Source organism: Microcystis sp. 0824 (assembly GCF_003112475.1).
Classification (GTDB): domain Bacteria; phylum Cyanobacteriota; class Cyanobacteriia; order Cyanobacteriales; family Microcystaceae; genus Microcystis; species Microcystis aeruginosa_C.
Window position 1 is genome coordinate 1 of record NZ_BDSM01000026.1, and the last position, 57,671, is coordinate 57,671.

A 57,671-nucleotide genomic window follows, 5' to 3' on the forward strand; every position below is an offset into this window, starting at 1 on the left:
GCACCGCTGGTGTACCTGTTATCGTGCCAACGGTAAACGCAGGGTAGCCATGTGCGGAGCGGATAACCGCTGAAAGCATCTAAGTGGGAAGCCCACCTCCAGATGATTGCTCTCATGGCATTAAGCCAGTAAGGTCTCGGGTAGACTACCCGTTGATAGGCTCTAGATGGAAGCTCGGTAACGAGTGCAGTCGAGGAGTACTAACCGACCGAGGGCTTGACCTGATTCTTCTTTTCACCACTTTTTCCCTAGCTTTTGCAGTCTTGAGGGTTCTACCCTTCCTGGTGTCTTTAACGTGATGGCACCACTCCGATTCCATCCCGAACTCGGTTGTGAAACTTCACCGTGGCCAAGATACTTGTCGGGTTGCCGACTGGGACAATAGCTCGATGCCAGGATTATTCTTTCCTACCCCTCAATCCGACAAGATTGGGGGGTTTGGTTTTATCTAAGCTATGGCCTGAATTAACACAAAAGGTTGCACGATTAGTGTATTAAAAAGGTTATCGGGATGGGAATTCCAATCGCTTAACTGCTCTTGTGTCGGTTTTTCTAGTAGTTTTTCCCCGATCCAATTCTGCACTTGAGCAACCCGATCACCGGCGATCGCTTCTGCCACTTCGATTAAATTGAGGGAATCGGAAACCAGGATCAGCGCATCCCTTTGAGCATGGGGGATCAAGTCACTCCACTCCACTTCGGCTAATTCCTCTAATAACTGCTCGTGAATATTACCCATACTGTCAATCCTTGCGAAAAAGCTCGCTCAATAACGAATTAGCTCCTCTTTCTAGCATACAGGCAAAGGGACAGCCGATTTCCCCATTCATAGTAATATTAAGCTAAAATATAACGAACGTTCGATATTAAACTTATGCCTAAGATAGTAGATGTAGAACAATACCGAAAAGAACTCCTCTTAAAAAGTGCCGAACTCTTTGCCGAGAAAGGCTATGCTGACATGACGACGAGAGAATTAGCGCAAGGATTGGGAGTGTCCACGGGAACGCTATACCACTACTTTCCCAGTAAAGCGGCACTTTTCGAGCAATTAGTCGAGGAGATGTGCCAGCAGGATGTTTTATTAGCTAAAGCCGAGATTGATCAAGGAAAAACCCTGACAGAAAAGCTAAAAATTCTCGGCAAATTTATGACTAATCGAGAGGATTCCTGCATCAAACAATTATTCTTATGGATTGATTATTCTCAATACCAAGGACGAGAAGAACTGCGTCGTAGTCATTTTTTTGAGCGCGTTGATCGCCGCTATCATCAGGCAGTAATCGAGATTTTAGGTATTAGCGATCCGAGTGTAGCTTGGTTAGTTGTCAGCGTTATTAATGGACTGATATTAGAGCGCCTGTGGTGCAATGAACAGATTGCGATCGATGAACAAATGGAATTATTAGGTAAAATTCTTACTACTTATTTTCAGGAAAACTGTTAACCCACAACAATCACTTATTAACTAAAAAAGTATGAAAGGTAAAACTTTTGTGAAACCAAATCAAAAGTTAATGATCGGGTTAATAGTATTAGGCACAGGATTATTAGGAATAACCACCTTTTATAGTCTTTCCCAATTCGCCAGCAAACCCGAAACCAAAACCCCTGTAATTGCGTCGCCCGTACCGCAAAAAATCACCGCTTTAGGCAGAATTGAACCGAGGACAGAAATTATCAGCATATCTGCCCCGATGTTGCTTGATTCCGATCGAGTCATGCAATTATTAGTCGATGAAGGAGATACCGTCAAAACAGGACAAATAATCGCCATTCTCGAAAGTCAGGAAAGATTAGAGGATAACCTGCGACAGGCACAAGAACAGGTGAAAGTAGCCGCAGCCAAACTAGAACAGGTGAAAGCTGGGGCAAAAGTCGGCGAAATCGATGCTAATGCCGCTAACGTGCGGAAAATCGAAGCACAATGGTTAGGAGATCAAGCAACTCAAAGGACAACTATCCAAAGATTAACAGCGCAATTAGAAGGGGATAGGGCTGCCCAAAAAGCGACAATTGCTAAATTAGAAGCAGAATATCGCAATGCCAAAGCTGAATTTGATCGCCACGAAAAACTCTATCAAGAAGGGGCAATTTCCGCCTCTAGTTTTGATAGTAAAAGACTGAATTTAGAAACCAGTAATCAACAACTAACAGAAGCAAAAGTTACCCTAGAGAGGATTGAACGCACCGGTAAACAAGAAATAGAAGAAGCCAAGACTACCCTAGCCCGGATTGAATCCACCGGTCAACAGCAGATCAAAGAGGCCAGATCCACTTTAAATCAAGTCTCGGAAGTGCGGGGAGTCGATGTACGGGCAGCCCAAGCGGAGGTAAATGCTGCCCTAGTTGCCGTTAAAAAAGCCCAAACCGAGTTAAATCAGACTTATATTCGATCGCCAATTACCAGCAAAGTGATTAAAGTCAATACCCGTATCGGGGAACAAATCAGCGATCAAGGAATTGTTGACCTTGCTGAAACCGATCGCATGGAGGTAATTGCCGAAATTTATCAAAGCGATATCGGGAAAATTCGCTCTGGACAAACTGCCACGATTACCGGATCGGCGTTTAAGGGCGAAGTTAGGGGAAAAGTGCGCTTAATTGCCTTAAAAGTTGACCAACAAAATATCTTCAGCAATCAACCAGGAGAAAACTTCGATCGCAAAGTTATCTCTGTCCGCATTGCCTTAGATCGCGAAAACAGTCAAAAAGTGGCAGGTTTAACCAATTCCCAAGTAACTGTAACTATCAATGAGTAGGTTTTCCATGAAACTAACCCATCTATTCAAAAAAACGCCCCTATCCTGGTTACAGGTGACGCGAGAGAAAACCCGTTTGATTGTGGCTATTGCTGGGATTGCTTTTGCTGACTTCCTAATTTTTACACAGTTGGGGTTTCGGGATGCCTTATTTGATGCTTCCGTGAAACCCCATTATGTCCTCGATGCGGATTTAGTCCTGATTAATCCCCAATTTGATACCCTCTTTGCGGTGAAAAGTTTCTCACGCGATCGCTTGTACCAAGCTAAAAGAGTCGAGGGCATTCAATCTATAGCCCCAGTTTATATTGCTTCTGCCCAGTGGCGCAATCCCGAAACTGCCCTAGAAAGAACTACTTTAGTCTTTGGTTTTGATCCCAGTCAACGGGTTTTTACCCTCCCAGAAGTCAATCAAAAATCCAGTGATCTAAAGATGTTAAATCGCGTCTTGTACGATCAAGCAGGAAGACCAGAATTCGGTCCAATTGCCGATTTACTCCAGAAAAACCCCGATTTGACAGTTCAGTTAAATAAAAAAGAGGTACAGGTAGCGGGAATTTTTACCCTTGGTGCCTCCTTTGCTGCCGATGGTAACGTCATTAGCAGTGATTCTACCTTTTTAAGGCTCTTTCCCGAACGTCAACCCCACGAAATCGATATAGGACTGGTGAAACTGCAACCGGGGGCAAATATCGAAGCAGTTAAGGTCAATTTACAGGCACTTTTTCCTAAAAATGAAGTAATAGTCCTTACTTTAAAAGAATTTGCTGAAAGGGAAAAAACCTATTGGGCAAATGGTACAGCCATTGGTTTTATCTTTGGTTTAGGTACAGTAGTCGGTTTTATCGTCGGTATCGTCATTGTCTATCAGATTCTCTATTCCGATGTCACCGATCACTTACCCGAATACGCTACCCTAAAAGCTATGGGTTACGGTGATTGGTATTTAGTCGGGGTTTTGATGCAAGAGGCTTTATTACTAGCGGTTTTGGGGTATATACCCGGGTTTATCGTCTCTCTCGGTGTTTATAATCTCGCTTCCTCCGCTACACTTTTACCCATAGTGATGACTACCGCTAGGGCGATCGAAGTTTTAATCCTGACAATTATTATGTGTATTGCCTCTGGAATTGTCGCCATGGGCAAATTAAGGACAGCAGATCCAGCCGATATTTTTTAAGCTATCAAGGGTGAAATAATGCCGATTTTTCAAAAAGAGCGAGAATTAGTCGATTTTAGCCCTAATGAACCCGTAATTGCCATTAAAGGCTTAAATTACTATTTTGGCACGGGGGAATTAAAAAAACAGGTTTTATACGATATCGATCTGGAAATTAAAGCGGGGGAAGTAGTGATTATGACTGGTCCTTCGGGATCGGGGAAAACTACTTTATTGAGTTTAATGGGAGGTTTGCGATCGGCACAAGCGGGCAGTTTAAAAATTCTCGGCCAAGAAATGTTAGGAATTAGTAAGGGCAAAATGCTGAAAATTCGCCGACAAATTGGCTATATTTTTCAAGCACATAATTTACTAAAATTCCTGACAGCGAAACAAAACGTTAGGATGTCTTTGGAACTGCACGAGGAGTTTTTAGAACAAGATCTCGATCAAAAAGCCACGGCAATTTTGGAGTCAGTGGGTTTAGGCAACCGCGTTGATTATTATCCCCACGATCTATCGGGGGGACAAAAACAACGGGTTGCGATCGCTCGCGCCCTCGTCAGTCATCCCAAATTAGTCCTCGCTGATGAACCGACCGCGGCCTTAGATAAACAATCCGGACGCGATGTGGTGGAAATCATGCAGAAATTGGCAAAAGAACAAGGTTGCACGATTTTACTCGTCACCCACGATAACCGGATTCTCGACATCGCCGATCGCATTGTCAATATGGAGGATGGTCGTTTAAGCGATTAACTGCCCAAAAATTACTTGCCAAAAATAGGCCTTTCATGTTACATTAAAGTAATGTCATCGTGGAGAGGTGGCAGAGTGGTCGAATGCGGCAGATTGCTAATCTGTTGTACGAATCGTAAGACCGTACCGAGGGTTCGAATCCCTCCCTCTCCGTCTTTTTTCGGTATTTTCGATGACTGCTCGCCATGATTATTTCTGATCCCTATATAGTCCGGCGGTATTGACACCCTCACTTCCCCCGACGGAATGCAAATTATCAAACCCGTAAACCCTGAAATATTGGCAATTTGGGCGCAAAAAATGGCAACGGCCACGGGGATTACCGTGCGCCGTGCGCCGCTTACCGCCACAACTCTCTAGGGCTTCGGTCGAGGTTTTTCTTCTTTCGGCTTCACATTAAAATAAGCCTCCATTACCTGACGTACCATAGGTGCGGCCACTTTACCACCACCACCGCCGGAATGTTCCGCAAAGGCGACCACAACAATTTCGGGTTTGTCGAAGGGTGCGAAAGCTCCAAACCAAGCATGGGACTGCCCCGGAGGTGCTTCTGCCGTGCCGCTTTTGCCCGCTACAGGCGGTAAAGCGGGGTCTGATAGGGCCCGACCGGTTCCTTCCGCTACCACGGCTCTCAGGGACTTTCTCAGGGTGTCTAGGGTGCTAGGTTTCATGTTCAAAGACTTGCGCCATTCCTTAACATTGCGGGCATCCTGTAAAAGGTGCGGTTTCACCAAAAAACCGCCGTTAGCGGGGACAGCAAACATCACAGCTACCTGTAGGGGAGTCGCCAGGGTAAATCCTTGACCGATCGACATATTGATCGTATCCCCTACGGACCAATCCCAGTTTTTAAAATTACGCAGTTTCCAATCGCGATCGGCAATTAACCCCGGAGTTTCTTCCGCTAATTCTATCCCAGTTTTCTGACCGAAACCGTAGCGCCGGGCCATGGCAATTAAAGCCGGTCCCCCCACTCCGCGACCTATTTGACCGTGAAAAGTGTTACTACTCATGGCCATGGCCCGGACAAAACCCATCGGACCAAAACCGGCGCGATTCCATTCCCCGAAAGCTGTCCCCCCCACATAAAGAGCGGCAAAGGTATTTAAGACCGTATTGGGGGGAAATTTACCCGATTCCATGCCGGCAGTGGCAGTGACGACTTTAAAGGTGGAAGCGGGGGGAAATCCTTGGAGAGCGCGGTTAACAAACGGGTTGCCCTCCGCTTGTAGTTTTTTCCAAGTGGCGGTAGTAATTGGGGCCGAGAAAACATTGGGATCGAAACTAGGATAACTGACCATGGCCCGCACGGAACCATCCCGGGGATCGATCGCCACGATCGCACCCTTGCGTTTTCCTAAAGCGGCCTCGGCGGCTTTTTGGAGTTTTAAATCTAGTGTCAGGGTGACATCTTGCCCGGGTTTAGCAATTTTTTGGCCGAGAATTTGGATTACCTGTCCCGATCCGTTGACCTCTAACTGCATTCCCCCCCATTCTCCCCGCAATTTTGACTCGTAGGCGGCTTCTACACCCATTTTACCGACGACATCTCCCAATCGGTAGCCCTGTCGTCTTTTGGCTTGATATTCCTCCGGGGTTAGTTCCCCCGTATAACCGAGAATATGCGCCCCGATTTTACCATTGGGATAGTAGCGCACTGATTCCACGTCCACTTCAATGCCGGTTAATTCGTCTTTGTATTCCTCTAGGGCGATAATTTGGGAGGGAGTTAAACCCCTAGCGATCCGGATCAGGGTGGAGGGGTTTTCGTCCGCTTCGTTAATGCGTTTTTCTAGATCGCTTCTGGGAATTGCTAAAATACTGGCTAAACGGTCAAGATTGAGTTTTTGGGCGGGATTACGCTGGGATTTTGGCCAAATATAGGCCGCATGGGTTAAGCGGGCCGTAGCCAAAACTTTGCCATTGCGATCGAATAAGTTGCCCCGGACTGGGGGTTTGGGAATAATGCGAATCCGGTTATTTTCTGCCCTTTCTCGGTTAATTTGTCCTTGCTGCAGTTGTAAATAGGCCAATCGTGAGCCGACTCCTCCTAGCAGGACAATGCTAATTAATCCCATAATTAGCCATGACTGACGCTGACGACCGACTAGACGCTCCTTATCTTTGATTTTATTCTGTAATTTATTCGGCGCTGGCCGCGTCGGCGAGGTGAGCGTTTTTTTCCGTTTCAGTTTGACTTTGGTTTTTGAGAGGAGTCCGCTATTACGCATTTGCTTAAAGTTAAAAATTTAAAAGTTATTAGGGCAGTTATCAGTTATCAGTTATCAGTTATCAGTGATCAGTCATCAATCATCAGTCATGAGATTTGAGTTTTAAGTAAGAAGTATTAAGTGAGTAGTTTTAAATAGCACTTTCCTGATGTCTTCTCACTGATCACTGGTTACTGCTTACTGATCACTGGTTACTGAAAAGGACGCAATACTAGGTGATTTAGCTCCTCTGTTTACTAAATTTAAGGGTATCCGCAATATATCTTAACAAAATTGGAGTAAATGCTCGGATAAATTTTAACTTTTGTTAACTTGCCTTGATTTTTCAAAAATACTCAGTAAGAATCTGTCAGAGAGCTTTGATAGGAATTGCTAATAGTTCCGATTAAAAGTTCTGTAGTCCCTCTCCTGTTATCTACTGCTGACCTATGTTAGAAGCTCTTGTCCTTTCCCCCCGCTACTCTCTCGATGCAGCCAATTGGTTAGAAGGAATCGATCCTTCCCGTCATTACTGGTTATGGGTGAATGGAGAGCCACAGCTGCCGGTAATTATCCCCGGTTTGATAGTTTCTAGCATAGAGGAATTAAGAACAGTTATCGGTCAGTTTCGATCGCTACAGCCGGGAGAAAGCCTAAAATTAACAAGAATCGTCGGCAGCTGCAAGATTTATTGTGTGAGCAGTAATTGTTATGCGATCGAAGCAAGGGTGGACAGCGCCTTGGTCTGGCATTTATTCGATCGCGAAACCATAGAAAGTCTCCTCATGGCTGCCCATCCCGATTGGCTCCCCGGGGAAAAAGATCTAGAATTGGGCAGAAAAGCTTTAATGCGCTCCTTGAATCAACCCCTGTACGTTCCCTAGGCAAATTGGCGCAAATTGATTAATTCTTGGGGAGAAGCCAAGAGTTTTACCTCCACAGCGGCAATTTCTCCCGAATTAGTTAGTTGAAATTGCCAGCGCACATTGACTTTAAACAAAGGGGTTTGTACTTGGCCAGTGATGGTAATCTGGGTGGATTGATCCTCCAGGGTTTCTAAGCTTCCCTGACTGGGAAAAGCGGTTAATCCTGGCACTTCCTCATGGAGATAATTAGCGATCGCCTGTCTGCCGCGCACCCCCTCCTCGAAAGGTGCGATTAAAACGCCATCTTCGGCGAATAGTCCGGCAGTTTCGGCAAATTCGCCCGCGTTTAGCCTTTGAAAATAGCGATAGATAATTGGTTCCGTGATACCGGCGATCGAGATTTCAGGAAAGGAAACTGGCGCAGACATATAGTTAAGAGTTTGTCAAGTATTTCTTAACCTAATTTAACATTATCCCTGCTCAAAATGTAATCACACTGCGGATAGAATCCCCTTGGCGCATCAGGTCAAAGGCCTCGTTAATTCTTGCCAGAGGTAGAACGTGGGTGATTAAATCATCAATGTTAATCTTGCCCTCCATGTACCAATCGACTATTTTTGGTACATCTGTACGACCCCTTGCCCCACCAAAAGCCGTACCTTTCCAGACCCGTCCGGTGACTAATTGAAAAGGACGGGTACTAATTTCTTGGCCGGCCCCGGCTACACCGATAATAGTGGCAACACCCCAACCTTTATGGCAACATTCCAAAGCTTGACGCATAATCTGGACATTGCCGATACACTCAAAACTATAATCGGCCCCACCTTTAGTTAAATCCACCAGATAGGCCACTAAATCCCCCTCGATTTCTTGGGGATTAACAAAATGAGTCATCCCGAATTTGGTCGCTAAAGCTTGTTTCTGGGGATTGATATCGACCCCGACAATCATATCGGCCCCCACCAAACGGGCCCCTTGAATAACATTTAAACCGATACCTCCCAGACCAAAAACCACCACTTTTGCCCCCGGTTCCACTTTAGCGGTATTAATCACCGCACCGATACCTGTAGTGACTCCGCAGCCGATATAACAGACTTTTTCAAAGGGAGCATCGGGGCGAATCTTAGCTAGGGAAATCTCCGGCAGCACGGTATAGTTAGAAAAAGTCGAGGTTCCCATGTAGTGATAAAGAGGCTGACCATCGAGGGAAAAACGACTGGTTCCATCTGGCATTACTCCCCGACCTTGGGTAAGACGAATCGCTTGACAGAGATTGGTTTTAAAGCTGAGACAGTATTCGCACTGACGACATTCGGGAATGTATAGGGGAATCACAGGATCGCCCACTTTCAGGCTAGTGACACCTTCTCCCACTTCTACCACGATTCCTGCCCCTTCATGGCCTAAAATTGAGGGAAATAAACCTTCAGGATCGGCCCCAGAGAGAGTATAGGCATCGGTGTGACAAACTCCCGTGGCTTTGATTTCTACTAAGACTTCCCCCGCTTGCGGTGCTGCTAATTGTACCGTTTCAATAGTTAGGGGTTTTCCCGCTTCTAGGGCAACTGCCGCTCGAACATCCATAGGCTCAAAGGAATAGGTTTTTTCTGGTAGAATACCATTAAACTAGGGTATTATAGATAACAAATCAAAATTATCAGGATTTTTTCGGCTTTTCTTGACTATCTCACCCTGATTTGTCCTGAAAAGCTCAAAAGTACGAGAGTTTTTGTCTAGAATTGCCTAGTCTGAGAGGGGGAAATCATGGCTACAGCAGAGAGCAGCAGGAAAATCCTTCCTAGAACTGAATTTTAGCGATTTAGGTTGTCCTAACCAACTCGTTCTCTGCTATACATATCATACTAAATCTGGTTATTAAAGACTGATTATCTATTGCTCCTTTTGCCTTTTGCCTGTCCTGATATGTAGCCCATACTCAACGGATTTAGTATGATTTAGAGCAGTTAACACTATCAGTAACCGATATTTTGCTTGGTTAAATTAAAAATAGCAAATTACCATTAACGTAAGTGTTAATTAAAGAGGTAAATATGGTTCAAATTTTACAAGCAAAAGAAGTCACTCTCAGAGATTTAATTAATCATTTTCAACTAGAGTTTGTAGAAGATGAGCATTTTTTTGGGGAATGGCAGCAAGACCTAAAAGCAATCTCTGAACAGGAAAAAGAATTGTTAGATAAAATCAAAACAGGTTATTTTAACTTATTAAATTATCCTCCCTTTTTAGAAACTTCGGTGAGGATGACGGTTTTAGATTTATTATTATTTATTGGTAACTTTTATCTATTTCCCTTTCAGATTAAAGCGGAAGAGTCTGTTGAAATCATTACAGAAGAGCAAGATTTAATAATTAAAGGAAGGTTAGATACTTTAATTCTAAAAGAGCAATTATGGGTAATGATTCTTGAATCAAAACGGGTTATTTATTCCGTTGAAGTAGGGTTACCGCAATTATTAGCTTATTTAATGGTCAATCCTCATCCCAACCGTCCTAATTATGGAATGTTGACCAATGGTTCCGAGTTTTTATTTGTTAAATTATTATGGGACGGTAAACCTTTATACGGAACCTCTCGTTTATTTGCCATGAGAAATCCGGGGGATTTATATGAAGTTCTCAAAATCCTGAAACATCTCTGTCAGCTAATTTGAGTATGAAGATAATCAGTACCAGCAGAATCATTACTCTCCTATTTCCCTCTGTTGTATAATTTGCTCTGAAAGGCACAAATCAGTAGGCATAAATAAAAATTATCAGAATTTTTTCGGCTTTTCTTGACTATTTCAGCCTGATTTGTCCTGACAAGCTCAAAAATACAAGAGTTTTTGTCTAGAATTGCCCGGCCTGAGAGGGGAATGATAAAGTTAGATAAGAAAATTAAAGATGGTGTGATTAAAATGAAATTTGCTGCTAGTACCTATTTTTCCCTGCTGCGCCATTGTGCGGTTCCTTTGCTATCGATCGCCACTTTTACGCCAATTCTCCTAACTTATTTAGCCAAGGAAAAACTAGAAACCCCGCAACCGCAGGCAAATCTAGAGACTGCTGCCTCCCCTGCTCCTATTATCCCATCTCCGATCGCACCCTTAACTCCGCCATCGCCGAAACTATCCCCCTCTCCCCAATCTTCTGCGACTCCAAAATCAGCACCCTCTCCCCAGTCTTCCCCCTCGGCGCCGAAAAAATTAGCAGCATCGGTTCATTCCCCTAATACTTCCCCTAATACTTCCCCCGCTGCTGCGGCCAAACCGGTGACTAGACAACCTCTAGCGGTTCCCGCTAATTATAGGCCGCCGGTCTTAGAAATTCGCGTGGCGATCAAAAGGGATGTGGCCAGTGTTTTGATTGGAGTTAACGGGCCGGCGGTGATCACCGATCGCCAAGGTCGTGGTTTAAAAACGATTGCCACTAACGAGGGTTTACCGGTCATTGCCAGTGCCAATGGCTTAAAAATGGGCGATTTATCGCTGCCAGAGGTGATTTTTGTGCAGCCCACCAGTGCCGATGGTTTAGTTTATGTGGATGATAGTTGGTATCGGGGTAAAGTGCTGCTGGTTGCCCAAGGCGATCGCTTGTTAGTGGTCAATCATGTTAATTTAGAGGCCTATCTCTATAGTGTGGTGGGTAGTGAAATGCACTCCACTGCGCCAATGCAAGCTTTAAAGGCACAAGCGATCGCTGCTCGTTCCTACGCCCTAGTACACATGATCCGCCCCGCTAATGCTTGGTTTCATCTGGGCAATAGCCAACGCTGGCAGGTATATAAAGGCATTCGCTCGGAGTATCAATCGACTCACCAGGCGGTTAATGCCACTGCTGGGCAGATTCTCAGCTATAAAGGGGGTGTAGTCGAGTCTCTTTATGCCGCCACCGATGAAATTGTCGCTTGGGCCCACGGTGGTCGCGGTATGAGTCAAACTGGGGCTTATAAATTAGCGGAAAAAGGCCTAGATTATCAACAAATTCTCGGTAATTATTATCCCGGAGTTGGTTTAGCCCGTCTAGTTCTACAAAATTAGATTGATTGGCTTCCTCGACTGAAAACTCAAATCTGATCACTGATAACTGATCACTGATCACTGAAATGCCGACCATAGCAGATTTCTAGTAACTGTATTAGAATAAACTTTCAAAATGCTATAGCAGTAAATCTCTCTATGAATAGCCCCTTTCTCGACTATCTCAGCGGTCCCAAGCATCCCGTCCTCGTCTTTGATGGAGCGATGGGAACTTCCCTACAAAGCCAAAATCTGACGGCCGAGGACTTTGGTGGGGCAGAATACGAAGGTTGTAACGAGTATCTTGTCCATACTAAACCTAGCGCCGTAGCGAAAGTCCACGAAGCCTTTTTAGCCGTGGGTGCGGATGTGATTGAAACCGACACCTTTGGGGGAACCTCGATAGTTTTAGCCGAGTACGATTTAGCCGACCAAGCCTATTATCTCAACAAAACCGCCGCCGAACTGGCCAAGGCTTGCGCTAATAAATACTCTACCCCCGAAAAACCCCGTTTTGTGGCGGGTTCCATGGGACCGGGGACAAAACTGCCCACCTTGGGTCATATTGACTTTGATACCCTCAAAAATGCCTATGTGGAACAGGTAGAGGGCCTGTACGATGGCGGGGCAGATTTATTATTAGTAGAAACCTGTCAGGATGTCCTGCAAATTAAAGCGGCTTTAAATGCTATTGAAGAAGTATTTCAGAAAAAAGGTCAACGATTGCCCCTGATGGTTTCGGTGACGATGGAAACCATGGGAACGATGTTAGTAGGAACGGAAATTAACGCCGTTGTCTCTATTTTACAACCCTATAAAATTGATATTTTGGGACTTAACTGCGCCACTGGTCCAGATTTAATGAAACCCCATATTAAATATCTCTCGGAAAATTCCCCTTTTATTGTTTCTTGTATTCCTAACGCTGGTTTACCGGAAAATGTCGGCGGTCAAGCGCATTATCGCCTCACTCCCGTAGAATTAAAAATGGCTTTAATGCACTTTATCGAAGATTTGGGAGTACAAATTATCGGCGGTTGTTGTGGCACTCGTCCCGACCATATCCAAGCTTTAGCGGAACTAAGTCAGGGTTTAACTCCGAAATCTCGTCATTATCATTATGAACCCTCCGCCGCTTCTATTTATAGTACCCAACCCTATATTCAAGATAATTCTTTCCTGATTGTCGGGGAAAAATTAAACGCCAGTGGTTCTAAAAAATGTCGGGAACTTCTCAATGTTGAAGACTGGGATAGTTTAGTATCGATGGCGAAAGCTCAGGTAAAAGAAGGAGCGCATATTCTCGATGTCAACGTCGATTATGTGGGCCGGGATGGGGTGCGCGATATGCACCAATTAGCCTCTCGTTTAGTTAATAATGTCACCCTACCTTTAATGTTAGATTCCACCGAATGGGAAAAAATGGAAGCGGGGTTAAAAGTAGCGGGGGGTAAATGTATCCTCAACTCTACTAACTACGAAGACGGGGAACCGCGTTTTTATCAAGTCTTGGATTTAGCGAAAAAATACGGCGCGGGGGTAGTAATTGGAACCATTGATGAAGAAGGAATGGGACGCACTGCCGAGAAAAAATTCCAGATAGCTAAACGGGCCTATTATGGGGCGATAGAATACGGAATTCCTCCCTACGAAATCTTTTTTGATCCTCTAGCTTTACCGATTTCTACCGGTATCGAAGAAGACCGAGAAAATGGCAAGGCTACTATAGAAGCCATGCGTCGAATTCGCCAAGAACTGCCCGAATGTCATATTCTTTTAGGTGTGTCTAATATCTCTTTTGGGTTGAATCCGGCAGCGCGTCAGGTATTAAATTCCGTCTTCCTTCACGAAGCGATGCAGGTGGGGATGGATGGCGCAATCGTCAGCGCCAATAAGATTCTTCCTCTGGCAAAAATTGAACCAGAATATCAGCAAATTTGTCGGGATTTAATCTATGATAATCGTCGTTTTGATGGCGATATCTGTGTTTATGATCCCCTGACCAAATTAACCGAATTATTTGCGGGGAAAACTACTAAAAAAGACCCCTCTAGTAATGCTAATTTACCCGTGGAGGAACGCTTAAAACAGCATATTATTGATGGGGAAAGATTGGGACTGGAAGAGGCTTTAAAGCAAGCTTTACAGGACTATCCACCCCTAGATATTATTAATATTTTCCTCCTGGATGGGATGAAGGTAGTGGGTGAGTTATTTGGTTCGGGACAAATGCAGTTACCTTTTGTTCTTCAATCGGCCCAAACTATGAAAGCGGCCGTGGCTTTTTTAGAACCCTTTATGGAGAAAAAAGAGGGGGATAATAATGCCAAAGGTACTTTTATTATCGCAACAGTTAAAGGGGATGTTCACGATATTGGTAAAAATTTAGTTGATATTATCTTGACTAATAACGGCTATAGGGTGATTAACTTGGGCATTAAACAACCCGTAGAAAATATCATCGAAGCCTACAAAGAACATAAGGCCGATTGTATCGCTATGAGCGGTTTATTAGTGAAATCAACGGCTTTTATGAAGGAAAATCTGGAGGTTTTTAACGAAAAAGGAATCACTGTTCCTGTTATTCTTGGTGGGGCAGCTTTAACTCCCAAATTTGTCCATGATGACTGTCAAAAAACCTACAAGGGACAGGTTATCTATGGTAAAGATGCCTTCTCTGACCTGCATTTTATGGATAAATTAATGCCCGCTAAAGCTGGGGGTCAATGGGATGATAGTAAAGGCTTTTTAGCGGAGTTTGCCGAGGCAGAAAAAACCCCGGTTGTTGCCGAAGAATTAGAGGTTAATCCCGATACTATTTTTACTGATGGCAGCGTCAACCAAGAATTAGTTATTGATACCCGTCGGTCCGAAGCGGTGGCAGTTGATATTACCCGACCAACACCGCCCTTCTGGGGTACTAAAATATTAACAGCCGCAGAAATTCCCATCGAGGAGGTTTTCTGGTATTTGGACCTACAAGCTTTATTTGTCGGTCAATGGCAATTCCGCAAACCAAAAAGCCAATCGAAGCAAGAATACGACCAGTTTTTACAGGAAAAAGTTCATCCAATTCTAGCAGCATGGAAAGAGAAAATTGTCAAGGAAAATTTACTAAACCCCACATTAATTTATGGTTATTTTCCCTGTCAATCCTCCGGTAATTCCCTGTTAATTTACGATCCCGAATCGATACAAGCAGGCGAAAAACCCGAAAATCTGCAACCGATCGCCATTTTTGAGTTTCCTCGCCAGAAATCTGGTCGTCGTCTCTGTATTGCTGACTTTTTCGCCCCGCAGGAATCCGGTATTATCGACGTTTTCCCGATGCAAGCGGTGACGGTGGGGGAAATCGCCACGGAATACGCTAAATCTCTCTTTGATGCCAACGAATATACCGAATACCTCTATTATCACGGTATGGCTGTGCAAACCGCCGAAGCCATGGCCGAATGGACCCACACCCGCATCCGTCGCGAGTTAGGTTTTGCAGAGTTCGATCCCGATAATATCCGCGATATACTACAACAGCGTTACCAGGGTTCTCGCTATAGTTTCGGCTATCCCGCTTGTCCTAATATTCAGGACCAATACAAGCAACTAGATCTGTTAGGATGCGATCGCATTGGGATGTATATGGACGAAAGCGAACAATTGTACCCAGAACAATCCACCACCGCCATTATCACCTATCACCCCACCGCTAAATACTTTAGTACCTAATCAGTGATCAGTTATCAGTAATCAGATTTGAGTTTTCATTTCAATTATCGACTTAGATCTATAATATCCCAGCAATTTTTTTTATGATTAACCACTTGACAAAGTGGCCACAGCAGTGGCATTAATTTAAGATAGGAAGTTTTCGGGAGTCAGTCGTCGGTCGTTCATACCAAATTAGCCTACACTTCATCTTGATAGGAAAGGCTTATTTTTTGCAGCTTCTTAGGGAAATTATGACCACTAATCCTCTTAACTCGCTCATTTTAGAGCAGATTAGTCATATCTGTGAGCAATACTCGATCGAAAGTCGTATTCTCGAAGATTTTGCCGATTTTGTCATCAAAAACCACCGTAAAAAGTCTCCCAAACCATCGTTAACTAAATCAAAAACTACAGCGACCACTACAGTTAAAAAAGTTAAACCTTTAACTCTAACGCAACTTAAACAGGCAGTTTATGCCTATTTTGAGGTTAACAATACCACAGAATTAAAAAAATCGAGTATGTTTCAAATGGCTACTAGAGCCTTTGATAACATCAATTTATCTCAGCGAGAAAGTTGGGAGGTTATCTACAGGAAATATATCGGTATTCTTCCCGAAGAAGATTACGAACAGGGGAAAGATTGTATCAACGGTATCAATATTTTTAAATACTTTCGTCCCTATCGTGTTTTCGATCTTGATCCAAACACTGCCAGCAAGGAAGACATTAAAAATGCTTATTATCGTCTTTCTAAGATCTATCATCCCGATAACCAAGAAACAGGAAACTCTCACATCTTTGATCGTTTGACTGTGATGTATAAGTCTATCACCACGGAGATAAAATAATCATGCCTCGCAAAAAAGAAATTTTTACTATCAGAGAAGCTGAACTAATTCAATGGCTTTCCATTTCTCATAAGAGATTGGATGAAATCGTTAGCTTTTTTGATGCTGATCCTAATGATGATTGGGATTTAGTTGAGGGTGACGATTATCAATTTGTCAATAAGGAAAAGAAACTCCGTAACTTTTCCCCTAAAGGTGCTTTTAAAATTGCTTCCTATATCGAGAAGAATGAAAAGCGAGGAATTTTCTACAAATTTAGAGAATTTTTTACTAAGCACGATCAAAAAATTCGTCGCTCTTTGGCACGAAAATTAATTTTTGCTGAACTCATTGACTCTGGCGAAATTCAAGTTTATCAAGGAGTGGCTATGATTCATAAACAGAGTTTACGGCGAATTTTAGAAACTAATGGAGCCAAGCTAAATAAAACCGTGAATCATCTTCAGCAAAGAACTGATAAACCTCTAGAATTAGGAGTAGATTTTTACGAAGATGAAAAAAGAGAGTTTTGGTTCTCTGAAAGTGGAATAGTGATGATTTCTAAATCCATGAGTGAAACTTTGACGAATAAATCGCGCCAAGAAATGTGTAAAACGATTGCAATGGAGTTTCCTCTTGCCTTTAAAGAAATTCAGGAAAATCTAGATGACGATACCAAACAAAAAATCGAGATTGAAAAGGCTAAAAAACGAGCCAAAACTAGAGATAAAAACACTTGTCAGGTGACAGGGCAAAAACCAGATAAAGATGTAAAATTTAATCTCGCTGTCCATCATCTTTACTCTGTCCAAAAATATCCCCATCTAGCGACATTAGATCTGAATTTGGTGACTATTAAAGAAGAAATTCACCAAGAATTCCACGGTAACTTAGGGGGATTTCATCAACCTTGTACAATCGAGGATTTTATCGAATTCTTACACGTTTACTATCCCGAACATGAGGGTAATTTAGCCTTAAAACTTCAGAAAACTAAGAAAAAACTGGAAAAATTAGCTAAATAATCATTCAATTTCGGGGGGTGAATAGCTCCAAAGTGATTATCCATTTTTTTAGGGAAAGAACGACCACATCTCATCATGAGCGATAATTAATTTATCGAGAATTTGGGTTAAAACTCCGATCTGACGAGGAACAGCCGCATCTAAATCATTGGCAACTATTGTCAACTCCGCCCATAGTATATATGATAGTTGAACTCTAATTTAGGATCTAGCTGGGTCTAGAGAGGATAATATGGATAAGATCAAGGTAGGATTGTTGTTTGGTGGTCGATCGGGAGAACATGAGGTATCTATCAATTCGGCTCGATCGATCCTGCAAGCTTTTAATTATCCCGAAAATCTTGACAAATACGCCGTTATCCCCTTCTATATCGATAAAAATGGCTGTTGGCATTCGGCAGCAACTGCTAGACAAATTTTAACCTCTGGGCAACCCCTAGCTATTGAGAGTGATATAAAAGTCAATATCTGGCAATTTCCTCCAGAAGTGAGCGAAATTGAGGTTTGGTTTCCAATTCTCCACGGACCGAATGGAGAAGATGGCACTTTACAAGGATTACTCACTCTCATGCGGGTTGCTTTTGTGGGTAGTGGGGTCCTGGGTTCATGCTTGGGAATGGATAAAATTGCCATGAAAACTGCTTTTGCAGCCGCTGGATTACCCCAAGTTAAGTATAAGGCCATAACCCGCTCACAAGTGTGGTCAAATGCCTGTGTTTTTCCGCAATTGTGCGATCAAATCGCCGAGGAAATAGGTTATCCTTGTTTTATTAAACCGGCTAATTTAGGTTCTTCGGTGGGTATTAGTAAAGCACGCAACCGGCAAGAATTAGAGGCTGCTTTAGATAGTGCTGCTAGTTATGATCGACGGATTATTGTTGAAGCAGGAGTAACCGCAAGGGAGATCGAATGTGCGGTTTTAGGTAATGATAATCCCCAAGCTTCTTTGGTGGGAGAAATTACTTTTGATAGTGATTTTTATGACTATGAAACTAAATATACTGACGGGCGATCAAGTATGGTTATTCCCGCTAATATTCCCGATAAAATTGCTAATCAAGTGCGAGAAATGGCTGTAGAAGCATTTAAAGCTGTGGATGCTGCGGGATTGTCGCGGGTGGATTTTTTCTATGTGGAAAAGACTGGGGAAGTGTTTCTCAATGAAATTAATACTCTGCCGGGGTTTACTAATTTTAGTATGTATCCCCAACTCTGGAAAGCCACCGGTTTAGAGTTTGATAAATTGGTCGATAAGTTGGTACAATTAGCCTTAGAAAGACAGGAAAAATAAGGTTAAATCACCAGCATTTCTAGGATAGGAATTACCTAAACTAGAGATATTGATCAATTAGATAGTTTCGGGATCAATGCCCAATTCTCGTAATTTTTGGGCTAATCTTTCCCTTTCCAAGATAGCTTGTTCTTTTTCGAGGATAGCCTGTTCCTTCGCTTGTCGTTCCTGTTCCCTTTCTAAAAGAATCTGTTCCTTTGCTTGTCTTTGCTCTAATTCAGCTTCTTGGGGAGTGGGAACCAATTGACCATCGACGGTAAAATAACGCAGTTTACGGTCAAATATGCCTAAATATAGTTCTAATTGTTCACTCCATAAATAGCCGTTTTCATTAGCAGCAATAGCTTGATATTGTCCAGCAATTAATCTAAATCCTTGCAGTTCTAAACTTTCAGGATCAAACCAGAAATAGTTAGGAGTCCGAAAGGTATTTTGATAGAGATTTTTCTTTTTAGTTCGGTCAATATTGGCCGTAGAATCGGAAAGAATCTCCACGATCACGTTGGGATATTTACCCCCTTCTCCCCAAACCACCCAACTTTTGCGGGGACGTTTTTCTGTATCTAAAACCACAAAAAAATCAGGACCACAAAAATCACGTTTTTTTAGTTGTTCTTCGTTATAGTAGATGGTAAGATTGCCGGAAGCATAGTAATTAGTTCTTTCTTGCCATAACCTTTCTAAACAACCGATCAGAATTGTAATTTGTTGTAGATGTAGATCACTTTCCAAGGGTGGTTCATCACTCCATAAATCGGTGGGGGGACAGGTAACTTCCGGTAAAATGTCGAGAGTTGTCATAGTTTTTCCCCGTTATACTAGCTTTGTTTAATTATAACTGTTACGCTCTTTTCTGGTCATAGAAAACTAATTTTTTGCTGAATCACGAGTAAAACTGTAGATAATTTGGGTAGCTAATTGTGGTAATTGTGAGAAATCTTCATCGGACATTTTTTGACGATCGAGTTTCATTTGTAATCCCGTCATCGAATCGTCTCCGTCGGAAATTAAAAATTCTAAGCGTTCAATTTCCGACCAATCTTTAATGTCATTTAATATCTTGTCAATAACCAGAAGATAAGGATGGGAGAGATTTTTATACCAATTACTGCTAACACCCTGACGAATATCTAAACCTAAATGTACGATCAAAGGGGCGCGATCAAAAAGGGCATTGGCTACCGGTCGGGTTTCTTCTTGGAGAGATAATTGATTAGCGCGACTTAACTGCCGTAATTTCTCTAATTGATGATATCTCTGCGAAATTGACGGCGGATTTTCTCCCCAACTGAGAGCGATGGTGACTAGATAGGTTTGTAGGAATAGATGTCCTAACTTTTCCGCTTTTGTGGCCAGATAATTGGAATTATAATCATTAGCCTCGATCAGCAAAGGTACTCGCTCGACTATTTGCAAACCATAGCCTTTTAACCCGGCAATTTTACGCGGATTATTGGTAATTAAACGAATATTTCTCACCCCCAAATCGTTGAGCATTTGCGCTCCCATGCCGTAATCGCGCAAATCGGCGGGAAATCCTAACCTTTCGTTGGCTTCCACCGTATCTAATCCCATATCCTGTAAAGAATAGGCTTTTAGCTTATTAATTAAGCCAATTCCCCGTCCTTCCTGTCGCAGGTAAACCACCACCCCTAAACCGTTGTTTTCGATCATTTTTAGGGCAGCTTGTAACTGTTGCCGACAATCGCAACGCAAGGATCCCAAAGCATCCCCAGTCAGGCATTCTGAGTGCATTCGTACCATTACAGGTTGATCACCAAAGAGAGCGGGATCGCCTTTCACAATAGCGATATGTTCGGTTTGATCTAATAAATTTCGGTAGGCATAAAGCTGAAAAGTGCCGAATTGACTGGGAAAATCACACACCGTTTCCCGATGGACAAAGCGATCGTGTTTTAAGCGATAACTGATCAGATCGGCAATGCTAATTAACCTTAGATTATGTTGACGAGCGTATTCAAATAGTTGCGGTAAACGGGCCATGGAACCATCGGGATTTTGGATCTCACAGATAACTCCCGCCGGATACAACCCGGCTAATCGAGCCAGATCCACGGCTGCCTCCGTATGACCGGCGCGTTTTAAGACTCCACCGGCTTTAGCACGAATCGGGAAGACATGACCGGGACGGGTGAGATCATCGGGACGACTGACTGGATTAATGGCAACTTGCACGGTTTTCGCCCGATCTTCCGCCGAAATACCAGTTTTAACCCCTAAATGGGGAGCAGCATCGATGCTAACAGTAAAAGCGGTTTGATTGCTATCGGTGTTTTTTGTCACCATCAAGGGTAATTCGAGAGCATCAAGACGCTCTCCCGTCATTGCCAGACAGATTAAACCGCGAGCTTGCACTGCCATGAAGTTAATCAGATCGGGGGTGGCAAATTGGGCCGCACAGATTAGATCTCCTTCATTTTCGCGATTCTCATCATCAACTACTACAATAGCCCGTCCGGCTTTGATTTCCGCTAAGGCAGTATCGATAGAGTCAAAAGCGCTCGAAGTGACAGTCACAGGCATTAAAACGATAGAACTATTTTCATTCTACAGGTTTGCTCGATCTGCTGAGGGTCAATTTCTGTCAGTTCCCTAGAAAGAAGTCTCCCGGTGAACCTGACGGCTGCCCGGGAGACTTTTAGCTATCTTAAGCTAGAAAATTAGTTCAAACTAGCGGGGGTGATGCTGGCAACTTTGCCACCGAGACGGTTGATCTGTTGCAGGGTGTTATTTAACTGTTCAAAGGGGACGATAATCGCTTTGCTACTGCGACGGACACGGGGATAACCCGGTTTGCTAATAGCGGCAATTTCCACGCGATAGAGCTTACCCACATCACCATAGGCCACACTACCACCCAGAGCTTTACTGGGGGTGTTGCGTTGAGCAGAAGGACGATAGGCCCAACCATCGCTGCCACCGGAGGGACCGACCACTGCCGAAGCACCGTTTTGAGCTAATTCCACCGCTAAACGGGAGGTTTTGCCAGCAATCTGAGAGCGATCGCTGTTGGCATAACCGCGATAGAGTTGGAACATCCGGGTAAATCCCACGGTTTTTTGACCGGGTTGGCTGGCAAAACCACGATAGTAGGGAACGATACTATCGCCGAAGTTTTCGGTATATTCGGCGGAATCGATGTAGGAGTCGATATCGGCCTCGAATCCTTTGTTTTCGTAGAGATCGAGGTGATAGACCACTTCCGACTCATCGTAGGGAGCGCGACCTAAAAGATGTTTGATATTAAGTTCGATGACGCGGGTTTGGAAGTTACCGTAGAAGAATTTGTTCTTATACAGTTCCGATTTGGCCACAGCGCGGACGAATTCCCGCACGGTGATCGAACCGTTGCAGAGTAAGGATTCGGCACTGGTAAGGCGCTCGGAACGCATGATATAGTCATTGCCTAGCACCTGACGATAGACGGCGCGAATAACCGCCTGTGCGTCATCACGGGACCAATCGGGACGTAATTCCACGGGAGCAACCTCGCTAAAAGCGGTTGTCCCTAAACGAGAAGCTGAGGTAGTAATTGCCACTAAAGTTCTCCTACAAAAAAATGATCATTTTCTGACCGCTCAAAACTAGGGGAGGATCAGTTCGATTACCTGGCCGCCTTGACGATGGATATAACAAGGTCTGGAAGAACAGGTGATTGCTAACCCTTTTGCTAACAACCTCCTGTCTTTCCAGACCAGCAGTTTTTTCGATTGGACTAGCTGAGAGCGTTGATAGCGTAGTCGATATAGGAGTTGGCTTCCACCGCAGGGTCGCCACTTAAACCATGGTTGGCTTTGATATATTTGAGAGCTTCGATGTACCAGCTAGGAGACAGGTCGAAGGTGCGGTTGATTTCGTCGATACCAGCGATGAGGTACTCGTCCATCGGACCGGTTCCACCAGCAACTAAGCAGTAGGTCACCATGCGGAGGTAGTAACCGATGTCACGAGCGCATTTGTCTTTACCGCGTTGGTCCGCCGCAAAGTTAGCCCCTTGCATTTGGGTGGTGTAGGGGTACTTGTTGTACACAGCTTGAGCAGCGCCAGAGATCAAAGAACTGGCTTTTTCGGTCAACGCTTTAGCGGCGGTGAGGCTGGCAGAAGCTTGACGAAAACGACCGAAAGCAACTTGGATTTCGGTGCTGCTTAAGAAACGACCTTGAGAATCAGCGGCTGCTACGGCTTCGGTAAGGGGGGTTTTCATTGTTTGGTATCTCCCAATAATCTTGCAATAAGTTTCCTACGGTTTAATTAAGACTAGCCCTAGGGACTAGGCGACAGCAGCGGCGGCGCGGTCGAAGTAGCTGGCAATTTCAGACATTAAAGCACTGCAATCGCCGGGGGTGACACCGTTGCGATCGTTAGCAATGGACAAAGCAGCTTCTTTCATTTTGCTTACGCCAGCAGCTACGGAAGCTCCTGGTACTCCTAAAGCTACATAGGTTTCGCGAAGACCATTTAAGCAACGATCGTCGAGAACACTGCCGTCGCCAGAGAAGGTAGCGTAGGTAACATAACGCAAGATGATTTCCATGTCGCGTAGGCAAGCGGCCATACGACGGCTGGTGTAGGCATTACCACCGGGGGTGATCAGTTGGGGCTGTTCAGCGAACAGGCTACGAGCGGCGTTGGCAACGATGGTGGAAGCGTTACTGGTGATCCGGTTAACAGCGTCCATCCGTTTGTTGCTGTCGGCAACCATGGCGCTGAGAGCGTCTAGTTGCGAAGAGCTTAAATATTCGCCACGAGCATCAGCTTGGGATACTACCCGGGTGAATGCGTCAAACATTGTCACAATCTCCTAAATTTAAATGGGATTTGCTTGCAATTAAAATTTTCCCTCTTAAGGGATTTCACGGTGAGTCTGGACGAGCCTTGACCGCGATTGTTGCGATTTACTTTAAGAAACCTGAAAAAACTTCATGGCTCTCTCATAAATCACTTAAGGAGGTTAAACAAGTATCCAGCTTAACTTTTGTCTGTTATCTTGGCCCCTCAAATTAAATTTATACACTGCTGTCGAAACTTTGTTTGTTACATCTTATTAAGTTTTTTGCTGTCTTTTTGTAACAGTCACTTAACAATAATTCGATCGAGTTGGTCATCAATTCCTGACATGGCTCAAAGCCTCTCACCGTCGGGAAATTAGAGACAGCAAGGCTTTAAGGGTATAAAGGGCAGCAAGATAGAAAATTTAAGCTTTTTTTTATATTTTCCCGCTTTCCCTTCCCCTATTGCCCAAGGATTGCCCTTTCCGGCGCTCAAATTACGATGAAGTTTTGTAAAGAAGGGTGTGGGGTGTGGGGTGTGGGGTGTGGGGAGAACAAAGCTGTCTCCTGTCCCCTGTCTCCTGAAGTTAAACTAGAAACCAGTGATCAAAAAAACTAGCCGTCCGAACCCGATGATTTCCTCCATTCCCGTCCCTAATAGCTTAAATGGCGCTCAAATTCGCCTTGCTATTCGTTCCCTGCAGCCGCAATTGGTCCACTGGCGCCGACAAATACACCAAAAACCAGAACTAGGCTTTCAAGAACATCTCACCGCCTCCTTAATCAGTCAAACCTTGACTAAATACAGAATTGACCATCAAACCGGCATCGCTGGCACCGGAATTGTCGCCACCATCGCAGGCAGTCAACCGGGGCCAGTTTTAGCCCTGCGGGCTGATATGGATGCACTACCGATCGCCGAAGAAAACCAAGTCCCCTATCGTTCCCAACATCCCGGCCAGATGCACGCCTGTGGTCACGATGGTCACACAGCCATCGCCCTCGGCACAGCAGTTTACCTAGCACAAAACCGTCACGATGTCAAGGGGACAGTAAAAATTATTTTCCAACCCGCCGAAGAGGGGCCGGGGGGGGCGAAACCGATGATCGAAGCGGGAGTGCTGAAAAATCCCGACGTGGACGGAATTATCGGCCTACATCTCTGGAATAATCTGCCTTTAGGGACAGTGGGCGTGAAAAATGGGCCTTTAATGGCGGCGGTGGAATGTTTCGATCTCCAGATTCAAGGCCGGGGCGGCCACGGGGCAATTCCCCATCAAACCGTCGATTCACTACTGGTGGCGGCCCAAATCGTCAACGCCTTGCAAACTATCGTCGCCCGCAACCTTAACCCCCTCGATGCCGCCGTGGTAACTGTGGGCAAATTAGCGGCGGGAACCGCTAGAAACGTGATCGCCGATAGTGCTAATCTCAGTGGCACGGTGCGCTATTTCAATCCCCAGTTAGGGGGCTATTTCCGACAACGGATGGAAGAAATTATCGCGGGCATCTGTCAAAGTCAGGGGGCTAGTTTTCAATTCGATTACTGGCAATTGTATCCCCCAGTAATCAATCATGATCAGATGGCGGAATTAGTGCGCTCAATCGCCGCACAAGTGGTGGAAACCCCGGCCGGAATCGTTCCCGAATGTCAAACCCTGGGAGGGGAAGATATGTCCTTCTTTTTACAGGAAGTACCGGGCTGTTATTTCTTCTTGGGATCCGCCAATCCCGAATTAGGATTAGCCTATCCCCACCATCATCCCCGCTTTGATTTTGATGAATCGGTGTTAGGGATGGGAGTCGAGATTTTTGTCCGTTGCGTCGAAAAATTCGGCAATTCCAAGACTTTCTAGCAATCCGTTCAAGGTGAACAGTTTTTGCCAAACCCGAAACCGCTAAACTGGTCACTGAATCAGACGAGTAAAAAAACCCATGAACAATAATATCCACGAAAACGATACCCAACGGGTGAAAATCCTCAGCGAAGCCCTACCCTATATACAAGAATTTCGCGGTCGTACTGTAGTGGTTAAATACGGTGGTGCGGCCATGAATAACAGCGATATCAAAGACACGGTCATGCGAGATATCGTTTTTCTCTCCTGTGTGGGAGTTCGTCCCGTTATTGTCCACGGCGGCGGTCCAGAAATCAACAGTTGGTTGGATAAATTAGGCATTGAACCCCAATTTAAAGACGGTTTACGCGTCACCGATGCCGACACCATGGATGTGGTAGAAATGGTGCTGGTGGGGCGCGTCAATAAAGAAATTGTGTCCCTGATCAATCAAGCCGGCGGTAAAGCGGTAGGATTATGCGGTAAGGATGGTAATCTGATCACTGCCCGTCCCGTGGGCAAAGAGGGCATTGGTTTTGTGGGAGAAGTCAGCAGTGTCGATACTAGCGTCGTCGAATCCTTGGTCAATAGTGGCTATATTCCCGTGATTTCTAGTGTGGCCGCCGATGAAACCGGCCAAGCTCATAATATCAATGCCGATACGGTAGCCGGAGAAATAGCGGCGGCTTTAGGGGCAGCTAAACTGATTTTGATGACCGATACAGCCGGAATTTTAGAGAATTATAAGGATCCTTCCACTTTATTGGCTAAATTGGATATCCAACAGGCCCGGCAGTTGATTGAAAAAGGCATCGTTGCCGGCGGGATGATTCCCAAAGTTGGCTGCTGTGTGCGATCGCTAGCCCAGGGAGTTCAGGCCGCTCATATTATCGATGGTCGTCTTCCCCACGCCCTTTTACTGGAAATTTTTACCGATCGAGGCATCGGTTCCATGATTGTGGCCTCCGGTTATACTAATCTATAGTAGTAATTACCGTACTTTTGGCTAAAAAGACTTGCCTAAAACCAGAGATCCGGTGTAGAACTAGATTAATAAAGGCGCTTCTCGCTCCCTTGTAATGGCAAAAGTCTTAGTCTTGAGTTAGTTTAGTCGGGAAGCGCAAAATCTGAAGTATTCATAGCAATTGAATTTATGACCAAACAAGCTGTAGCTCACCCGATGGTGAAGTTTCAACGCAAGGTTAGCAAGTGGATAGATGCAAAAGTAGTCAAACCTAGCGATAGTATCTGGAAACTCGCTCTTTTATATGGAGATGAGTGGGGATACTGGAAGCAAGAGTTGCTCGATTTCGGTTTCTCCATGCAAGACCCTCTCAGCGAAGTGGTAGCGGTAGAAGCTTGGGACGAAGAATAAGCGACCATCGACTCAAAAGCAGCTTTCTACCAAGATTATCGCCATGGGATCGACTCCGATTATCCTTTCCGCTCTGGTTATCTTATCCTTAAGCGCGAGTTGTTCTCCCGGGACCGAAACCCAACCACCGTCACCAGCGGTCCGTACTACTACCGTCAACGTCACCACCGCTAAACTGGCAACCATCGGACGCAATCTCGATTACACGGGAACTACCCGACCTTTAAAAGTCGTTTCTCTGCGATCGCAAGCCACCGGTCAGTTACTCAATCTCCCCGTCGAGGTGGGAGATGAGGTGCAATTAGGACAAATCCTCGCTCATGTTGATGATCGTCTCCTTGCCACCGTTGTCCGGCAAGAAAAATCGGCCCTGTCGGCCCTAGAAGCAGAATTAGCGCGGGCGAGAATTGAAGTCAGTAACGCTGAAATTGAAGTGGAGCGCCTACAACTACAATACCAACAGGCCAAAAATGATGCTGAGCGCCTGCAAAAATTAGCCCTAGAAGGGGCGATTCCCCTGCAACAGGGCGAAACAGCCCAAACCACGGCTGCAGTGGCTTTAAAAGCCGTTAATAGCGCGAGATCGAGAATTAAAGTCGAGGAACAGGTGGTGGCGGCAATTATCGGCAGAATTGCCGCCCAAAAATCGGTCATCGCTCAGGAACAACAACGTCAGGCCTACGCTATTCTTAAATCACCGGCGACGGGGATAGTTATCGAAAAACTAAAAGAGCCGGGGGATTTAGTCAGTATCGGCGATGAAGTCCTCAAAATTGGTGATTTTCAACAGGTCAAGGTAGTAGTATTATTATCGGAATTGGATTTAAAAACGATTAATTTAGGACAAACGGTTAATGTCAGCCTTGATGCTTTCGGTGAGAGAAATTTTTCCGGTCGCATCAACAGGATTTTTCCCCTCAGCCAAGGCACGGCCCGGCGGATTCCCGTGGAGATTACTCTACCCAATGGGGATGGTTTAATTAAAGGGGGATTATTGGCCCGGGTGCGGTTTAATAATAATTCTGCCCCTCAGGTGATTGTCCCCGAAACAGCAATTGTCAGTCAAGGGGAATCCTCGGCCATTTTTGTCCTTTCCGAGTCTAACTCACAAGTGCAAAAACGTCCCGTTCGTCTCGGTCAAGCGCTCGACGGTCAAGTAGAAATTATCACCGGACTTGAACCGGGGGAGCGTTTCGTCGTTAATAGTAGTAAACCTTTGCAAAATGGCGAAAAAGTCCGGGTCAGTATCCTGAGTAATCCTTGATTAGTTGGGGATTGCTAAGTAGTTAGGTGTTAAAAACTGTCAGATTACCCCCCTTATCAAGGGGGGACTAAGGGGGGATCAAGGGGGGATTAAAGGCAAAATCCATTTTTAATTTAATTATAACCAGCTACTTAATTCCTCTTGACAAAATCCCAGCACTTGACATATACTTATTTATATAATGGGAATCCGTGCCTGCCTGCGACCCCCTCATTTTCAGGCAAGATGGACTTAAGAAAATTAAATTTTGAGCGCACAGGATGCGCTTCTACTATTGGTACAATCATATTATTCTCTGGAGCGATTGCATTCGTCCTCTTTAAGGGGGAATAATAATACAATTGAGAATGCAGTCAATCCCCCCAATCTCTATGGTCAATAAACTATACTACGGTGATAACCTAGAAGTGCTGCGGAAGTATATCAAAGATGAATCGATCGATCTTTGTTATATCGATCCACCCTTTAATTCTAAACGCAATTACAACCAAATTTATAACAACTTAGGCAAGGAAGATCAAGCACAAGCACAAGCGTTTGTGGATACCTGGACATGGGATAATCACGCTAACGAAGCTTTAGAAGAAATTCAAAGCAACTATCAGGGTAAATTTACCAGTCAGACTATCGATTTAATTGACGGTTTAACCAAAGTTTTAGGTAAAGGCAGTCTTCTCGCTTATCTGGTGAGTATGACTCTGAGGATTGTGGAAATCCATCGAGTTTTAAAATCTACCGGTAGCTTTTATCTCCACTGCGATCCTACTGCTAGTCATTATTTAAAAATAGTTTTAGATACTGTTTTTTGCTCTCAGGGGGGTGATTTTAAAAATGAGATTAGCTGGAAAAGACAATCGGCCCATAGTGACGCAAAAAAGAAATTTTGTGATATCGTCGATATAATTTTTTATTATGTTAAATCTTCTCAAGCTAGTTTCTATCCTCAATACGGAGAACACGATAGTAATTATGTTGATAAATTTTATAGACATGATGATAATGATGGGAGAGGAATGTATAGATTAAGTGATATGGCTAGTCCGAATCCACGGCCAAATATGATGTATGAATGGATGGGGTTTCCTTATCCTAGTAAAGGCTGGCGTTACCAAAAAGAAACGATGCAACAGTTACACGATCAGGGTAGAATATATTATCCTCGTCATTCCGATGGTCAATTTAACACAAAAAAACGGCCACAGTTAAAAAGATATCTTAATGAGCAAGAAGGCTCTATTATTACCAATTTATGGACTGACATTCAATCTTTAAGTCCTCATGCTGCCGAAAAACTCGGTTATCCCACGCAAAAACCGGAGGCATTACTAGAAAGAATAATCAAAGCAAGTAGTAATAAAGGAGACATAATTTTAGATGCCTATTGTGGGTGTGGAACGACTATCGCTGTAGCGGAGAGATTAGAAAGAAACTGGATTGGAATTGATATAACCTATCAGAGTATTAGCTTAATGTTAAAGCGATTAGAGGACTCCTTTGGTAAAAATGTTTTAGATAAAATTGAACTGAATGGTATTCCCAAAGATCTAGAATCAGCCAAAGCATTAGCCACTAAACCGGATGATCGTACCCGCAAAGAATTTGAGAAATGGGCGGTTTTAACCTATAGTAATAACCGGGCCGTGATTAATGACAAAAAAGGGGCAGATAAAGGAATCGATGCTATTGCCTATTTTCAGGGAGATAAAGACAATCGGGAGAAAATTATTTTTCAAGTAAAATCCGGTAATGTCAAATCGGGAGACATCAGAGATCTACAGGGAACCATGACACTACAAGGGGCAGCCCTGGGTATATTTATCACCTTGAAACCCCCTAGCAAAGATATGGTTCAAACAGCCAAATCTGCGGGAATTTATCGCGGTCGTTATATGAGTCAAAGTGTCGATAAAATTGAGATTGTGACAGTACAAGAAATCCTTGAACAGAAAAAACGTCTCGATGTTATCCTCACCTTTGAAGTCCTGAAAGCTGCCGAAAAACAAAGGGAAACCCAAGGACAACAAATGAGTTTAGATATACCCTTCCCCGAATAAAAATCCTTTGTTTAAGTAGCTAGGTATTAAGTAGCTGGTTATAATTAAATTGAAGATAGATTTTGGGTTCGATCCCCCCTACCCCCCTTGATAAGGGGGGATTGAGGGGGGATTGAGGGGGAATAGGGTGATAATTTTGTTAAAATATAGGTCAGCCTTAACCTATAATTGAATTGAAAATGTATGATTCTACCTGTAAATTTATCGCCCTTGAATATTCGAGAGACTTGGCCACTTGGTTGCTGGGTAAACCCTTAGAATTAACAGAAATTAAACCCTCGGAATTGTCCCTAGAGCCAATTAGAGCCGATACTTTAATCTTTTTGGAGTCGGAAGAATTAATCTTACATATCGAGTTCCAAACCGACCCTAAAGAAGATATTCCCTATAGAATGCTAGATTATGCCACCAGACTCTATCGACGCTATCCCCGTAAACCTATCCATCAAGTGGTTATTTATCTAAGGAAAAGTGACTCCCCCACAGTCCGACAGAATGATTATAAACAAGGGAAAACCTCTCATCAATTTGAAGTGATTAGACTGTGGGAACAACCCTCGGAACCCTTATTAAAGGCCTCCGGACTGTTTCCTTTTGCCATACTCGCTCAAGCTGAGAAACAAGAAAACTTACTGCGGCAAATTGCCCAAGAAATCGAGCAAATCAGCGATAGTCGAGAACAAAGTAATCTGGCTGCATCTACCGCAATTCTAGCCGGGTTAGTATTAAAGAAAGACATCATCCAACGATTATTGAGGAAAGACATCATGAAAGAATCAGTTATCTATCAAGAAATCTGGTCCGAGGGTTTACAAGAGGGACGACAAGAGGGAGAAGCTAACCTAGTTTTACGTCAATTAAATCGGCGTGTAGGGGACATTTCTCCCGAATTACTGCCCAATATCCGCAGTCTTGACCTAGAACAGTTAGAAAACTTGGGAGAAGCTTTGTTAGATTTTCAGTCACTACAAGATTTAGAAGAATGGCTGGAAAATTGCCGAGCTAGTTAGTACAAATAAACTAAATGCGGTCTATCCATGAGAGTAGTTAACACTTTAATCTATTCCGCGGTAGAGATCGGCGATGGCTAACTCTAGGTTAATACTTGACAGGATTACGCGATCGCCTGTCTCGTAAATAGTCGTTTCCCATATCCCCAGAGAATTACGACGACGGCATTCCACGCGCTGGATTTCTTGGGAAATTAATACATATTCTTCTAAAGTTTCTATCTGTTGATAATCTTGGAATTTTTCGCCCTTGTCAAAAGCGGCCGTACTGGGGGAAAGCACTTCCGCAATTAGTTTCGGATAGCGTTTCAGATAACGATCTTGGCGATCGCGCGGATCGCAGGTAACAAAAGCATCGGGATAGTAATAAAACTGATCTTGATAGTTAACCTTGACATTACCCGAGTGAAACCTACAGTCTGTAGAGTCGCCGAAATGTTCGTCAATGACTTTGAGAAAATTGAAGGCGATGCGCTCGTGATTATCCGTACCGCCGGCCATCGCATAAACCAAACCACGTCGGTATTCATGGCGGATCTGGCTCTGGCGCTCGATAGCGAGATATTCTTGGGGACTGATGTAGTTGGGAACTGCGATCATAATCTCTAGGGGAAAGCCTACTATCAATTATAGTACGAGAATGGCTCTCTTATTCTTTGTGTGATAATTTTTGCTTATGGAATCGTGCAATGCTTATCGGGCAAGACTTTTAGGGCTATTTTTACGTTCAGCGAAGCTCAGTCGAGCCGCGGAAGAAACTATCAGTATAGACCTCGTTTCCACACAGAAACCAGAAGAGCCAAATTTCCAATACTCAGTTTAAATTTAGTACAGCTTAACCAGATTACTTGGAGTAGATAAAATCTCTGAAAAGGGGGTTTTATTCTCAGCCAAAAATTCAGAAATTGTCTCTCCTTTTCAACAACTATTTGATGTTTTGCCTCCACAGGATATGACATTTTTTCCTTCTTAGCTGAAACTGTCTTGCTTAGTATTAAGCCAGCCCCTTATTTAGTTGTAATCCGTGAAGATTTGCAATTCACTTCTCCTTCCACTGGTAAAGATTTAACATGAGAACCTTGAAACTTTTCCATATTGCTGACTCGCCACATAGACAGAGGAAAAGTAATAGCAAATAAACCAAAAACTCCCACTAAAATCCAGACGATATTGTGCATTTTACGAGAGGAAAGTTTTCTAATTTGAACATCCATTTTGTTACCTCCATAAGTTTAAGTTAAGGGTAAATAAGGAAAGATAGGATGCCATGACATAGCGGTGGCGGCAATAATGAGGGCGAAAAACCAAAAGAGAATTGTTTTAGCCTTAATCTTGCGATCTTTCCAGAGATAATGGAGTATAGGCCAACTGATTAACCAGCCAATTAATAACATAGTTTCTTTGCCGGTATAACTGCCAATATTACCCCACATTTTGCTAGGATTTTTACTGCCAGGAATCCAAGACCCTAAATTCCAGAGCAGAGTTTCTACGGTTTTTGTCTGGTCTGCATCGGAAAAATGGTGAGAAACCATCATTAAACAACAACCGATTGCGGCGCTAATAATTGCCGCAGCTGCAGGGCCAGAAGTAGCGGGAGAACGTTTGGCACCTTGGGCTAAACCTTGGGGAAATTGTTGTACAAAAGCCCAGATTTTACCGTACCAAGGGCTATCAACATAGGGTTGTGTCATGAGAGTTGCTCCTATTTTTTAAGAGTTCGTAACTGTGTAAAACCCAAAATTCCCACCGCTAAAAGTCCCATAATGGTGCTAGGTTCGGGTACAGATTCTAGGAGAAAAGCGCGGGTTTCCGTTTCTCCCAATTCATTAGTAAAAGTGCCAAAACCAATAATTTGGCCACGCCCATTAATGCCCGTGGCTTGATTTAAAACCCAACCCGTACCATTAATGACTAAATTATTTAAATCAAATAACTGGCCTTCTTGCCAAAGAGTCGCATGGGCAACTTCACTAGCAAGATTAGAAAAGCCAACAATTTGACCAGATTCGTTAATACTTAAAGCATCGCCTCGCGTACCACCAAGACTGCCTAAATTAATCAAATTGCCGTTATCCCAGAGGAATCCACTAGAGGTTAAAGTGGCTCCTGAACCATTAGTCGCTTGACCAATAACTAAGCCATTTTCGTTAAGATCTCGGGCAAAACTTTGGGCGAATCCGTTGGGAATTCCTAGATTAGTCAGGACAAAATTACCATTGGCATCCTGCTCCCAAAAAGCAGCACTGTAGACATTAGTTCCGTCCACTACACCATCGGAGTCTACATAACCAACGATTTCGGTATTGTCATTAATGGCTAAACCAAAATTTTGATCGCCGTCAAGACTAGGTAAGTTGATGCGCGTACCATCTTCCCAGAAAATAGCGTTTCTTCGATTGGTTTCAAAGATATGATAACCAGCAATCTGATTGCTGTTGTTGATGTCGATAAAATAACTTTCCAGGCCACCAAAGTTATAAATGTTGAGGTCGTAACCCCCGGAACCGTTAGGAGTCCACAATAACGCCCGGTCTGTGGGTCCGGCGGTTTCATCTCCCGCACCGACAATCATCCCTGCGTCATTAATAGAACGAGATAAACCACCGCGACCGGGGAGAGTGACGGGGGTGCCGCCATTAACTGGGCCAGTAAGGGGTAAAGCCGTTATCGTACCGTTTTCCCAGATATAGCCACTAGAAGCGGTATTACCGGCAGTGCGGGAACGACCGACGATTTGACCTTGGTTGTTAATGCTGGCTGCCCTCGTATCCGTACCATCGGGGCTGAGTGTACCCAAGTCGGTGATTTTATACATCGAACCCGCTAGGGCAGGAGACACAGTATGTAAGCCGAAAACAGTGGCTAGAACGAGCGAAAGTTGAATTTTAGTCATTTTTGAGTTGAATCAGCAAATAAGGGGTTACAGAGCCTGAATTTTGGCGACACCGAGGCCGCTAACGAGACCACCCATAGCAAAAAACATCATTGCCATCAGAGCAATGCAAGTGGCTGTTAACACCGGTCGGTTAGCTTTGTCCAAAATTGAGTCGCCGTATTTCCAGAGAATCCAAGTGCAGACCACGCCTAGGGGCAAGGTAAACAGGACGCTGAATTCGTGGTATTCCATAAGGACGTATTGACCGAGGGGCGAATTTTCTTTTAACCAAGCGCGCGCGCCGCCAAATTCTGAACCGGCTCGATAGCGCATATAGGCTAAATTACCAGTGGCGATCGCTAAAAAAGCGAGGACGGTAGCCCAGAAGGTGAGGGTTCGCATTTGCCGCAAGAGTTTGCTAGAACCTCTTAACAGGGGAAAAGCGAGGTGGCCTGCGTAAACAATGACGACTAGGGCTAATAAAGAGCCAAAACCGTGAATTGTGCCTAACCATCGCTGCCACGGACTCGGATGCAGGAGATTGACGAAGGGCAGGAATAAAAATAAGCCCGCCGAGAGGATTCCTAGCCCATAAACGCAAACGGTGGCGATATCTAGGGTTTTGGGGAAATCTATTTTTTCGGATTCTGTGGGATCAGATAACATCTGCTTCTCCTTGACGATTTGGAAAGAGTAAATGAGAAATTATCTCAATTAAGTCGAACTTTGATCAAAAAAGTCCAGAGAATACCTGTGTCCAACCATCAAAGGATTTTTAGACTCAAGTTGACGCTCAATAACGTCAAGACTAGAATTTAGACATAGACAAAGCTGGCGCTAAATGATTCTAGTAATCACTTAGCCTCAACTATGCACTGCTAAAGGAGCGACTGGCATCGCTTCTTTGGTTTAATCAGGCTCTAGACTAATTTTCTTGTCAACCATTCAGTCTAGGGCTTTTTTTTAGCCAAGTCTAGTATCAACAATATTTTTTAATAGTTGAGAATAATTCTTAACTATTTTGAAGCTAATGCTTAAATCTCTGGCACAATTGATTTTTGATGGTTTAAAAACGCTAAAAATAAGGATTAAGTGGCATAAAATATCCAAATAGACTGTTTAATTGATTACTGTTCCTTCTTAATTCTCCTGGCTACTGGCTGCTGACTCCTAACCAACCAAGATAATTTTTGATTTTTACAAGAGGTCTATTCCTAAGGGTGTCACACTACGGCTATCGGTCTTCTCCCCACTCCCCCCCGCAACGCTCACGAAGTGGTCTCCCCACTGCGGTAAACTAAATGAGATGATCCACGGGAGTTATGACTATGACCACTCACTTTATTAGTGCCGAAATCGACCTACAGGAAACCCCGCAACAACTGCAGCAAGAAATCGAAAAAGAATTAGCCAAACGGGGTGAACCCTTGCGTTGGGCAATCACAGAAGTGGATAGCGAGAATAATCAAGTCAAAGTCGAAGCGATTGTCACCACTGCCTCGTGAATTCCCGTCCCTATACCGCCGTACTAATTATTCCCACCGGCATCGGGGCAGCGATTGGCGGTTATGCTGGGGATGGCATTCCCGTGGCCAGAGCGATCGCCCAAGTTTGCGATCGCCTAATTACCCATCCCAATGTCCTTAATGGCGCACAACTGTACTGGCCTCTAGCCAACACCTATTATGTGGAGGGTTACGCTTTAGATCGTTTTGCCCGGGGGGATTGGGGATTAAGTCCCGTCCATCAAAATCGCATCGGGTTACTATTCGATCGCGCCATTGAATTTGACCTCTTGCAAAGACACCTTCAGGCTGCCGATGCTGTCCGGGCCACCCTAGGCTTAGATCTGACCGATTACCTTGTCACCGATGCCCCCTTAAATGTGCAGTTGCGAGAGGCAGCCTCCGGGGCCAGTTGGGGAACAATTGGCAATCCCGACAGCTTGCTGCGGGGAGCAGAAAAACTGATTAAGCAAGGCCGGGCGGAAGCGATCGCCATTGTTGCCCGTTTTCCCGACGATCCCGATAGCATTGCCCTGGCTAATTATCGCCATGGTCAGGGGGTGGATCCCCTTGCCGGGGCCGAAGCGGTAATTTCCCATCTGGTGGTGCGACAATTCCAAATACCGGCGGCCCACGCTCCCGCTTTAAGTCCGCTGCCCCTCGATCCGCAACTTTCCCCCAAGGCCGCGGCCGAAGAAATCGGTTATACTTTTTTACCCTGCGTTTTGGTGGGTTTGAGTCGCGCCCCCCAATTGGTCAAGCGGCCCGGTCCCGATGCTATTTGGAGCCGGGAGGTGGACGCGCTGATCGTTCCCGCCAGTGCCTGCGGCTCTAGCACAGTTTTGAGTTTTTGTCAAGAAAAAACTGTACTGATTGCTGTGCAGGAAAATAGTACAAGAATGAAGGTGGCCCCAGAACCCCTAGGGGTGAAAGCAATTAGGGTACACTCGTATATGGAGGCGATCGGTGCGATCGTTTGTCAACGGGCAGGGGTTAGCCTCGCATCTCTTCGCCCTAATTTAAACTCTTTACGCTGTTTATCCGAGAATCCGTGACTAATTCCCCTAATTCCGAATTTGATCCCCTGACACGCACACAAGTCCTCACCATTATGGCGGTAACGGCGATTATCTTGCTGGTAGTCGCCAAAGTTTGGCAATATTTCGGTGCGATCGCTATTCCCGCCATTCGCTGGACTCTCCCGGATTTCCTGTTCGGATTAGCCTTAGCGGGGGCAATTAGTGGAATTAGTGGGCTTCTCTATGGTTTTTGGCCTAGTTATCGCCATAGTGCTAACGCTTACTTACAATTAGTCATTAAACCTTTAGCTTGGCCCGATTTAATTTGGATTGGATTACTGCCGGGGTTAAGTGAAGAATTATTATTTCGCGGGGTGATTTTGCCAGCTTTGGGCTTAAATATCTTTGGTTTAACCGTTTCTAGTCTAATTTTTGGCATCCTCCATTTTAGCGGTTCCCAACAATGGCCCTATGTTATCTGGGCAACTGTTGTCGGTTTTGCCCTCGGTTATACCGTCATCATCACCGGTAATTTATTAATCCCGATCCTCGCTCATGTTATCACCAATCTCCTCGCTAGTTTTCTCTGGAAATTACAGCATAGTAATCAGTAATCAGTTATCAGTTATCAGTTATCAGTTATCAGTGGGGAAGTTATCAGTAATCAGTAATCAGTTATCAGTTATCAGTTATCAGTGACTACTCCTGTCTCCTATAAAAAATATGGAAGTGCAATTTCGCGAATTTAATCCTTTTGATGTCTGGTTTTGGCTGGAATTTTCGACAGTTCCCTCGAATATAGAACAGCAATATGTAGAAGAAGTTTTTGCCTCTTGGTTTTATTTGGGTAAATTAGGGGCTTTCAATGCCGAAAACCTACAGGTACAAGAGGTAGGAGTCGATATTAGTTATATGGAATACGATCCAGATATGGCCGAAAATGCCTTTATGTCACCGATGCACAATATGACCGATTTTGAATACTTAGGTACTTGGGGACGTTGTTGGTTTGACCTTGGTACTAGCGATCTTATTGCTTTAGATATTTTAATCAATGCCTTGACCCAATTAAGTAAGGATTTTGTCGATATTAAACGTTTAATTATCGGTGGAGAAAATCAAGATTGGCCAGTGAGCGATCGCAGTAATTATCTCTTTAGCGAATAATGAGGGTTTACTAAAAAAGTTTCTTGGTGGAGTCAGAATTATGAATTATGAATTATGAATTATGAATTATGGTTCTTCCGAACTTACACTGTAGAAGATTCCTCAAGCTACCTCTCTGCCCAGCAATGCTCTAAAGTTGATAAATATCAATCTAACAAAAACTCAAAGCCTTAGTATACAAGCTTTACAAGCACGAGTTGTTGATAGTTTTACATGACAGGTTCGGTAGAGTCTGAATTCAGGATATTATTTTTATTTATTCTCTCTTTTCCCCTTTCCCCTCTCCCCTTTCCCTTATCCCCTCTCCCATCTCCCTTATCCCTTATCCCCTCTCCCTTATCCCCAATTCCTAATTCATAATTCATAATTCATAATTCCCACTTAAATCTATGCTTAATCTCGTCTCCCTTCCAGAAATTCCCGCCGCTGCTTGGAAACGTCCTCTAGGCAAAGGTTGGGAAAAACCCTACAGCGTCCGCTATGCCAGCAATTTAGATGATGGTCCTTGGCATGGGATGCCTCTGGGGGGATTTGGGGCCGGTTGCATCGGACGTTCCCCCAAAGGTGACTTTAACCTCTGGCATCTGGACGGCGGTGAACACAGTTTTAATAGCCTTGCCGCCTGTCAATTTAGCATTTTTGAACAAACAGAAGACGGAAGCGCCCAAGCCTACGCTATGGCGACGGAAAGCCCGACGGATGGAACATTATCGCGCTGGTCGTGGTATCCAGCCGAAAAGGGAAGCTATGGGTCCCTTTATCCCCGCAGTTGGTACGAGTACAAAGATGTTTTTCAGACTCAATTAATTTGCGAACAATTCTCACCGGTTTGGGCGCATAATTATCAAGAAAGTAGTTATCCTATAGCCCTATTTGAATGGACGGCTCATAATCCCACCGATAAACCAATTACTATTAGTATTATGCTGACTTGGCAAAATACAATCGGTTGGTTTACTAACGCGATTAAATCCCCAGTGGTTAAAGTGAGAGATGATGGTAGTCCCGTCTATGAATATCAATCAAAATGGGGGGAAAGTGAGGGTAATTATAATCAATGGATTGTCGATAATTTCCGCGTTGGCTGTCTAATGCGTCGGGATTACGAAAACCCCGGGGAAGGGGATGGACAGATGGCGATTGCCACTATCACTAATCCGAGTCTAGAGGTATTTTATCTGGGTAAATGGAACCCTGCGGGCGATGGGGGCGAAGTTTGGGACTATTTCGCCATGAATGGCTCTTTACCGGATATTGAGGACGAAACCCCCGCCGAAAAAGGGGAACAAACGGCCACGGCCATGGCGATTCGTTTTACTATTCGTCCGGGGAAAACTCGCAAAATTCCCTTTATTTTAGCTTGGGATTTACCTGTCACCGAATTTGCCCAAGGAATTAACTATTATCGTCGTTATACGGACTTTTTCGGTCGCAATGGTCAAAATGCTTGGGCGATGGTACGCACGGCCTTAAAACACGGCGATACATGGCGAGAAAATATTATTAACTGGCAAAAACCGATCCTAGAACGCAGCGATCTGGCTGATTGGTTTAAAATGGCTTTATTTAACGAATTATACCTCCTAACTGACGGCGGGACTCTTTGGACAGCAGCCACGGAACAGGATCCCATCGGTCAATTTGGGGTCTTAGAATGTATTGATTATCGTTGGTATGAAAGTCTTGATGTGCGTCTCTATGGTTCCTTTGGGTTATTGATGTTATGGCCACGCTTAGAAAAGTCCGTCATGGAAGCTTTTGCCAGGGCAATTCCCAGCAGTGACGATACTCCTCGGATTATCGGTTATAACCAAGCTAGTGCCATTCGTAAGGCTAAAAATGCCACTCCCCACGATTTAGGCGCACCCAATGAACACCCTTGGCAAAAGAGCAATTACACCAGTTATCAAGATTGTAATCTCTGGAAAGATTTAGGCAGTGATTTTGTTTTATTAGTCTATCGGGATTATTTATTAACGGGGGCTAAAGATGAGGATTTTCTGCGGGAATGTTGGCCGTCAATTGTCCTGACTTTGCAATATTTAAAAACTTTTGACCTTGATAACGATGGGATTCCCGAAAATTCTGGCGCACCAGACCAAACCTTTGATGATTGGCGTTTACAGGGAATTAGTGCCTATTGTGGTGGCTTGTGGATAGCAGCCCTAGAAGCGGCGATTAAAATTGGGGCAATTCTTGGAGAAGATACGGCAATTTTTGCTGGTTGGTTACGGCAATCTCGCGCTATTTATCATCAGACTCTCTGGAATGGAGAATATTATAATTTAGATAGTGGCAGTGGTTCCGATGTGGTGATGACTGACCAATTATGCGGTCAATTTTATGCCCGTTTATTGAGTTTACCGGATGTGGTAGAAAATCAATACACGCAATCAGCTTTAAGTAAGATTTATCAGGCTTGTTTTCTCAAGTTTCATGGGGGAAAATTTGGGGCAGCAAATGGGTTAAAACCCGATGGTACTCCCGAAAATCCCGAGGCAACTCATCCCTTGGAAGTTTGGGTAGGAATTAATTTTGGGTTGGTGGCTTTTTTACTACAAATGGGAATGGAAAAGCAGGGATGGCAAATTACAGAAGCGGTGGTGAAACAAGTCTATGAAAATGGCTTACAATTTCGCACCCCGGAAGCAATAACATCGGTGGGAACTTTTCGTGCTTGTCATTATTTACGCGCCATGGCTATCTGGGCCATCTATGGGGTTTTGACGGAATTTCAGGGATAAATTTTCTTTTGGACTAACACTAGGTCGCCTTTCTATACTGTCTAATAAAGTTGCTTCATAAACTCCCGGTATTTGAATGGCTAGACTACCGATTGCTGCAACTACATCTTCAATTATACCGTTTTTCAGTCTGCTGAGGTACAAAAGTTATGGGTTTTAGGCACTCATGCAAGAGGCAAAATGCAAAAGGGAAGAAAAATAGGTGTACCTCACTAGCTTAGGAAACGCTATAAGTTGGCAGAAATTTTCTGTCTTAATAAAGTGATCACTAATTCCTGAAGCATTTGAGGAGAAATAATTGTAGATATTCATATTATAACCAAGCATCACGAAAATTAGGGTGCTGCTGAATTAAGATATAAACACTAATTTTGCACCTATCCACAAATTAGCCTAGTCCTAGGTTTTAAAAATTGCAAAAGAAGACAATTCATACTTAAAATCAGCAACGCCTAATTTTTTACAGTTTATTTTAAATAAATCAAGATATTTAACCCCGGAATCGTGCGCGAGAGAGTCCAGATAAGGAGAGTGATATAAAAGATGCCGATACCCCATTGATACCAAACTAAAAAGGAAATGATAGCGGGTAATTCTTGATCGCGAACTCGCCAATCGTTAAAGCCTAATTTTAGCAAATTATTGAGACTTAAATCGTAATAATTTAACCAATTCCAACGCTTTTGCCAAGGAATGGGAGTATAACGATCGCGAAAGAGGGGAAATTCAGGAACCACGGGTAAACGGGTGATTAATAAGCGTAATTGTCGCATACTGCCATCTTGCAGGAAATAGGAACTATCCATTAAATCGTGATAGCGTCCCCGACGATAAAGTTCGATAATTAAAATTAGGGGTAAGGGGACAAGAATTAGGGCAATAGCTGTTAAAGTTAGTAGGGGACGACTGGCAGATTGCAGAATATTAAACACACCGGAAAGGGTGAGAATAATATAGCTAGTTACCATACAAAAGATTTCATAACCATTAGGAATTACTGGTTTAGGAGTCAGACGACGCACGCGATCAATTAACCAAAATAAACAGCCAAAATAGGCAAAAATTATGATTCCTGTCCCGAAAACTAAACTAAAATTTGTACCATCTTGACTTAAGAGTAATAGCAAAGTAAGGAAAGAAGTATGCAGAAAATCAGCTACCCAAGTGAGGTTAATTAGGCGAATAACTGAGATATTATTCAGTTTTTGTTTTAACTGTTGTAATCGCAATTTTTCGGTTTTATATTCAATTTGATTGGCATCGGCAATTTGTTCTAGGGAGCGAAAATTACGAACTAAATTTCTTAAAACTGTCTCATTTCCTGCTAGGTTTGGTAAATAAATTGCTTGACCAATTACTCCTCTATCTCCCAGTATTTTCGCTTTATCGGAATCAAAAGCTAATCCTGATACACTCAAATAACTATTTTTAGTAAAAGTGGAATTACTAAAATCTACCTGATCTAAAAGTTTCACATCTTGAAAACTAACCACACCATTAAAATAACTAGACCGGAAAGCGCCTGATTTTTCAAAAGTGGCATTTCTAAAGGTTAATAAACTTAAAAATCTACTTTTAGAAAATAGCGGACGATCTCGCCATTGACTTTGGGAAAAATTGGCCTCTTTTTGCCAGAAAGTACGGGTAAAATCTGCGGGTTTATCGTATTTGGTTTGATCAAAATAAGCTTCGGCAGTAAAATGACTGCGATGGAAGTTAGTAATACTTTTAAAATGTGCGCTGCGAAATATGGCTTTATTTAAAAATTGACTTTGACTAAAATTTACATCTCCCATAAAATTGGCTTTGGTAAATTTTGCCACCCTAGCAAAACGCGATTCTAACCAATTACTTTCGCGACTAAATTTTGCTGCCATTGCTTCGACAATTTGCAGAAAAAAAGTCTTAGAAAAGTCCACCTCTCCCATAAATACGGTTCCCTGCAACTTCACCGGTCCACGAAATACTGTGACATTAAAAACTGGTTCATCGCTATCGAATAAAAAATTTTCGTCCTGCTGTAATAACTGTTCTTCCGTGGGGGATAATAAGGTAGCGAGAGCTACTTTTGTTAAAGGAGTCGGTAAACCGAGACGGGAAGCGATAAAGTTGCCTTGAATTAAGGAGTTACTAAAATCTAAACCTAGGGGTTGTTTAGCGCGATTAATTTGACCTTGAATCTGTTGATAAAATTGTTCTTGCAGTTCCTTATTTTCATCGCGGATATCGATAACTAAATTAGCTAAATCGATGGTAGTCATCCCTTCTTTAAGGACGGGTGCGCTTAAACGTTCCTGCAATAAAGTTACTGTTAAAGGAACCCTATCCACTACTGCCAAACTAGGGAGAGAATGTAAACAGAAAAACAGAAAAACAATGATTAGTAACCAGCAGCTTTTCAACAACGCACCCACGACAGTTATTTTCCTAAACAAGCTTGGATAGCCATTTCTAAATCCTCTTGGTTTAAATCGGTGATAACAAAGACTTCCTGAACACTTTTTCCTGTCCTAGCAATCAGCTTAAAACCACCACGAATCGGCACTGATATCCGCAATTGTAACCGAGGACAATGACCTTTTGAGCGAGAAAGTACCCCGGGGGTGACAGTGGTGATTCCTTGATAGGTAATTAACTTTTCTAATACCGCAATCAACCCCGGGATATGAGTAGAATGATTCCAAACTAAGCGACCATTATTCATAATTATGCGGCCTCTAGGGGAGCCATGGTTAATCCTTCCCGTCGCAATTGTTGGTGATAAAGTTCCGCTTGTTCTTGGGGACCTGTCCAGACAATTGCTTGTCCTTGGTAGTGAACTTGATTAGTTAATTCCCAAGCTCGATCGGTGGTCATATCCGGGATATATTTAATTAAACAATTGGCCACATGATCGAAGGTGTTAAAGTCATCGTTGAGAACAATAACTTTATAGTTGGGATAAGTCTTTTTGACAACTTGGGTGGACTTATCTAAGGTGGTACTAGGTGCGCTGGCCATAAAAGTTACAATAGGTCAAGGTTTTGGCGGTTAAATTCGAGCATTTTGACAACAATTAAGCGGCAAAAGCCACAGAATTATTCTTCAAAACTTGGTGATAGTAATTTAATAACTGTTTGGTGGCCGCTTGCCATGCCCATTTTTCCGCTTCTAGACGCGCATTTCGTCGTAATTCCTCTCTTTCTGCCTTGGCGGTTAGTAATCTTTGGGTGGCACTAATTAAACCTTTTTCATCCCTAGGATCGAAGAGATGACCATTAACTCCATCGGTGACAATATCGGGAATTCCCCCCGAATTTGCTGCCACTACCGGACAACCAGCAGCCATGGATTCTAAGAGTACCAAACCGAGGGTTTCTGTGCGTGAGGGAAACAGAAAAGCATCTGCGGAAGCAAAAGCGGAGGCTAATTCTAACCCCTGTAAATAACCGACAAAATGGGTATTTGTGTCGGCAAAATGACTTGTTAAAGCTTCCCGATGGGGACCATCTCCCACAATGGCAAATCTTGCTTCGGGAATCGCTTCTAATACTGGTTTAATGCGATCGATTTCTTTTTCGGCCGACACTCGACCAACGTATAATAAGAGAGGACTATCGGGGTTATTTTGGGATAATTTCAGTCTCATGGCCGGGGATTTTAAATGAGGTTGAAATAATTCCGTATCGACTCCCCTTTGCCAAAGCTCGACCTTTTCAATGCCACGACTAGATAATTCTTGCACCATAGCGGTGGAAGTGCAGAGATTTAAACTTGCTTGATTGTGGGCCAATTTTAATAATTCCCAGAGTAATCCTTCTAGGGACCCTAACCCATAGTGTTGTAGGTATTGGGGGAGATGGGTATGATAGGAAGCGACGAGGGGAATGTTCATAGTTTTGGCAAAATAAATGCCTCCCACCCCTAAAACAGCGGGGTTAACCACATGAATAATATCCGGTTTAAACCTCTCTAAAGCTTGACCGACTGAAGGCCGGGGGAAAGCCATTTTTAATTCCGGATATAGGGGTAAGGGAATCCCTGTAACTCCATGAATCTTAGCACCTTTGTACTCCTTTAAACCGCCATCGGGAGAGAAAACTAATACCTGATGACCTAATCTTTGTAGGTGTTCTACGGTATGTTTAAGACGGGTGACAATTCCATCGATTTTCGGTAAGAAAGTTTCTGTAAAAAGAGCAATTCGCATAGAGAAAACAAGGTTAAGTAATAATTAAGGGCAAGCTTTTTTTGAGATAGCTAGGAATAATTACTGAATTTCTCAAGGCAATTAACTCCCCAATTAATCATAGATCAGAAAGGCCAAAGGTTTTAATCACTCGATCGCTACCTTCGATAACCACCGTCGCTCGATAATTATCGCCGATTGCCGCTGTCCATAATTGCCATTCCCCCGCCACATTGTCTAATTTTAAGGGATTGAGGCCCACTTCCACTCGATCGAGTCCCCCGCTAATTCCCGTTCCCAGTGCCTTTAAATAAGCCTCTTTTGCCGTCCATAACTGAAAAAATAGCTTTTCCTTCTCCCCAGACTTTTCAACAAGCTCGTGTTCCCTAGCACAAAAAAACCTTTTTGTCAAGCTATTTAAATCGTTCATCCGGCGCATTTTCTCTAAATCTACCCCGATGCGAGCGGTTAAAGTCAAGCCACAGATTGCCATCTCCTCGGAATGGGAGAGATTAAACTGCAATTGGTAGTTAATACTCGGTTTTCCCCGTTCACTGTAGATAAACTCGATTTTTTCGGGACTTATCGCCAAATATGACCCTAAAATCTCCCGTAAACACCCCCTCGCCACCAAAAAACGCCGCTTGTGTTGGGGAAAATGGTAACGATTAGCTCTAATTATTTCATCTTCCGAGAGCAAAGAAGCCAGTTTTTCTAGTCTATCCCCAGAGGGATCGAGACTGATAAAATAGAGATGAACCTCATCGGTAGATATAAACATTAAACTCAGAAGCGATCAAATAATTAATTATCGGTAAATTTTACCGTAAAATGAGAATTGCCGACTCAAGAATTTATCCACCTTCTAACTCTTGACTTTGCAGCACACCTATGAACTTTTTTCATACTGAAGACCACCTCCAACAGTTCGGTACAGATATTTTAGAAACAACTTGGCGAGAATTTCCCCAATTAGCTCAAGAACAAATCGCCCTAACTTGGATAGTATATGATCCTCCCGTTATCGTCAACACGGGGGGAGCAATTTCTCACGAAGAATTCTGGAAATATTCCCCCCGCGGCTTTAGTTATCGCGGACAAGAAAGAACCTATCCCGCTAGTTTAGTGAAATTATTTTATCTAGTAGCAATTCATGAGTGGTTAGAGGGGGTAATGATTCCCGAAAGCAGCGAATTAAATCGCGCCATTCGTGACATGATTGTTGACTCTAGTAATGATGCTACCAGTTTAGTTGTAGATCTGCTCACGGGAACCACTAGCGGTCCGGAAATTGCCGCCGGTCCTTTTGAAACTTGGAAGCAACAACGCAACATAGTTAATCGTTATTTTCAATCCTTAAATTGGCCAGAATTAGCGACAATTAACGTTAATCAAAAAACTTGGTCTGATGGTTCCTATGGACGTGAACGCGCTTTTTTAGGGGAATTAATGGAGAATCGCAATATGTTAACTAGCAATGCAGTGGCGCGTTTAATTCATACTATTGTTGGGGGGATTGCGGTTTCTTCCCAACGTTCTCAAATGATGATGTCTTTACTAAAACGAAGTCTTAATGCTGCTGATTGGACAAGTCAAGGAGATGATACACAAATCTTAGGATTTCTGGGACAAGGATTACCAGAAAATAGTCAAATTTGGTCAAAAGCTGGTTGGACAAGTCAAGTACGTCACGATGCAGCCTATATTGAAATTCCCCATCATACCCCCTATCTTTTGGTGGTATTTACCGAGGGAAAAGATAACAGTCAAAATCGCTCAATTTTACCTTTTATTTCCCAGAAGGTAGCCGAGAAAATTATGCAGTTCAATTAATTAAAGCTGTGGGTAGGATAGTTTTCTCTGTCATTGTCAAAAGTGCTAGATAAACATCCTACTGCCATAGATATGTAAATTTACAGATGTGCATCTCAATATACAGATTTTCTGGGATAGATAGGGTTTGTTCTTGCAGCTGAAATACTCGATTAAGTTTAGTCTGTGCTTTACCTTGACGGGAAGGGCTGTCATCATTTAAACTAACAATAAGTTGTTTTTAAGTATTTCCTCAAATATGTGACTTTCAACCCTCACCATTGTCATAACGAAAGGGAAGTGGAGAGTAAATTAATTGTCCAGTATTTACTCCCCAAACTAGGCTACAATGCCGAACATTGGTATCAACAAGTTAGCTTCGGTAAAGTCCGCTTAGATTTCCTTGTTTCCGCTCAAAAACCTATCAACAAAAAGCAGTTTTTATCCTCTCACTGTCTAATTGTCGAGGCTAAAAATCCCAGAGAAAAGCTCACCAATCATCGTCACCGTTTAGGTTATTATCTCAACTACTTTAAAGTGCAGTGGGGATTATTAACCAATGGTGATGAGATTCAACTTTATCGAAGAAAACCCGATAAAATTTATTTAGTTTTTAGATGTTCTGGGTTAGAAATTGCCTCTCACTTAGAACAGTTAAAATCTCTGATTGGCTACGAGACCTTATCCCTGGGTATTCCACCGCTTAATTCTCCAACAATCAACCACAAAAATCCCATGAAAACCATCGCAATTTATCATCATAAAGGTGGTGTTGGTAAAACCACCGTCGCTACCAATCTAGCGGCAGCCTTGAGTAAAAAAGGCAAGCGAGTTTTATTAATTGATATTGATGCTCAAGCTAATAGTACTTTTGCCGTTGGTTTAATTAAGTTTCAATTCGATGATGACGATGATTTAAAAGATAAAAATGTCTTTCATTTGCTAGAAAAAAATGACTCTAATTTTATCCCAGATATCGTCAGAAAATCTCAAGGTTTTACTTATCCTGAGATTGATATAATTCCCTCTCACATTATCTTAATTAGTAAGCAAAGCGAATTAACTCAAAGAGGAGGAGCCTACATTAGACTAGCGAAAAAATTAGAAAGAGTGACGCAAGATTATGATATTGCAATTATCGATACTCCCCCATCCTTAGATTTATACGCTCAAGTATCTTTAATTGCAGCTGATTATCTGATAATTCCTTCTGATTTGAAACCTTTTTCTAATCAAGGAATACAAGGAGTCAAGAAGCTTATCGATGAAGATATTAATGATCTTCGTGAAAACTTAGGCAAAAAAAACTTAGAGATTTTAGGTGTTTTACCTTCCAAAATTTCTACCCATGCTCAATACTTAAAATATAATTTCCCCAAACAAAAACAAGTGATTCCAGACAAGTATGGTTTACCCTTGATGGAATCAATTATCTCGGAAAGAATGCCTTTATCTCGCTGTATAAATCAATACGTTACTGTGGGAGATTTAGAAATTCCTGCCCCCCAATCTATAATGGATTATGCCGAACATCAAGCTGATGCAGGAGTGTCAGCAGCAGAATTTGAAGCCTTAGCACTGGAAGTTTTAGCTAAAATAGGAGTTAAATAAATGTGGAAATTTTTACGAATTGATTTAGATAATATCAGTTCTTCTGAAGCTCTCTCAAGCTTCGAGCAAAATAAATTGGAAAACCTAGCTAATCTTATTATTGATATGGGAGGAATAGTCTGTCCAATTACTTTAAAACAAACAGGATTTGAACAGTACGAAATTCTTAATGGTAATTTAGAATACTATGCTTCTAGAATAGCCAGAGAAAGAAATTCTAGTATTGAGACTATTAGTTCTATCGTAATAAATCATGAATACGAAGATAATGCCAAGCAACAAATCCAATTACTTCGCCCTGAACTAAATGCTCCAAAGCCAGATATTGACAACCATCCAGATATTGAGAAGTGTTTGAGTGAATTCAGATTAAGCATAACAAATGAATTACAGGCTATGCGAGAAGAAATCAAAAGACTGGAAGAAAAAATTATTATTTCTCCTCCTCCTCCTGCTTCTCCTCCTCCTTCTCCTCCTGCTTCTCCTCCTCCTTATCCTCCTTCTAAGTCGATTTTAGAGCTTTTGAATAGCTGTGATGCTAATCAACTTAAAAAAGCGGGAATAAATAGAACAGTTACTGCAAATTTTCTAAAGGAGAAGCCCTTTATTTCTCTTAATGATATCACTGATCGAGTAGATAAAATGGGAGAAAAAACTTTGATCAAATTAATGGATTATTTGCTGACTTCTAATTGATTTTTGTGGGTGTGTTGAGATGCTTTAACACACCCTACCGATGGGTGTTATAATAATGGAAGATCAGTAAAAAAGCCTGATCCGATAGCGGGCAAAGATTAACTAGAAGACGGGTGAAAAGAGAAAACTTATGACAACTACCCCAGTAATAGCTGCTTCTTTAACAATTCCTCCCCTAGAAAACGGCGATAAATTAACTCGATGGGAATTTGAACGACGTTATCAAGGGATGCCCCATCTCAAAAAAGCAGAATTAATTGAAGGAATTGTTTATATGGCATCTCCCTTAAGAATTACCCAACATGGTGAACCCCACGCGCACATTATGTTATGGTTGGGTTTTTATAAAGCTTTTACCCCCTATCTGCAATTAGGGGATAATTGTACCGTGAGATTAGATATTGATAACGAACCCCAACCGGATGCCCTATTAAGAATTGACAAGGGAGGACAATCGACAATTAGTCAAGATGATTATGTAGAAGGAGCGCCGGAATTAATTGTCGAAATTGCCGCGTCTAGTGCTTCCTACGATGTTCATCAAAAATTAAATGTTTACCGTCGCAATCAAGTCCAAGAATATCTAGTCTGGCGGTTTTATGAACAAGAATTTGATTGGTTTCGGCTACAGGCAGGAGAATATATTAAACTAGAACCCGATAGTGAGGGCATAATGCGCTCCCAAATCTTCCCCGGTTTATGGCTAGATAAAAACGCTTTATTAATGGGCGACTTAGGAAAAGTTTTATTGATTTTGCAGCGGGGTTTAGAAACAGCAGAACATCGAGATTTTGTCAATAAACTAACTGCCAATTACAGCTAGATTGTAAAATTAGACAATTATTCTTGATCCACTGTCCTATAATTACAGAAAGAGTATTTTTGACTTGAATTTGTTCTTAACTGTACCCCAATAATCTCGCCCCTGATAATCTTCTCATCACCTTACTTTATGTCAAATCTAATCCTTTTCTGGCATCGTCGCGATTTACGTCTCTCGGATAATATTGGACTGAGTAAAGCTAGGGAGCGCAGTCCGAAAATTATCGGGGTTTTCTGCCTCGATCCTGCTATTTTAGAGAGGGATGATATCGCCCCTGCTAGAGTTGCCTATCTCCTCGGTTGTCTAGAGGAATTAGAAAAAAATTATCGCCAAAAAGGTAGTCAATTACTGATTATTCGCGGCAACCCCAGTCAAACACTCGTCAATTTAGCTGGCAATTTATCGGCAAAAGCAGTTTTTTTTAACCTCGATATCGAACCCTACGCGCGTCAACGGGATCAACAGGTAATCGCCGCTTTACAAACAAAAGGAATTGAAGTAGAAACCTTCTGGGATCAACTGCTCCATGCCCCCGGACAAGTCCTCACCCTCTCAAAAAGTCCCTACACCGTATATACTCCTTTTTGGAAAAATTGGAGCCAATTAACCAAAGCCAGCCCCACAACCCTAGAAAACCTGCAAGGATTAGACGAAAATGAGGGGGAGAAACTCACAGAAACTATTAACTTACCAACCCTAGAAAATTTAGGTTTTACTTGGCAAAACCCCTTACCCCTCACCCCCGGAGAAAAGGCTGCCCATAGCAGATTAGAAGAATTTTGTCAAGGGGTTATTAACAATTATCAAGAAGATCGTAACTTCCCCGCTTTCGATGGGACCTCGCGCTTGAGTGCCGCTTTAAAATTTGGGGCGATTGGCATTCGCACAATTTGGACGGCAACCCTAGAGTTATTAGAAAATTGCCGCGCCGAGGAAGCAAAAGATAGTATTATCACTTGGCAGCAAGAGTTAGCTTGGCGGGAATTTTACCAGCATTGTCTCTATTTTTTCCCAGAATTGGCGGTCGGTGCTTATAGAAAAGAATTTCGTCATTTTCCTTGGCAGGATAACGAAGAACATTTTCAAGCTTGGTGCCAGGGAAAAACCGGCTATCCGATCGTTGACGCGGCCATGCGACAATTAAATGAAACGGGATGGATGCACAATCGTTGTCGCATGATCGTGGCGAGTTTTTTAACCAAAGATTTAATTATTAACTGGCAAAAAGGCGAAAAATACTTCATGCAGAAACTTTTTGATGGCGATTTAGCCGCTAATAATGGTGGTTGGCAGTGGAGTGCCTCTAGTGGTATGGATCCGAAACCTTTAAGAATTTTTAATCCCGCTAGTCAGACACAAAAATTCGATCCGGAAGGGGAATATATTCGTCAGTGGTTGCCAGAATTAGCCTCCGTAGATACGGAATATTTAGTAACTGGGAAAATCCCCCGTTTAGAAAGACATCGTTGTGGTTATCCTGAGCCAATTGTCGATCATAATCAACAACAAAAAGAATTCAAACGACTCTATAGTAATCAGAAGCCAAAACAATAAAACTAGCTACTTTTGACTGGCTTTAATCCGGTTCCAAACATCCTCTAAACTTAGATATAACACAGGCACAACAATTAAACTCAACAGGGAAGAAGTGACTAAACCTCCCACAATTACCATCGCCATGGGTTGCCGCAATTCCGCACCGGTACCCAATCCCAAAGCGATCGGAATCATGCCTAAAATTGTCGAACAAGTGGTCATTAAAATCGGTCTTAACCTAATCATTCCCGTTTCTAAAACCGCTTCCTCCCGACTCCAACCCTGTTGACGCAATTGGTTAGTATAATCCAGCAATAACACAGCGTTTTTATCCAGTAATCCCAAGAGGAAGATAAACCCGATCAAAGAAATCATACTAAACTCACTACCCGTTACCAATAACCCCAACATTGCCCCCACAATCGCTAAAGGTAAACATAAAGCGATGACGATAGTTTCTAACAGTCTTCTGAATAATAACCATAAAACTCCTAACATTAAAATTGTCGCCAGGATTAAAGTGCGACCAAAACTGCCCAAAACATCGCTACTTTGAGAAGAAGTACCCCAACGCTGTAAAGTTATCCCTTCCGGTAAAGGAATCCCTTCAATTTTAATCGCCGCATCTTCTAATCCTAAATCTGGACTGAGATTAGCACTGAGAAAAATCGCCTGTTGACCATTTAAACGCTCGATCGCCAAAAAATCCCCCCGCTCATTTAATCTAGATGATAGGGAAATATCCTTTAAACCAGCGATTTTAGCGGCCTCAACCCGCAATTTCTCGGCACTATCGCGCAATAGCTGCCAATTATCGCTTTTAATCGCAATTTGGATCGGCTTTTCCGCTTCCGTCTGCACAAAAGGAATGTCCTCGACACTGACATTCACCCCTCTAATTGTCGGTAAAATTTGCCGAATCCGTTGCTGCACGGCGCTGGTGTGAGATTTACGATCGCCCTTCAGTTTAACGTGAATTTTGCCACGATTCGGCTCACCGCGTAAACCGGCGATCATAAAAGTCGATTCCACTTCCCCATCCTGCAAAATCGGCGCTTCTAATTTGCTGCCATCGCGGATAGTGCGACGCAAAAGAAAACTTTCGGGAGAACTCGCTAACTGGGAAATCCAAGCGAAACTATCGCTAGAACTCTTAGCCGTCGGTTTATTAGGGCTAATTTGCGTTATTTTCGGCAAAGGAGAAGTATAAACCAGATTAAACTCGCCGCGATCGAGTCGGGGAATAAATCCCCTAGAAATAAAAGGAATCAGGGCAATACCCGCAAAAAAGGTAATTAGGGCAATAGCAATGACCAGCAAACGATGACGCAATGACCAGTTTAAGAGCCGTCGATAGGCGTTTTCAATCGGTCGCTTTTGTTTCGTCGTTTTTGCCCGTGACTGCGGTTTCAGCCAATATACTGCCAAAACTGGCGATAAAGTTCTGGCGATCAACAGAGAAAAAATCACCGCAGCCGAGACAGTTAAACCGAAGGGTTGGAAAAACTGTCCCACCGCACCCCCCATAAAAGCGACGGGTATAAACACGGCAACAATGGTTAAAGTGGAGGCGGTGACAGCTAATCCGATCTCCCTTGTCCCCTTGAGTGCCGCATTTTTCGGGGTTTCCCCCGCGTCGATTAAACGGGAAATATTTTCTACATCCACGATCGCATCATCCACGACAATGCCAATCACCAAAGCGAGAGCCAGCAGTGTCAGGGTTTCCAGATTAAACCCATAGATGGCCATGATAATGAAAGTCCCCAAAAGAGATAGGGGGATAACCAGAGCAGAAATGATTGTAGCGGCGAAACTGCCTAAAAATATCCAGATCACCAGCACCGACAGCAAAACTGCCAAGAGTAAATCATCGATCGTGCCTTGTAGGGCGGCGCGAATATATTCCGCTTGGGTTTCAGCTAAAATTATCTTGACATCGGGCAGTTTTTGTGCTATGTCTTTAACCAGTTTTTCTGCTTGAGCAACGAGATCGAGACTATTAGCCGCACCTTTTTTGATTACCTGCACTGCGATCGCTTCTTGACCATTAAAGCGCACCAGCGTGGGTAATGGTCGGGTTAAGCTTTTATGGGGATTATCCTCCCTAACTGTACCTTGACCGAGTAAATTAACTTTAGCCGTACCGGGGAGAGCTTTTAAGGGCGGAATTAAATTATCTTGGGCGATTTGGCTTAATTCTTCTAGATTTTTCTGCTCACTCACCAGCGCATAGGTGACCGTTGCCGACTCATTTAAATCAACGGGGATAACTTCTGTGGTAGCTTGAGGGGGTAAAGGGACTTGCGAGATAGTCTGTTTAACTGCTGCAGTGGCCTTGTCTAAATTTGTGCCAATTTTAAAGAAAACGCTGATTACTGACTGTCCGGGGGCAGTAGTCGAGGAAACATCGCGACAACCGGGGAGAGAGAAAAGGGGATTTTCTAGGGGTTTAGTTAATTGCTGTTCCGTGGTGATAGCAGTAGCTAAATCCGCTTGAGCGTTAATTATTACGACTGGAAAGCTGATATCGGGGAAAAGAGCGTATTTTAGGGAACTAAAAGCTAAAATTCCCGCCATGGCCACCGCTAACCAGAAAGCAATGGTTAACCTCGGGGCATTAATCGCTATTCGAGAGATATTCAGACGTTCTCGCCACGATTCTTTCATGTTTGTTGAATAAGTGGGGTATGGGGTGTGGGGTGTAGGGTGTGGGGTGTGGGGTGTTTTCTCAGTGAACTGATAACTGATAACTGATAACTGATAACTGATAACTGACTCCTAACCCAATGGTAGATGTTGGATTTTTGCCGGAGTTCTATTTTCCGACAAAGATAAGCAAAAATTATTTATTGACTCCAAAAACTTGAGAATATTTAAATTAACATTCCGCAATATTTATAAATTCTTAAGAATTAATTGAGAAAGATTTTTATTTAACAACGATGTTATCATGGTTACAGCGATTTTACTGAATTTCATAGTGGGTTATTCTGTGCTTTTTTGGCCAGGAATGGTTGAAACCCTTGCCACACCTAGAAGGTGATCCTAATTAAGACGGGTAAATCAGTCATTTTTACCCACAACGATGATCTTTTTTTTATGTAGTTTTATTGCAAAAAAAAAGTTTTTTTGACAAAAAGCACAAAGTATGATATAAACCCAACGTATTTCTGGCTGCGAGTAATTATTGTAGAGGGGGGAGAAGGGAGAGGGGAGAAAAAAGCTGATTACTGATCACTGCTTCCTATCCCTGCTATTCATACAAAATCTCATCAAAACAAGCTTCTCCCACACTCGATAAAGTCCTAGCGGCAGCCTTATCGGTTTTCGACTTCTGCACGAGGGTGCGGAATTGCTGTAGATTGTAACGAGCCTGGAATTTTTTAATCGTGCAGTCGCATAGGTCTTTTGCCACATCAGCAGCTAATCCCTCCCCGCGCGCTCTTTGTAAACATTCTTGACGATAACTGTCGAAAGTCGTGGCAGTATTAGAACTTTGGCTAAGGTAAACAGTATTATTAGCCTGTACTGGCAAGCATAAAGCCAATAAACCGATAAAAGTTAGTAAATATCTTGGATTTATGATCATAATCGCTTTTTTAAGCCTAAAATCCCCCACTAGATTAGAGAACCGCTCCATAAATTATAGATCGATCGCTCAACTCTTGGGTTCCACTCTTGGCAAACTGCCAACTGTTATGCTAGGATAAGTAGTGCTTGATCGGCGCCATCGCCAAGTGGTAAGGCAGAGGTCTGCAAAACCTTTACCCCCAGTTCGAATCTGGGTGGCGCCTTAGAAAATATCGGCATCTTTCTTTTATTGCCTTGTCTAATTGACATCCTCGCCGCCGTAAAACGGACGGCGATTCCCAAACCTCACGATTTGGGTTTCTGCTTCTTTCCCGAAGGATTTTTCGCACCTGCCTTAACAGATTTACTCTGTTCTGGTCTTATGGTCGCTCTACAGACTGACACCGCAAGCCCTGCGGCCAAAATATTTTTACTTGCGTTAACATCTCGGTCATGGTGTGTTCCACAGTCTGGACAGTCCCATTCTCGAACATTTAACGGCATTTTCTCAGCAATATACCCGCAATTGCTACACCTTTTAGAGCTAGGAAACCATCTATCTATTTCGATGTAATTTCTCCCATACCAACGGCATTTATAGGCTAATTGTCGAGTGATTTCTCCCCAACTAACGTCAGATATTGCCTGAGATAATTTCGGGTTTTTGACCATATTCTTGACGGCTAAATTCTCAACCACAATCGTTTGATTTTCACGAACTAATTGAGTGGTTAGCTTGTGTAAATGGTCTTTTCTACTATCGGTGATTTGAGCGTGAATTTTGGCTACTTTAATTTTTGCCTTTTCTCGATTTTTTGAGCCTTTCTGTTTTCTAGAAAGATTTTTTTGCGCTTTTCGCAGTCTCCGATAATGCTTTTTAAAGTGCTTAGGATTAGATACTTTATCGCCGTCGCTGGTAATGACAAGGCTACTAATTCCTAAGTCAATTCCAATGGCTTTATCTGTTACTGGTAATGGCTTAATTGTTGGGTCATCAAATCTAATTGATATATGCCAACGTCCAGAAGGATGTAATCTGACTGTTACTGTGCTTGGTTCACAGCTTTCTGGTATTTGTCTTGACCATCGAATAGGTAAAGGTTCTGTGCATTTAGCTAAATAGATTTGTCTGTCTTTAAATTTAAAAGCAGATTTGGTAAATTCGGCACTTCCTCCTTGATGTTTTTTCTTAAAGTTAGGATACTTATTACGACAAGCAAAGAAGTTAGTAAAAGCTGTTTGTAAATGTCTTAACCCTTGTTGTAAGGGTACACAGCTTACTTCATTGAGAAAGTTTAATTCTTCTTGCTTTTTCCAATCAGTTAGCATTGAAGAAGTTTGAGCGTAGCCTACTCTTTCTTGCTTTTCGTACCATGCTTGTGTTCGTTCGTGGAGAGCTTTGTTGTAAACTAATCTTACACAGCCCAAAGTGCGCCGCAATAGCGACTCTTGTTTTGGTGTGGGGTAAAATCGAAACGAATAGGCTTTTTCCATACCTCACATTTTAGCATATATTTCGTAAACGATGCTCATATTTAACAGTAAAGCCGTCGTAGAACGACGGGGTTTCAGACCCAAATTTTCGATGAAGGTTTAACAAGGTTTTACCTATAATGTCGGCTTGAAGGAACTCTCGGTTTCACCTCGGAGATGAAAGGTTCCGCCAGCATAGAACAGCGAAGCACGACAGTGTCAACTGATAGGCTGCCACTAGATAGCGAAGCTGTTCGTAATTTAAATTGCTTGTTGAGACGAGGCAAAAGGCAAGAGGCAAAAGGCAACAGTAAAGGGATTGGGGGAAGTTCGGCTAATCTAAGAATAAGCGGTTTAAATCCCTCTTAACACTAGATAACGAAAAATATACTCAACTATCTCTAAATAATTCTCGGTAGTTTCTAGAGACTCACCCCACACCGTCACGCCATGGTAAGAAATCAGTAAAGCGGGAATTTCTGGGGGGAAAGTTGAGAATCTACTTTCTATTTCTGCGGCAATTTTCGGCACATCGAGATAGTTAGCAAAAACTGGCATAAATACTTGAGGATTTTCTACCCAAATACCTAAACCTTTCAACATTTCTAAGGGAGGTAACGATAACTTACCCTGAGGAGCAAAACGGGAAACTAAATTCGCTTCCACCGAGTGAACATGATAACAAGCTTGCGCTTGGGGAAAGAGACAATAAATCACCTGATGAATGCTAGTTTCTGCCGAAGGACGATTATCCCGATGAGCTAATTCTCTGACTTTTCCCGTCAGATCTACGCGCACAAAATCCTGTTCTGTGAGTTTACCTTTACTTTTGCCACTGGCAGTAATCCAAAAACTATGATCATCAACTTTAGCGGATAAATTACCTGCCGTGCCAAGCATCCAACCCAGTTGATAAAATCTTCGGGCAGCGGCAACTAGAGATAGACGAGGATCGCTCATGGTTTTTAGAGATATGGTAGATAGGGACTGACTATTATAACAATCGGACGATCCACTCGCCAGCAGATTTGCTGAGGATGTCAGTCAAGATAATCTCGCTCAAAACTAAAGCCAAGGTAGAATAGAGTGAGGAACCGGTGAGCAAAAAAGAAAATTTAACCGTGGCAATGTGTTGGGGATGTGTTAGGTTAAAGATAATTGCAGCTTTGATGAATCGAGGGTTGAGCCGTGAATAACAACTTTTTCCGCAGCTATTCTGTCAATGATTCTGGTTTGGGTTGTTTCTTATCTTTGATTTTAGTCGGATTGTTGTTAGGCTCGATCGGACTGGGTTGGTTAGTCAATAGTTTTTTAATTCTCGTGGCATTCCTGATATTTTCCCCTGTGATTGCTTGGGGAATTTTTCGCTGGTGGTTGCGACGCAATTTAGTTGAAGATAGCTGTCCCGTCTGTAGCTACGAATTTACGGGTTTTAATCGCACGGAATGCCAATGTCCTAACTGTGGTGAACCGTTAAAAGTGGCAGGGGGTAAGTTTATTATTCTCACCCCTCCCGGTACGATCGATGTACAAGCGATCGAAGTACCTACCGGACAGTTAGAAGATTAGGATCGAACCATTACCATCTAGGCACGCGCACCAAACTGAAAGCGGGGGGATCTGAATTTTAACAATAACAGCAGTCCCAGCAGGTGAATTGACCAATGAACGAGAATTAAGCCCCAAATAATTGCAAAAATTAA

Annotated in this window: 53 protein-coding genes, 2 tRNA genes and 2 rRNA genes (1 of these 57 running past the window's edge); 32 read left to right on the forward strand and 25 right to left on the reverse strand. The window is 43.1% G+C overall.

Features of this window, described 5'->3' with window-relative positions:
* A 23S ribosomal RNA gene (locus tag N0824_RS10665) occupies positions 1-224 on the forward strand; the annotation flags it as partial.
* A gap of 56 nt (positions 225-280) precedes the next feature.
* Positions 281-398: ribosomal RNA gene (gene rrf / locus N0824_RS10670) — 5S ribosomal RNA — on the forward strand.
* 50 nt (positions 399-448) lie between these two features.
* Here the strand turns inward: rrf and N0824_RS10675 are convergent.
* Positions 449-739 carry a DUF2288 domain-containing protein gene (locus N0824_RS10675; protein ID WP_108936753.1) on the reverse strand — a complete coding sequence of 97 codons (291 nt, stop codon included), beginning with the start codon at positions 737-739 and terminating at the stop codon, positions 449-451.
* 135 nt (positions 740-874) lie between these two features.
* On the opposite strand from N0824_RS10675, the gene N0824_RS10680 reads away from it, so the two are divergent.
* From N0824_RS10680 to N0824_RS10700, 5 genes are all read left to right on the forward strand, one after another.
* Complete coding sequence (locus tag N0824_RS10680; protein WP_108936754.1) at positions 875-1,447, forward strand: TetR/AcrR family transcriptional regulator; 573 nt, start codon at positions 875-877, stop codon at positions 1,445-1,447.
* Between the two features lie 31 nt (positions 1,448-1,478).
* Positions 1,479-2,762 carry an efflux RND transporter periplasmic adaptor subunit gene (locus N0824_RS10685; RefSeq protein WP_108936755.1) on the forward strand — a complete coding sequence of 428 codons (1,284 nt, stop codon included), beginning with the start codon at positions 1,479-1,481 and terminating at the stop codon, positions 2,760-2,762.
* A gap of 7 nt (positions 2,763-2,769) precedes the next feature.
* Positions 2,770-3,942, forward strand: coding sequence for an ABC transporter permease DevC (gene devC / locus N0824_RS10690; protein WP_108936756.1), 1,173 nt, complete (start codon positions 2,770-2,772; stop codon positions 3,940-3,942).
* Positions 3,943-3,960: 18 nt separating this feature from the next.
* Positions 3,961-4,680 (forward strand): DevA family ABC transporter ATP-binding protein, encoded by a 720-nt coding sequence (locus N0824_RS10695; protein ID WP_108936757.1) that lies wholly within the window; start codon positions 3,961-3,963, stop codon positions 4,678-4,680.
* 61 nt (positions 4,681-4,741) lie between these two features.
* Positions 4,742-4,833, forward strand: a tRNA-Ser gene (locus tag N0824_RS10700).
* Between the two features lie 203 nt (positions 4,834-5,036).
* Here N0824_RS10700 and mrdA read toward each other — a convergent pair.
* Positions 5,037-6,911 (reverse strand): penicillin-binding protein 2, encoded by a 1,875-nt coding sequence (gene mrdA / locus N0824_RS10710; protein ID WP_108936758.1) that lies wholly within the window; start codon positions 6,909-6,911, stop codon positions 5,037-5,039.
* Between the two features lie 428 nt (positions 6,912-7,339).
* Here mrdA and N0824_RS10715 point away from each other — a divergent pair, with 428 nt between their 5' ends.
* On the forward strand, positions 7,340-7,774 hold the full coding sequence (locus N0824_RS10715; RefSeq protein ID WP_108936759.1) for a hypothetical protein: 435 nt from the start codon (positions 7,340-7,342) through the stop codon (positions 7,772-7,774).
* On the opposite strand, the gene N0824_RS10720 is transcribed toward N0824_RS10715, so the two are convergent.
* Positions 7,771-8,184, reverse strand: coding sequence for a nuclear transport factor 2 family protein (locus N0824_RS10720; RefSeq protein WP_108936760.1), 414 nt, complete (start codon positions 8,182-8,184; stop codon positions 7,771-7,773). The two genes, N0824_RS10715 and N0824_RS10720, sit on opposite strands and share 4 nt — an antisense overlap.
* A 52-nt stretch (positions 8,185-8,236) precedes the next feature.
* Entirely contained in the window at positions 8,237-9,346 is a 1,110-nt protein-coding gene (locus tag N0824_RS10725) for an S-(hydroxymethyl)glutathione dehydrogenase/class III alcohol dehydrogenase (protein WP_108936761.1), read from the reverse strand.
* Between the two features lie 467 nt (positions 9,347-9,813).
* Between N0824_RS10725 and N0824_RS10730 the strand changes: the two genes are divergently transcribed.
* The 6 genes from N0824_RS10730 (at position 9,814) to N0824_RS10755 (ending at position 18,632) form a co-directional block, all read left to right on the forward strand.
* A complete protein-coding gene (locus N0824_RS10730) occupies positions 9,814-10,434 on the forward strand; it encodes a type I restriction endonuclease (RefSeq protein ID WP_108936762.1) in 621 nt (206 codons plus the stop codon).
* Between the two features lie 204 nt (positions 10,435-10,638).
* Entirely contained in the window at positions 10,639-11,802 is a 1,164-nt protein-coding gene (locus N0824_RS10735) for a SpoIID/LytB domain-containing protein (protein ID WP_108936763.1), read from the forward strand.
* A 138-nt stretch (positions 11,803-11,940) separates the two neighbouring features.
* Positions 11,941-15,504 (forward strand): methionine synthase, encoded by a 3,564-nt coding sequence (gene metH / locus N0824_RS10740; protein ID WP_108936764.1) that lies wholly within the window; start codon positions 11,941-11,943, stop codon positions 15,502-15,504.
* Between the two features lie 233 nt (positions 15,505-15,737).
* Complete coding sequence (locus tag N0824_RS10745) at positions 15,738-16,337, forward strand: J domain-containing protein (RefSeq protein ID WP_046663497.1); 600 nt, start codon at positions 15,738-15,740, stop codon at positions 16,335-16,337.
* 2 nt (positions 16,338-16,339) lie between these two features.
* Entirely contained in the window at positions 16,340-17,341 is a 1,002-nt protein-coding gene (locus N0824_RS10750; protein WP_108936765.1) for a hypothetical protein, read from the forward strand.
* Positions 17,342-17,573: 232 nt separating this feature from the next.
* On the forward strand, positions 17,574-18,632 hold the full coding sequence (locus tag N0824_RS10755; RefSeq protein WP_002749933.1) for a D-alanine--D-alanine ligase family protein: 1,059 nt from the start codon (positions 17,574-17,576) through the stop codon (positions 18,630-18,632).
* A 57-nt stretch (positions 18,633-18,689) separates the two neighbouring features.
* Here the strand turns inward: N0824_RS10755 and N0824_RS10760 are convergent, their stop codons facing one another.
* From N0824_RS10760 to N0824_RS10780, 5 genes are all read right to left on the reverse strand, one after another.
* Positions 18,690-19,433: a Uma2 family endonuclease gene (locus N0824_RS10760; protein ID WP_108936766.1), complete on the reverse strand. Its 744-nt coding sequence runs from the start codon at positions 19,431-19,433 to the stop codon at positions 18,690-18,692.
* 66 nt (positions 19,434-19,499) lie between these two features.
* Complete coding sequence (gene ribBA / locus N0824_RS10765; RefSeq protein WP_108936767.1) at positions 19,500-21,176, reverse strand: bifunctional 3,4-dihydroxy-2-butanone-4-phosphate synthase/GTP cyclohydrolase II; 1,677 nt, start codon at positions 21,174-21,176, stop codon at positions 19,500-19,502.
* 137 nt (positions 21,177-21,313) lie between these two features.
* Positions 21,314-22,192, reverse strand: a complete 879-nt coding sequence (locus tag N0824_RS10770; RefSeq protein WP_002736362.1) for a phycobilisome linker polypeptide — start codon at positions 22,190-22,192, stop codon at positions 21,314-21,316.
* A gap of 176 nt (positions 22,193-22,368) precedes the next feature.
* Positions 22,369-22,857, reverse strand: a complete 489-nt coding sequence (gene cpcA / locus N0824_RS10775; RefSeq protein WP_008205508.1) for a phycocyanin subunit alpha — start codon at positions 22,855-22,857, stop codon at positions 22,369-22,371.
* Between the two features lie 66 nt (positions 22,858-22,923).
* Positions 22,924-23,442, reverse strand: a complete 519-nt coding sequence (locus N0824_RS10780) for a phycocyanin subunit beta (RefSeq protein WP_108936768.1) — start codon at positions 23,440-23,442, stop codon at positions 22,924-22,926.
* A 612-nt stretch (positions 23,443-24,054) separates the two neighbouring features.
* Here N0824_RS10780 and N0824_RS10790 point away from each other — a divergent pair.
* The 6 genes from N0824_RS10790 to N0824_RS10815 all read left to right on the forward strand — a co-directional run bounded on the left by N0824_RS10790 (position 24,055) and on the right by N0824_RS10815 (position 30,963).
* Positions 24,055-25,278, forward strand: coding sequence for a M20 family metallopeptidase (locus N0824_RS10790; protein ID WP_108936769.1), 1,224 nt, complete (start codon positions 24,055-24,057; stop codon positions 25,276-25,278).
* Between the two features lie 79 nt (positions 25,279-25,357).
* On the forward strand, positions 25,358-26,245 hold the full coding sequence (argB, locus tag N0824_RS10795; RefSeq protein ID WP_108936770.1) for an acetylglutamate kinase: 888 nt from the start codon (positions 25,358-25,360) through the stop codon (positions 26,243-26,245).
* Between the two features lie 168 nt (positions 26,246-26,413).
* Entirely contained in the window at positions 26,414-26,635 is a 222-nt protein-coding gene (locus N0824_RS10800; protein ID WP_002759020.1) for a DUF4327 family protein, read from the forward strand.
* Positions 26,636-26,678: 43 nt separating this feature from the next.
* A complete protein-coding gene (locus N0824_RS10805) occupies positions 26,679-27,899 on the forward strand; it encodes an efflux RND transporter periplasmic adaptor subunit (protein ID WP_108936771.1) in 1,221 nt (406 codons plus the stop codon).
* 371 nt (positions 27,900-28,270) lie between these two features.
* Positions 28,271-29,953 carry a DNA methyltransferase gene (locus N0824_RS10810; protein ID WP_108936772.1) on the forward strand — a complete coding sequence of 561 codons (1,683 nt, stop codon included), beginning with the start codon at positions 28,271-28,273 and terminating at the stop codon, positions 29,951-29,953.
* A gap of 179 nt (positions 29,954-30,132) precedes the next feature.
* On the forward strand, positions 30,133-30,963 hold the full coding sequence (locus tag N0824_RS10815; RefSeq protein ID WP_108936773.1) for a DUF4351 domain-containing protein: 831 nt from the start codon (positions 30,133-30,135) through the stop codon (positions 30,961-30,963).
* A 45-nt stretch (positions 30,964-31,008) separates the two neighbouring features.
* Here N0824_RS10815 and N0824_RS10820 read toward each other — a convergent pair whose 3' ends face one another.
* From N0824_RS10820 to N0824_RS10840, 5 genes are all read right to left on the reverse strand, one after another.
* Positions 31,009-31,563, reverse strand: a complete 555-nt coding sequence (locus N0824_RS10820) for a Uma2 family endonuclease (protein ID WP_002762826.1) — start codon at positions 31,561-31,563, stop codon at positions 31,009-31,011.
* A gap of 407 nt (positions 31,564-31,970) precedes the next feature.
* A complete protein-coding gene (locus tag N0824_RS10825) occupies positions 31,971-32,177 on the reverse strand; it encodes a hypothetical protein (protein ID WP_002762824.1) in 207 nt (68 codons plus the stop codon).
* 18 nt (positions 32,178-32,195) lie between these two features.
* Positions 32,196-32,657, reverse strand: coding sequence for a hypothetical protein (locus tag N0824_RS10830; protein WP_002762822.1), 462 nt, complete (start codon positions 32,655-32,657; stop codon positions 32,196-32,198).
* Between the two features lie 11 nt (positions 32,658-32,668).
* A complete protein-coding gene (locus N0824_RS10835) occupies positions 32,669-33,859 on the reverse strand; it encodes a PEP-CTERM sorting domain-containing protein (protein WP_052275686.1) in 1,191 nt (396 codons plus the stop codon).
* A 27-nt stretch (positions 33,860-33,886) separates the two neighbouring features.
* Positions 33,887-34,507 (reverse strand): hypothetical protein, encoded by a 621-nt coding sequence (locus N0824_RS10840; RefSeq protein WP_002762819.1) that lies wholly within the window; start codon positions 34,505-34,507, stop codon positions 33,887-33,889.
* A 662-nt stretch (positions 34,508-35,169) separates the two neighbouring features.
* Between N0824_RS10840 and N0824_RS20985 the strand changes: the two genes are divergently transcribed.
* The 4 genes from N0824_RS20985 (at position 35,170) to N0824_RS10855 (ending at position 37,532) form a co-directional block, all read left to right on the forward strand.
* Entirely contained in the window at positions 35,170-35,346 is a 177-nt protein-coding gene (locus N0824_RS20985) for a hypothetical protein (RefSeq protein WP_002762817.1), read from the forward strand.
* Positions 35,343-36,401 carry a DUF3326 domain-containing protein gene (locus N0824_RS10845; RefSeq protein WP_061430547.1) on the forward strand — a complete coding sequence of 353 codons (1,059 nt, stop codon included), beginning with the start codon at positions 35,343-35,345 and terminating at the stop codon, positions 36,399-36,401. Before N0824_RS20985 ends, N0824_RS10845 begins: the two co-directional genes overlap by 4 nt.
* Positions 36,398-36,979, forward strand: a complete 582-nt coding sequence (locus N0824_RS10850) for a CPBP family intramembrane glutamic endopeptidase (RefSeq protein WP_108936774.1) — start codon at positions 36,398-36,400, stop codon at positions 36,977-36,979. The genes N0824_RS10845 and N0824_RS10850 overlap by 4 nt, the downstream gene beginning before the upstream one ends.
* Positions 36,980-37,088: 109 nt before the next feature.
* The gene (locus N0824_RS10855) at positions 37,089-37,532 is read left to right on the forward strand and encodes a DUF3531 family protein (RefSeq protein ID WP_002782647.1); all 444 of its coding nucleotides are present in this window, start codon (positions 37,089-37,091) and stop codon (positions 37,530-37,532) included.
* A gap of 209 nt (positions 37,533-37,741) precedes the next feature.
* Here N0824_RS10855 and N0824_RS20990 read toward each other — a convergent pair whose 3' ends face one another.
* Entirely contained in the window at positions 37,742-37,897 is a 156-nt protein-coding gene (locus N0824_RS20990; protein ID WP_199224904.1) for a hypothetical protein, read from the reverse strand.
* A 24-nt stretch (positions 37,898-37,921) separates the two neighbouring features.
* On the opposite strand from N0824_RS20990, the gene N0824_RS10860 reads away from it, so the two are divergent.
* On the forward strand, positions 37,922-40,276 hold the full coding sequence (locus N0824_RS10860) for a GH116 family glycosyl hydrolase (protein WP_108936775.1): 2,355 nt from the start codon (positions 37,922-37,924) through the stop codon (positions 40,274-40,276).
* 467 nt (positions 40,277-40,743) lie between these two features.
* On the opposite strand, the gene N0824_RS10865 is transcribed toward N0824_RS10860, so the two are convergent.
* The 5 genes from N0824_RS10865 to N0824_RS10885 form a co-directional block, all read right to left on the reverse strand.
* Complete coding sequence (locus tag N0824_RS10865) at positions 40,744-42,690, reverse strand: pentapeptide repeat-containing protein (RefSeq protein ID WP_108936776.1); 1,947 nt, start codon at positions 42,688-42,690, stop codon at positions 40,744-40,746.
* A gap of 5 nt (positions 42,691-42,695) precedes the next feature.
* Positions 42,696-42,980 (reverse strand): DUF2103 domain-containing protein, encoded by a 285-nt coding sequence (locus N0824_RS10870; protein ID WP_002732155.1) that lies wholly within the window; start codon positions 42,978-42,980, stop codon positions 42,696-42,698.
* Positions 42,981-42,982: 2 nt separating this feature from the next.
* Positions 42,983-43,276, reverse strand: a complete 294-nt coding sequence (gene clpS / locus N0824_RS10875) for an ATP-dependent Clp protease adapter ClpS (protein WP_002765336.1) — start codon at positions 43,274-43,276, stop codon at positions 42,983-42,985.
* 55 nt (positions 43,277-43,331) lie between these two features.
* Positions 43,332-44,465 (reverse strand): glycosyltransferase family 1 protein, encoded by a 1,134-nt coding sequence (locus N0824_RS10880; protein WP_002752604.1) that lies wholly within the window; start codon positions 44,463-44,465, stop codon positions 43,332-43,334.
* Between the two features lie 97 nt (positions 44,466-44,562).
* Positions 44,563-45,225, reverse strand: coding sequence for a 4'-phosphopantetheinyl transferase superfamily protein (locus tag N0824_RS10885; RefSeq protein ID WP_108936777.1), 663 nt, complete (start codon positions 45,223-45,225; stop codon positions 44,563-44,565).
* Between the two features lie 110 nt (positions 45,226-45,335).
* On the opposite strand from N0824_RS10885, the gene N0824_RS10890 reads away from it, so the two are divergent.
* The 5 genes from N0824_RS10890 to N0824_RS10905 all read left to right on the forward strand — a co-directional run bounded on the left by N0824_RS10890 (position 45,336) and on the right by N0824_RS10905 (position 50,940).
* A complete protein-coding gene (locus N0824_RS10890; protein ID WP_108936778.1) occupies positions 45,336-46,277 on the forward strand; it encodes a serine hydrolase in 942 nt (313 codons plus the stop codon).
* Positions 46,278-46,517: 240 nt separating this feature from the next.
* Entirely contained in the window at positions 46,518-47,867 is a 1,350-nt protein-coding gene (locus N0824_RS10895) for an AAA family ATPase (RefSeq protein ID WP_108936779.1), read from the forward strand.
* The gene (locus tag N0824_RS20710) at positions 47,868-48,563 is read left to right on the forward strand and encodes a chromosome partitioning protein ParB (protein ID WP_158269548.1); all 696 of its coding nucleotides are present in this window, start codon (positions 47,868-47,870) and stop codon (positions 48,561-48,563) included.
* Between the two features lie 130 nt (positions 48,564-48,693).
* Positions 48,694-49,386, forward strand: a complete 693-nt coding sequence (locus tag N0824_RS10900) for a Uma2 family endonuclease (protein ID WP_199224905.1) — start codon at positions 48,694-48,696, stop codon at positions 49,384-49,386.
* Between the two features lie 129 nt (positions 49,387-49,515).
* Entirely contained in the window at positions 49,516-50,940 is a 1,425-nt protein-coding gene (locus tag N0824_RS10905) for an FAD-binding domain-containing protein (RefSeq protein WP_108936780.1), read from the forward strand.
* A gap of 6 nt (positions 50,941-50,946) precedes the next feature.
* Here N0824_RS10905 and N0824_RS10910 read toward each other — a convergent pair whose 3' ends face one another.
* Together N0824_RS10910 and N0824_RS10915 are read right to left on the reverse strand one after the other, a co-directional pair.
* Positions 50,947-53,592: an efflux RND transporter permease subunit gene (locus N0824_RS10910; protein ID WP_108936781.1), complete on the reverse strand. Its 2,646-nt coding sequence runs from the start codon at positions 53,590-53,592 to the stop codon at positions 50,947-50,949.
* Between the two features lie 586 nt (positions 53,593-54,178).
* Positions 54,179-54,514, reverse strand: a complete 336-nt coding sequence (locus tag N0824_RS10915) for a hypothetical protein (RefSeq protein ID WP_108936864.1) — start codon at positions 54,512-54,514, stop codon at positions 54,179-54,181.
* 134 nt (positions 54,515-54,648) lie between these two features.
* Between N0824_RS10915 and N0824_RS10920 the strand changes: the two genes are divergently transcribed.
* Positions 54,649-54,719: transfer RNA gene (locus tag N0824_RS10920), tRNA-Cys, on the forward strand.
* 82 nt (positions 54,720-54,801) lie between these two features.
* Here the strand turns inward: N0824_RS10920 and N0824_RS10925 are convergent.
* Together N0824_RS10925 and mtnB are read right to left on the reverse strand one after the other, a co-directional pair.
* Positions 54,802-55,989, reverse strand: coding sequence for an RNA-guided endonuclease TnpB family protein (locus N0824_RS10925; protein ID WP_108936782.1), 1,188 nt, complete (start codon positions 55,987-55,989; stop codon positions 54,802-54,804).
* 333 nt (positions 55,990-56,322) lie between these two features.
* Complete coding sequence (mtnB, locus tag N0824_RS10930) at positions 56,323-56,928, reverse strand: methylthioribulose 1-phosphate dehydratase (protein ID WP_108936783.1); 606 nt, start codon at positions 56,926-56,928, stop codon at positions 56,323-56,325.
* Positions 56,929-57,156: 228 nt separating this feature from the next.
* On the opposite strand from mtnB, the gene N0824_RS10935 reads away from it, so the two are divergent.
* Positions 57,157-57,537: a hypothetical protein gene (locus N0824_RS10935; RefSeq protein ID WP_079209797.1), complete on the forward strand. Its 381-nt coding sequence runs from the start codon at positions 57,157-57,159 to the stop codon at positions 57,535-57,537.
* A 17-nt stretch (positions 57,538-57,554) separates the two neighbouring features.
* Here N0824_RS10935 and N0824_RS10940 read toward each other — a convergent pair whose 3' ends face one another.
* Positions 57,555-57,671, reverse strand: the 3' portion of a protein-coding gene (locus N0824_RS10940; RefSeq protein ID WP_103672738.1) for a hypothetical protein. The gene runs 108 nt beyond the window's last position; the window shows 117 of its 225 coding nt (coding positions 109-225); its start codon lies off the right edge, out of view; the stop codon is at positions 57,555-57,557.

What these genes read in the sequence shown, in the direction of transcription:
- N0824_RS10695 (WP_108936757.1), top strand. Translation starts at nt 3,961, where the DNA reads ATGCCGATTTTTCAAAAAGAGCGAGAATTAGTCGATTTTAGCCCTAAT.
- N0824_RS10730 (WP_108936762.1), top strand. Translation starts at nt 9,814, where the DNA reads ATGGTTCAAATTTTACAAGCAAAAGAAGTCACTCTCAGAGATTTAATT.
- N0824_RS10825 (WP_002762824.1), bottom strand. Translation starts at nt 32,177, where the DNA reads ATGGATGTTCAAATTAGAAAACTTTCCTCTCGTAAAATGCACAATATC.
- devC (WP_108936756.1), top strand. Translation starts at nt 2,770, where the DNA reads ATGAAACTAACCCATCTATTCAAAAAAACGCCCCTATCCTGGTTACAG.
- N0824_RS10675 (WP_108936753.1), bottom strand. Translation starts at nt 739, where the DNA reads ATGGGTAATATTCACGAGCAGTTATTAGAGGAATTAGCCGAAGTGGAG.
- clpS (WP_002765336.1), bottom strand. Translation starts at nt 43,276, where the DNA reads ATGGCCAGCGCACCTAGTACCACCTTAGATAAGTCCACCCAAGTTGTC.
- argB (WP_108936770.1), top strand. Translation starts at nt 25,358, where the DNA reads ATGAACAATAATATCCACGAAAACGATACCCAACGGGTGAAAATCCTC.
- N0824_RS20990 (WP_199224904.1), bottom strand. Translation starts at nt 37,897, where the DNA reads ATGAATTATGAATTAGGAATTGGGGATAAGGGAGAGGGGATAAGGGAT.
- ribBA (WP_108936767.1), bottom strand. Translation starts at nt 21,176, where the DNA reads ATGCCTGTGACTGTCACTTCGAGCGCTTTTGACTCTATCGATACTGCC.
- mrdA (WP_108936758.1), bottom strand. Translation starts at nt 6,911, where the DNA reads ATGCGTAATAGCGGACTCCTCTCAAAAACCAAAGTCAAACTGAAACGG.
- N0824_RS20710 (WP_158269548.1), top strand. Translation starts at nt 47,868, where the DNA reads ATGTGGAAATTTTTACGAATTGATTTAGATAATATCAGTTCTTCTGAA.
- N0824_RS10725 (WP_108936761.1), bottom strand. Translation starts at nt 9,346, where the DNA reads ATGGATGTTCGAGCGGCAGTTGCCCTAGAAGCGGGAAAACCCCTAACT.
- N0824_RS10890 (WP_108936778.1), top strand. Translation starts at nt 45,336, where the DNA reads ATGAACTTTTTTCATACTGAAGACCACCTCCAACAGTTCGGTACAGAT.
- N0824_RS10855 (WP_002782647.1), top strand. Translation starts at nt 37,089, where the DNA reads ATGGAAGTGCAATTTCGCGAATTTAATCCTTTTGATGTCTGGTTTTGG.
- N0824_RS10680 (WP_108936754.1), top strand. Translation starts at nt 875, where the DNA reads ATGCCTAAGATAGTAGATGTAGAACAATACCGAAAAGAACTCCTCTTA.
- N0824_RS10820 (WP_002762826.1), bottom strand. Translation starts at nt 31,563, where the DNA reads ATGATCGCAGTTCCCAACTACATCAGTCCCCAAGAATATCTCGCTATC.
- N0824_RS10880 (WP_002752604.1), bottom strand. Translation starts at nt 44,465, where the DNA reads ATGCGAATTGCTCTTTTTACAGAAACTTTCTTACCGAAAATCGATGGA.
- N0824_RS10715 (WP_108936759.1), top strand. Translation starts at nt 7,340, where the DNA reads ATGTTAGAAGCTCTTGTCCTTTCCCCCCGCTACTCTCTCGATGCAGCC.
- N0824_RS10830 (WP_002762822.1), bottom strand. Translation starts at nt 32,657, where the DNA reads ATGACACAACCCTATGTTGATAGCCCTTGGTACGGTAAAATCTGGGCT.
- N0824_RS10900 (WP_199224905.1), top strand. Translation starts at nt 48,694, where the DNA reads ATGACAACTACCCCAGTAATAGCTGCTTCTTTAACAATTCCTCCCCTA.
- N0824_RS10735 (WP_108936763.1), top strand. Translation starts at nt 10,639, where the DNA reads ATGATAAAGTTAGATAAGAAAATTAAAGATGGTGTGATTAAAATGAAA.
- N0824_RS10755 (WP_002749933.1), top strand. Translation starts at nt 17,574, where the DNA reads ATGGATAAGATCAAGGTAGGATTGTTGTTTGGTGGTCGATCGGGAGAA.
- N0824_RS10925 (WP_108936782.1), bottom strand. Translation starts at nt 55,989, where the DNA reads ATGGAAAAAGCCTATTCGTTTCGATTTTACCCCACACCAAAACAAGAG.
- N0824_RS10790 (WP_108936769.1), top strand. Translation starts at nt 24,055, where the DNA reads ATGATTTCCTCCATTCCCGTCCCTAATAGCTTAAATGGCGCTCAAATT.
- N0824_RS10905 (WP_108936780.1), top strand. Translation starts at nt 49,516, where the DNA reads ATGTCAAATCTAATCCTTTTCTGGCATCGTCGCGATTTACGTCTCTCG.
- N0824_RS10840 (WP_002762819.1), bottom strand. Translation starts at nt 34,507, where the DNA reads ATGTTATCTGATCCCACAGAATCCGAAAAAATAGATTTCCCCAAAACC.
- N0824_RS10885 (WP_108936777.1), bottom strand. Translation starts at nt 45,225, where the DNA reads ATGTTTATATCTACCGATGAGGTTCATCTCTATTTTATCAGTCTCGAT.
- cpcA (WP_008205508.1), bottom strand. Translation starts at nt 22,857, where the DNA reads ATGAAAACCCCCCTTACCGAAGCCGTAGCAGCCGCTGATTCTCAAGGT.
- N0824_RS10720 (WP_108936760.1), bottom strand. Translation starts at nt 8,184, where the DNA reads ATGTCTGCGCCAGTTTCCTTTCCTGAAATCTCGATCGCCGGTATCACG.
- metH (WP_108936764.1), top strand. Translation starts at nt 11,941, where the DNA reads ATGAATAGCCCCTTTCTCGACTATCTCAGCGGTCCCAAGCATCCCGTC.
- N0824_RS10805 (WP_108936771.1), top strand. Translation starts at nt 26,679, where the DNA reads ATGGGATCGACTCCGATTATCCTTTCCGCTCTGGTTATCTTATCCTTA.
- mtnB (WP_108936783.1), bottom strand. Translation starts at nt 56,928, where the DNA reads ATGAGCGATCCTCGTCTATCTCTAGTTGCCGCTGCCCGAAGATTTTAT.
- N0824_RS10835 (WP_052275686.1), bottom strand. Translation starts at nt 33,859, where the DNA reads ATGACTAAAATTCAACTTTCGCTCGTTCTAGCCACTGTTTTCGGCTTA.
- N0824_RS10760 (WP_108936766.1), bottom strand. Translation starts at nt 19,433, where the DNA reads ATGACAACTCTCGACATTTTACCGGAAGTTACCTGTCCCCCCACCGAT.
- N0824_RS10810 (WP_108936772.1), top strand. Translation starts at nt 28,271, where the DNA reads ATGGTCAATAAACTATACTACGGTGATAACCTAGAAGTGCTGCGGAAG.
- N0824_RS10750 (WP_108936765.1), top strand. Translation starts at nt 16,340, where the DNA reads ATGCCTCGCAAAAAAGAAATTTTTACTATCAGAGAAGCTGAACTAATT.
- N0824_RS10860 (WP_108936775.1), top strand. Translation starts at nt 37,922, where the DNA reads ATGCTTAATCTCGTCTCCCTTCCAGAAATTCCCGCCGCTGCTTGGAAA.
- N0824_RS10780 (WP_108936768.1), bottom strand. Translation starts at nt 23,442, where the DNA reads ATGTTTGACGCATTCACCCGGGTAGTATCCCAAGCTGATGCTCGTGGC.
- N0824_RS10910 (WP_108936781.1), bottom strand. Translation starts at nt 53,592, where the DNA reads ATGAAAGAATCGTGGCGAGAACGTCTGAATATCTCTCGAATAGCGATT.
- N0824_RS10745 (WP_046663497.1), top strand. Translation starts at nt 15,738, where the DNA reads ATGACCACTAATCCTCTTAACTCGCTCATTTTAGAGCAGATTAGTCAT.
- N0824_RS10815 (WP_108936773.1), top strand. Translation starts at nt 30,133, where the DNA reads ATGTATGATTCTACCTGTAAATTTATCGCCCTTGAATATTCGAGAGAC.
- N0824_RS10685 (WP_108936755.1), top strand. Translation starts at nt 1,479, where the DNA reads ATGAAAGGTAAAACTTTTGTGAAACCAAATCAAAAGTTAATGATCGGG.
- N0824_RS10915 (WP_108936864.1), bottom strand. Translation starts at nt 54,514, where the DNA reads ATGATCATAAATCCAAGATATTTACTAACTTTTATCGGTTTATTGGCT.
- N0824_RS10800 (WP_002759020.1), top strand. Translation starts at nt 26,414, where the DNA reads ATGACCAAACAAGCTGTAGCTCACCCGATGGTGAAGTTTCAACGCAAG.
- N0824_RS20985 (WP_002762817.1), top strand. Translation starts at nt 35,170, where the DNA reads ATGACCACTCACTTTATTAGTGCCGAAATCGACCTACAGGAAACCCCG.
- N0824_RS10870 (WP_002732155.1), bottom strand. Translation starts at nt 42,980, where the DNA reads ATGAATAATGGTCGCTTAGTTTGGAATCATTCTACTCATATCCCGGGG.